Below are 55,099 nucleotides of genomic sequence, written 5' to 3' on the forward strand. Positions count from 1 at the left end.
GCGAGACGGTGGACCCGGCGGAGCCGGCGGACGGCTGACGACTCCGGAAGGTGCGCCCCGCGACATATCTGCATACGATCCCAATAGTCCGATTGGGTGCTTCCCGAGGAGTTGACGACGGGATGAGCAAAGAGCAGAACCAGGACGTCCGGCGCGCCGCAAAGGGCCAGGAGCCGCCCGGACCGCCCCCCTCCAAGGGCCACGGCTTCGCCGGCCCCGTCCCCAGCAAGGTCAAGGGAGGCGCACACACGAAGGCGGACCTGAAGCGCGCAGGCGCCCCGGTAGGCGACCGCATAGGCGAACGCACAAGGGGCCTGAGCTAATCCCCTCACCCCTGGCCCTTCCGCCCCCTCGGGACCCGGAAGGGCTCCGGCACGCCCCGGCTTGTGCCGCAATCCGTCGGCCCCAATGGCGCGCGAACGGCGTCCACCAGGTCGTCCCCTTCTCGTACGGCGCCCTGCGCATTGCTCACCCGCGGCCAGTGCCGAGCCGTATATCAGACCTGGCCGAGGTCGATTTCCACGGGGAAGGGGGCTGCCGCCTTGAGTACACCGGTGAACACGTCTCCGTCCCGGTAGGACTTCGTCGCCGGGTCGAGAACATACGTGTATACGAGGGGAACGCCCGTCGCGGCCTGCTCGATGCGCCAGTAGAAGCCGATGCCCGCCTTGGCGTACTGGTCGACCTTCACAATCCGGTCGGTGGTCTCCGAGCCAGGTGACACCACCTCCGCGACCAGCAGCACGTGCTCCGGGCGGGTGGGGGTGACGTCGATCGTGTCCGCGCGGTAGACGACAACGTCCGGTCGGCGATTGGTGAGCGGGACGTCCTGGAGCCGGACGTCGAAGTCCGTGTCGGCGTTCCATTCCGCACCCGCGGCGGCGTCCAGGGCGTTCGCCAGGATCCGGGCCAGCCGGTTGTGGCGCTTGGAGGCGCTCGGACTCACGACGACCATCCCGTCCACGATCTCGATACCGGCGCACTGCTCCTCGGACCAGGACTCGTACTCCTCGGCGGTGATCTGCTCATGCATCCACGCCGGGGCCACCATCTCGGCCGACATGAAGCACCTCCCGGACACTGGGGAGCGGGCCCGATCCCGCTGGGTTCAGCGTACTGTCCGCGATCGGTCCGGCACCTTCGTCCCGCTCACGGCCCCTCCGCCGACGTCCACCCTGTTGGCAGAAACGCCGAGGAGCACACCTGAACGCTCAGGTGTGCTCCTGCTTGACTCGTGCCCCCGGCAGGATTCGAACCTGCGACACCGGCTTTAGGAGAGCCGTGCTCTATCCCCTGAGCTACGAAGGCGTGCTCGTGGACGCGGTCCGTGAGGACCTGGCCACCGCGGCAAGTGTAGCGGGTGGGGTGCAGTGCGTACCGGGAGATCTTGGCCGGGGGCTCGCGGACGTGCCGGGGGCGCGGGCGCGGGGCCTGCGGTCAGCGCCTGTCGTAGATGCCGAAGAGGTCGACGACCAGGTCGATCGGCTCCCAGCTGCGGTTCCAGAAGTCGACGATGGTGCCGGGGCCCGTGCCCGTCTGGGCGAGGTTCGAGACCGTCGTGCCCTTCGTCCAGTTCAGGTTCGAGGAGTGCGGGGGAGGCGGGGTGACCGCCGTGCCCTTGTCGTACTGCAGCTGGGTGTTCGGGTCGGGGGCGATCGAAAGGTGGCCGCTGCCGGTGGTGTTGGTCACCGTCGCGTTCACCACGGCCGCCTCCGGCGCGGACTTGCCCGCCGGGATCCGCTGGTGCAGGAAGTCCAGGGACTTCACCTGCCACCACTCGCGGGAGTCGTGCAGGCGGGTCGGCGTGAGCGGCAGGTAGGCGGCCTTGCCGTCGGCGCTGTAGTGGCCGACGACGTCCACGATCACGTCGGCTCCGCTCCAGGAGCCGTTGCGGATCTGGATCCGGCCGTCGGGGCCGACCGGGACGATCACCGAGTTGGCGACGGTCTGCCCGGCGGTGAAGTTGAGGTTCGACGTGGTCGGCGCCTTCTGCCCGCTCGGGAAGAGCGTCAGGTGGCCCGCCTCCCGCGGGTCGGTCACGGTGACGTTCAGGGCCACCGCCGTGACGCCCTCCGACGGGACGCCGCCCGCGCCCGCGATCTGCACGGCGAACGACGACTGGCCGGATGCCGGGCCCCGCCGGGCGCCCAGTCCCTCGCGGGTGTCGACGAGGCGCGTCGGGGCGAGCGAGGTGTAGCCGGCCGCCGCGGAGCGGGTGAAGTAGCCGGTGGCGTCCGCGAGGAGGTCCGTGGTGCCGTCGCTGTGGTTGGACAGCTCGATGTGGCCGTCCTCGCTCACCGGGACGATCGCCAGGTTCGGAACGGTCTGCCCCGCCGCGAAGTTGACGTTCGACGTGGCCGGGCGGTCGGTGCCCGCCGCGTACGCGGTGACGTGCCCGGCGGCGCGGGTGTTGGTGGCGGTCAGGTTGAGCGCCACGGCGGACACCCCGGCCGGGATGCCGCCGGTGCCGGCGACCTTCACGCGGGTCGTCCCGTACGCGGGGACGGGCCGGGCGCCCGCCGCGCCGGTGCCGTCACGGGTGTCCAGCAGGCGGGTCGGGGCGTGCGGGGTGAACTCGGAGCCCGCCACGACGACGTCGACGGTGTTCGTCGTGGTCAGGTCGTTGCGGACGTCCTTCGCGGTGAGGGTGACCTTGTGGGCGCCGACCTCCGCGTACGTGTGGTCCAGGTGCAGGAAGGGGTAGTCGGAGCCGGAGAGGACGACTTCCGTCTGCTTGTTGCCGTCGCCCCAGTCGACGTCCACCTGCACCGCGGTCGGCAGGTCGCTGATCGTCATGACGTACGCGGTGAGCATGATGCCGCGCGCGGTGGTGTGGCTGGCGCCCATCTCGACGGACAGGTGCGGGTCGCCCGCCGCAGCGTCCGTGCCCTGCGCCGATGCCCTGCCGCCGCCGGTGCGGGGCGGGGTGGTCGAGCGGTCGGCCGGGCTGAAGAACGGGGACTTGCGCAGTTCGGCCCGTGCGGCCTCGGCCTTCCCCGGGGCCGCCGCCGCGGCCCCCGCCGCCGCCCCGTGGCCGGTCGGCGGGTCCGCCGCCTGTGCCGTGCCCGGGACGAGGCCCACGGCTGCCGCGGCGACCGCGGCGGAGATCATGATGCGGTGACGGTGCACCGGCCCCCCAGTGATTCTTGAACTCGTTCAAACGGTCAAGATCAGGTTAGCCGGTCCCGGCACCGGCCTGCCCTCCGGGGGTCAGGGCCGGGTGATGCGGACCTGGAAGCTGCCGTCGCGCAGTTCGCCGACCACCGAGATGCTGATGCCCTCCACCTCGTCCGTGAAGGTCTCACCCGGCCGGTACGGGGCGTCCGACAGCTCGCCGTGGACGTTCGGCCGGCGCGTGCAGCCGCCGCTGTCGGCCGCGCTGTCGACGACCGTGACCGGGCCCCGGCCCGTGTCCACCTCGGAGTCGACCCTGTAGACCAGTACGCCCGGCTTGCACACCGTCTCGTCGTTCCCCGCCTGCGTGCGGACCTCCACCGCGTACCCGGTGGTCGGCGACAGCGGGACGAAGGCCAGCTTCGTGCCGCCCTCGACCGCCAGCGGCGACAGCACGTGGTCGCTCATGCCGGGCTTCGACGCGCAGCTGATCTGCGATCCGTCCAGCCAGCCGAGCTTCCACTTGTGCCAGCCCAGCAGGTCGTTGTTGGAGCCCCAGTCCTCGCTCATGATGTCCCAGTGCCCGACCGCGCCGCCGCCGTCGGCGGTGTACAGGTCGGGCAGGCCGAAGACGTGCCCGTTCTCGTGCGGGAGGACCCGGTAGCCGGTCTCCCGGTAGGTGCCGGAGCCGTCGTCCTGCCGGCTGTAGACGAACGACGTGTTCGCCAGCGGCACGCCGTCCGCGACCGGCGCGTCGCCGTTGCCGGAGAACGTCACCGACAGCACCGTGTCGAGCGCCGACGGGCCCGCGTTCGGCGTGACCAGGATGTTCACCAGGTCGTACCGGCTGAAGTCCACCTCCGGGTCGGCCACGCTCACGATGTGCTCGACGAGCTGCCGGTAGCCGGGCTCGTACGGGGAGCCGCGCCCGATCCCGTACGCGGCGAACGGCATCGGCATCCGCAGCCAGCTCTTCACCGGCGCCTCGGGCCGGTAGGCGAGCCGGCCGTAGGAGCTGGTGCGGAACCAGTCGGAGGTCTGCGGGAAGAACTCCGCCATCCGGTCGAGCGCCGTGCCCTCGCCCTTGGCGTCCGGGAAGTCGATCATCAGGTTGAGGGCGCGGACCTCGCCGGTCGAGCGGGAGTACCCCGGGGGTGTCGGCAGCCCCTCCGACATCTGCACGCCCGGGGCGCCGCTGATCCGGCACGGGGCGAGCGCCGCCTCCGCGGTCGTAGCGGCCGGCCCGGACGCGGAGTGGTGGCGGCCGGAGATCCCGGAGCTGGCGGTCGCCGTGATGCCGAGGGCGAGGGCTGTCAGCCCGATGTAGGCGCCGGCGCGGTGGGGTCCGCGTATCCGGTGGCGGGTCTGCGCCATGGGGATCGCCTTCCGCTCCGCGGCAGCCCGGCCGGGCCCGGGGCTGCACTCCGTGGGCTCACCCTCCGACGGGCGCGCCGCGCCCGCGCGCCGGGTGCGGCCGAACGGGAACGGCCGTGTGGCGCGGCTCACACGGGAGGGTGAAATAACCGGGGAGCAGATCCCCGTTTGCATCCGTGTCCCCCAAACGGGGATCCGGTCCCCGTTTCGGTCCGCGGGTGCCGGCGCCCAGGCATTCGTACGCCGCCCCCCGCGGGGTGGCCGGAGCCGTTCGAGGAAGGCCCTTGATGCAGCGCACCGCCGTCTCCGCCGACGCGCCCGCGCGCGCCGCCCGTCCGCGCGCCGATGCCGTGCGCAACCGGGAGCGGATCCTCGTCGCGGCCCGGGAGGTGTTCGTGGAGTTGGGCTCGGGGGCCCCGTTCGACGAGGTCGCCCGCCGCGCGGGCGTCGGCAACGCCACCCTCTACCGGCACTTCCCCGACCGGGCCGAACTCGTCCACCACGTCGTGCTGTTCGTCATGGGACGGGTCGAGGCCGAGGCGCGCGACGCGCTCGCCGAGGAGCCCGACGCGTTCGCTGCGCTGTGCCGCTTCACGCACACCGCCGCCGACGAGCGGATCGGCGCCCTGTGCGCCATGCTGGGCGGCGGCTTCGACCGCGAGCATCCCGAACTCCTCGCCGCGAACCGCGCGTTGGCCGAGGTGGTCGAGTCCCTGATGGACGCCGGCCGGCGCGCGGGCCTCGTCCGCGGCGACGTCGGCGTCGGCGACCTGATGGTCGCCCTGTCCCAGCTCAGCCGGCCCCTGCCGGGCGTCTCCTGCGTCAGCGTGGACGCCTTCGTCCACCGCCACCTCCAGCTCTTCCTCGACGGGCTGCGCGCCCCGGGCGCCTCCGAACTCCCCGGGGCGCCCGCGACCTTCGAGGACCTCAGGCAGAAAACCGTGTGACGCCGAAGGCTCCGGCCCGCTAGCGTCACAAAAGCCGCTTATCTCATCTTTCCGTCATTTCCGCCATTTCTTTCGTTCCGCACACCGAAGTGGGTACCCCCATGCCGAAAACAGCCGAGGCCGCCGATCCGCTCCGGGCGGCGGCCCCCGACCCCAACCGCTGGAAGGCGCTCGTCTTCATCGCCCTGGCGCAGCTCATGGTCGTCCTCGACGCGACGATCGTGAACATCGCGCTGCCGTCGGCCCAGGCCGACCTCGGCATCTCCGACGGCAACCGCCAGTGGGTCATCACCGCCTACGCGCTGGCCTTCGGCGGGCTGCTCCTCTTCGGCGGCCGCATCGCCGACAAGTGGGGCCGCCGCAACGCCTTCGTCGTCGGCCTGATCGGCTTCGCGCTCGCCTCGGCGCTCGGCGGCGCCGCCACCGGCGAGGCGATGATGCTGGGCGCCCGCGCCCTCCAGGGCGTCTTCGGCGCGCTGCTCGCCCCGGCCGCGCTCTCGCTGCTGGCCGTGATGTTCACGGACGGCGCCGAGCGCGCCAAGGCCTTCGGCATCTACGGTGCGATCGCGGGCGGCGGCGGCGCCGTCGGCCTGATCCTCGGCGGGTTCCTCACCGAGTACCTGGACTGGCGCTGGACGTTCTTCGTGAACATCCCGTTCGCCGTCGTGGCGGCCGTGGGCGCCTGGCTCGTCGTGCGGGAGCCGGCCGGCGGCCGCAACCGCGCCCCGCTGGACCTGCCGGGCGTCCTGCTGTCCACGCTGGGCCTCGTCCTGCTCGTGTACGGGTTCACGCGCGCCGAGTCGGCCGGCTGGACGGACGCGTGGACGATCCGCATGTTCGTGGCGTCGGTGGTGCTGCTCGGCGCGTTCGTCCTGGTCGAGGCCCGGGTGAAGTCCCCGCTGCTGCCGCTGCGCGTCCTGCTGGAGCGCAACCGCGGCGGCGTGTACCTCTCGCTGGGCCTGGCCGTCATCGCGATGTTCGGCCTGTTCCTCTTCCTGACCTACTACCTGCAGGTCGTCAAGGGGTACTCGCCGGTGAAGACCGGCTTCGCGTTCCTGCCGATGATCGCCGGCATGATCACGGGCTCCACGCAGATCGGCGCCCGCCTGATGAACCGCGTCCCGCCGCGGCTGCTGATGGGCCCCGGCTTCCTGCTCGCGGCGACCGGCATGCTGCTGCTGACGCAGCTGGAGGTCGACTCGTCGTACGCCGGGCTGATCCTGCCGGCGCAGCTGCTGCTGGGCCTGGGCATGGGCACCGCGTTCATGCCGGCGATGTCGCTGTCCACGCACGGCGTGGCCGCGGCCGACGCCGGTGTCGCCTCCGCCATGGTCAACACCTCGCAGCAGGTGGGCGGCGCGATCGGTACCGCCCTGCTGAACACCATCGCCGCGTCGGCGACGACCGCGTACCTGGTGGACCACGCGGGCGAGGCCGCCGCGGGCGGCGCCGCGGCCGGGCTGGTCCAGGCGCAGGCCATGGTGGAGGGCTACTCCGCCGCCATCTGGTGGGCGGTGGGCATCCTCGCCGCGAGCGCGGCCCTGGCGCTGACACTGATCAACACCGGCCGTCCCGGCGCCGGCGGCCCCGTCGCCTCCGGTTCCGGCCGCGGCGCGGACGCGGAGATCAAGGTCCCGGTGATCGCGCACTGACGGGCTCCGGGGTGCCCCGGGAATGACCGACGGCCCCGCGTCGTTCAAATTTGAACGACGCGGGGTTCGTCTTGTCCAGCCTTGCCCCTTCCCCCGGCCCCGCGCCCGCGCAACGAGGAGCACCGCCGTGACCGTCACCCCGCACCCCGCCGCCACCCCGGACCCGGACCCGGACCAGGGCCCCGCGCGGGCCGCTGCCGCCCGCATGCCCGCGCTGTACCTCAGCCACGGCGCGCCGCCCCTGGCCGACGACCCGGTCTGGCCCGCCGAGCTGGCCGCCTGGTCCGCCGCCCTGCCGCGCCCGCGCGCCGTCCTGGTGGTCTCCGCCCACTGGGAGGAGGCGCCACTGGCCCTCGGCGCCACCGGGACCGTCCCGCTCGTGTACGACTTCTGGGGCTTCCCCGAGCACTACTACCGGGTCCGTTACGGGGCCCCCGGCGCCCCGGAGCTGGCCGCGTCCGTACGGGCGCTGCTGCGCGGCCCCGGCACGCCGGTCCAGGACGTCCCGGACCGGGGCCTCGACCACGGGGCGTACGTGCCCCTCGTCGAGATGTACCCGGACGCCGACGTGCCGGTCCTCCAGGTCTCCATGCCGACTCTCGACCCCAAGCGGCTGATGGGGATCGGCCGCCGGCTCGCCCCGCTGCGCGACGAGGGCGTGCTGATCGTCGGCAGCGGCTTCTTCACCCACAACCTGGCCGCGCTCCGGCACACCGGGCCCGGCGTCCCCGCCTGGTCGGCCGAGTTCGACGCGTGGGGCCGGGAGGCCCTCGACGCGGGCGACGTCGACGCCCTGCTCGACTTCGAGGCCAAGGCGCCGGCCGGCCGCCTGGCCCACCCGCGCACCGAGCACTTCGCGCCGCTCTTCGTCACCCTCGGCGCCGCGGACGCCGCCGGCGACCTCGGCCGCCGCTCCGACGCGGTGGACGGCTTCTGGATGGGCCTGTCGAAGCGCTCCGTCCAGTTCGGCTGACCGGCCCGCGGCAGGTGCCGGCGGGGCGCCTTACGGGCCCCCGGGCGCGGATCCGCGGGCCCGGGGGCGGCGCGGGGCAACCGGACGCGCCCGGACGGCGTCTCCAGGGGCGGGGGCGACGGCCCGGGGCAGCGCCGCTCCGAAGCGGCCCGGCCCCGCTCTGACCTGCATCTCTTCGCGATCCGGAAACGCCGCCGCACCTCGCCCGGCCAGAGCGGCGGGGCAGGATACTGCAAGATCGCGAAAAACATCGACCGGCCTGGGAATTCTGTCCCGATTCCAGTCGTTGTTTCCATCGGAAGCGGGCACTCGGGAGAGTGTCCGGGGACGCGCAGCCGCGTTCCAGCAGCCGCACCGCGACCTAACACTTTGCAAGGGAGCACGCATGGCAACCCGCGCCGTCGCCCGCAACGAGTCCACGGGCAGCGCCCGCGCAGCGGGCGGGGAGATCGCCGACCGCGACCTGGTCGGCATGTACCTGGACGAGATCGCGCGCACCCCGCTGCTCGACGCGGCCAAGGAAGTGGAACTCTCGCAGATCATCGAGGCCGGCGTGTACGCGCGGGAGATCCTCGAAGGCGGCGTGGAGCGCAAGGGGGCCGGCCCCTCCCGCGAGGAGCTGGAGGCCCTCGCCGCGGAAGGCGAGCGCGCCAAGGAGGTCTTCATCCGCTCCAACCTGCGCCTCGTCGTCGCCGTCGCCCGCCGCTACCCGCGCAGCGGCCTGCCCCTGCTCGACCTGATCCAGGAGGGCAACGCCGGCCTGGTGCGCGCCGTGGAGAAGTTCGACTACACCAAGGGCTTCAAGTTCTCCACGTACGCCACGTGGTGGATCCGCCAGGCCATCACCCGGTCCATCGCCGACCAGTCGCGCACCATCCGCCTGCCCGTCCACCTCGTCGAGGAGCTCGGCCGGATCCGCCGCGTCCAGCGGGAGTTCAACCGGGAGAACGGCCGCGACCCGGAGCACGCGGAGATCGCCGCCGAGCTGGACACGACCGAGCAGCGCGTGGGCGACGTCCTGGACTGGGCCCGGGACCCGGTCAGCCTGAACATGTCCGTGGACGACGAGGGCGAGACCCAGTTCGGCGACCTGCTGGAGGACACCTCCGCCATCTCCCCCGAGCAGTCCGTCCTCTCCCTGCTGCGCAGCGAGGAGCTGGAGGACCTGCTGGGCAAGCTCGACCAGCGCACGGCGTCGATCATCAAGATGCGGTACGGCATAGACGACGGCCGCGAGCGGACCCTGACGGAGGTCGGCAAGCAGCACGGCCTGACCCGCGAGCGGATCCGCCAGATCGAGAAGCACGCCCTGCTGGAGCTGAAGCGGATGGCCCACGACACCGGCTTCGACGCCGTGGCCTGACCCCGCCCGCCGCGCCGCACCCCCGCCCCCGGCCCGCCGGGGGCGGCGCCGCACCCTGCGCCGGGCCGGGCGGCCGAAGCCCGGGCGGCCCGGCGCCCAGGCGGCCAGGGGTCAGCCGGCGGGGGCCCGGCGGCAGCGGGCCAGTACCCGCCGCCCGAGGAATACGGCGCCGATCCCCAGCGGGACGGCCACGACGGCGCCCACGAGGCCGTTGCCGGTGCCAGGCCCGCCGCGGGCGGTCGCCAGGTGCAGCACCGCGAGCACCGTGCCGAGCACTCCCGTCACGACCGCCGCCGTCCCGCCGGCGCGCGTGCGCCCGGCCGGCGCCCGGCCGGCGCCGAGCCGGCGCCCGGCGGCCAGGGCCAGCCCGCCGACGGCCCACCCGACCGCCCCCGCCGCCAGGGCCAGGTTGGCTCCGGTCCGCCCATCGCCGATGATCCCGCCCTCGGCGGCAGCCACCAGCACCGCTGAAGCGCTCATACCGCTCTCCTCCTTCTGCCGTCGCCGCGCACGGCGTGCGATCGCCGTGCCCTGCGAGCATGCGCGCCGGCCCCCCTGCCGGTCGTCCGGCGGACGCGGGCACTTTCCGCTGCCGCCGCCGCGGGATACGCCTACCGCGGTGGCGGCAGGCGGCGCGCACGTACCGCAGCCGCGGTAGCCGGCCGCTCGTCCCCGAGCCCGATCCGCCCCCGGCCGCATCCGGCTACCGTGCCCCCATGGACACAGGACGGTTCCGCGTCCCGGCCGGGGCCGCCGCCGGGGCGACGGCCCTGGGCGTGGCGGCACTGCAACTGGGCTCAGGGCTGACCGGGCCGCACCCCGCCGGGTGGCGTGCGCTGCTCGGCTGCCTCCTGCTCGCGGCCGGCGGTGCGGCCCTGGCCGCGCGGCGCCCGGCCCCGCTCCCGGTCCTGGCCGCCACCGCCGCGTGCGCGGCGGGCTGGCTCGCCGCCGGGTTCGAGGTGCTCGCCGTGTCCTACCTGGTCGCGGTCTACGGCGCGGTCCGCGCCGGACACCGCAAGGCCGCCGTGGCGGTCTCGGCCGGCCTGGTCGCCGTACTCCACCTCACGGCCGCCGCCGTCCACGGCGGGCCCGTGCGCGAGGTGGTGGCGCAGGCCCGCGGCACCCTCGAACTCGCCTGGCTGATCGCCGCGTTCGCCGCGGGCGAGGCGGTGCGGCAGGCCGAGCGGCGGGCGGACCAGGCCGAGCGCACCCGCGAGGAGACCGCGCGGCGCCGGGCCGACGAGGAGCGGCTGCGCATCGCGCGGGAGCTGCACGACTCGCTCACCCACCAGATCTCGGTGATCAAGGTGCAGTCGGAGGCGGCCGTCCACGTGGCCCGGCGCCGCGGCGAGGAGGTGCCGCCGGCCCTGCTCGCGATCCGGGAGGCGGGCCGCGAGGCCGGCCGGGAGCTGCGCGCGACCCTCGAAGCGCTGCGCGCCGACGACACGGCCCCGCCGCCCGGGATCGACGACCTGCCCGCACTCGTCGAGCGGTTCCGCGCTAGCGGGAAGGGGGCCGGGACGGGGGCCGGGACCGGGACCGGGACCGGGGCCGCCCTGGAGGTGACGCTGGCGGTCGAGGGGCAGCCGTACGCCGTGCCGGCCGCGGTCGGGCGTACCGCCTACCGGATCGTCCAGGAGGCGCTCACCAACGTCGCCCGGCACGCCGCGGCCGGCACGGCCACCGTGGTCGTAGGCCACCGGCCGGGCGTTCTCGCCGTCCGCGTCGACGACGACGGCAAGGGCGCCCCGCACCCGCCGACAGGGGCCGGGCTCGGGCTGCTCGGCATGCGCGAACGCGTCACCGCCCTGGGCGGCCGCCTGCACACCGGCCCGCGCAGTACGGGCGGCTTCACCGTCCGGGCCGAACTCCCCGTGGACGGAGCCCCGTGATCCGGGTCCTGCTGGCCGACGACCAGCCCCTCATCCGCAGCGGCTTCCGCGCGCTCCTCGACCTCGAGGAGGGCATCGAGGTCGTGGGCGAGGCCGCCGACGGGCAGGAGGCCCTCGCCCTCGCCCGGGAGCAGCTGCCCGACGTCGCGCTCGTCGACATCCGGATGCCCCGCATGGACGGCATCGAGGCGACCCGGCGCATCGCCGCCGACCCGTCCCTGGCGGGCGTCCACGTCGTCATGCTGACCAACTACGGCATGGACGAGTACGTCCTCGACGCGCTGCGCGCCGGCGCCGCCGGCTTCCTGGTCAAGGACGTCCTGCCGGAGGACTTCCTGCACGCCGTGCGCGTCGCGGCCCGCGGCGACGCCCTCCTCGCGCCCGCCCTCACCCGCAGGCTCATCGACCGGTACGTCGCCCAGCCGCCGGCCGCCCCCACCGGCGGCGGGCTGGAGGAGCTGACCGGCCGCGAACGCGAGACGGTCGCCCTGGCCGCGCAGGGCCTGTCCAACGACGAGATCGCCGGCCGGCTGGTCATCAGCCCGGCGACCGCCAAGACCCACATCAACCGGGCCATGGCCAAGCTCGGCGCCCGCGACCGCGCCCAGCTCGTGGTCCTCGCCTACGAGTCCGGCCTGGTGGTCCCGCGCCGCTCCTGACCCGCCCCCGCCGTCAGCCGGTCGGCGAGGCCGCGGGCGGCGGCGGTGAGGAAGGCCGGTCCGTGCACCGTGAAGGGCAGACCCGTGAGCGCCAGTCGGGCCGCGACCCACTCCGCGGCGTCCCCGCTCTCGAACCGCGCCCGGCACCGCCCGGCGTCGCCGGGCTCCGGGGACACCTCGGCGTGCGTCTGCAGCCACGGCGGCAGCTCCTCCGCCGGCACCCCGAAGGAGACCTCCACCTCGTACGTCTCCCGCCCCCGCAGCCCCCGCCGCACGAATTCCACGGCCTCCATGGGCAGCTCCCGCGGCGTGAAGCGGGCGCCGGTCGGGAACGGGTCGGCGACCCGGTCCACCCGGAAGGTCCGCCAGTCGTCCCGCTCCAGGTCGTACGCCACCAGGTACCAGCGGCTGCCCGTGCTCACCAGCCGGTACGGCTCCACCAGCCGCTTGGTGTGCGCCCCGTCCCGGTCCCGGTAGGCGAACCGCAGCCGCTCCGGACCGGCCACCGCGGACGCCATCGCCGTCAGCGTCCGCGGGTCCACACTGGCGCCGTCCCCGCGGGTCAGGGCGATCGTCGCCGACTGCAGCGCCCCGACCCGGTGCCGCAGCCGCCCGGGCAGGACCTGCTCCAGCTTCGCGAGCGCCCGTACGGAGGCCTCCTCCACGCCCTCGATCGCGTGCCCGGCGCCGGCCCGCAGCCCCACCGCGATCGCGACGGCCTCCTCGTCGTCCAGCAGCAGCGGCGGCATCGCCGCCCCCGCCACCAGCCGGTACCCGCCCTCGGCGCCGAGGGTCGCCTCCACGGGGTAGCCGAGCTCCCGCAGCCGGTCGATGTCGCGCCGGATGGTGCGCGTACTCACTCCCAGGCGGCCGGCCAGTTCGCTGCCGGGCCACTCGCGCGGGGTCTGCAGCAGGGAGAGCAGGGTCAGGAGGCGTGCCGGAGTGTCGGTCATGGGAAACAGCCTGCCAGCGAAATAGGACACGAACGGACCTACATCCGGTCTAGGTTCTTCCCATGACCGAGACGACCACGACATCGCCCGGAACCGACGACGGGCCCGCACGAGAGAAGCGGAACACCGCCCTTCCCGACCTTTCCGACACCGCCGCCACCGCGGCCCCCGCCGCCGACCGGCGCCGCTGGCTGGCGCTCGCCATCGTGATGACCGCCGCCTTCATGGACCTGGTCGACGTCACGATCGTCAACATCGCGATACCGTCCATGCGGGGCGACTTCGGCGCCTCCACCAGCGCCATCCAGTGGATCACCGCCGGCTACGCCCTGGCCTTCGCCGCGGGCCTGATCACCGGTGGCCGTCTCGGCGACATCTACGGCCGCAAGCGGCTCTTCCTCATCGGCATCGCCGGCTTCACCGCCGCCTCGCTCCTCTGCGGCATCGCCCCGTCCCCGGACGTCCTGGTCGCCGCCCGCATCCTCCAGGGCGCGATGGCGTCCCTGATGGTCCCGCAGGTCCTGGCGATCATCCACGTCACCTTCCCGCCGCACGAGCGCGGCAAGGTCTTCGGCATGTTCGGCGCCATCGTCGGCCTCGGCGCCGTCTCCGGCCCGATGCTGGGCGCGCTGCTGACGCAGTGGAACCTCTTCGGCCTCGAATGGCGCCCGATCTTCCTGATCAACCTGCCCGTCGGCATCGCCGGCGTGCTCCTCGGCCGGGCGTTCATCACCGAGTCCAAGGCCCCGAAGGCCCTGCGCCTCGACCTCGTCGGCGTCGTCCTGGCCACCCTCGGCCTGGTCCTGCTGATCTTCCCGCTCACCCACGGCCGGGAGAACGACTGGCCGCTGTGGGGCTTCGTCTCGATGATCGCGGCGCCGTTCGTCTTCGTCGCCTTCATCGCCTACGAGGTGCACAAGACCCGCAAGGACGGCTCCCCGCTGGTCGAGCTCTCCCTGTTCAAGATCCGCAGCTTCGCGGGCGGCATCGCCGTCCAGCTCACCTTCGGCCTGGCGACCGGCATCTTCTTCCTCGTCTGGACCCTGTACATGCAGGTGGGGCTCGGCTGGAGCGCCCTGCGCGCCGGCACCACCGGCATCCCGTTCTCCATCGCCGTCTCCGTGGCCGCGGGCCTGTCCGTGCAGAAGCTGGTGCCCCGCTTCGGCCGCAAGGTCCTCCAGGCGGGCGCGCTCACCATGGCCGCGGGCATCCTGCTCTACATCTGGGAGTCCGAGCACTACGGCATGGCCATCGCCTCCTGGCAGATGGCGGCGCCGCTGGTCGTCATGGGCATCGGCATGGGCCTGATCGTCGCCCCGCTGACCGACACCGTGCTCTCCGAGGTCCCGCGCGAGCACGCCGGCTCCGCCTCCGGCATGATCAACACCACCGGGCAGATGGGCAACGCCCTCGGCCTCGGCCTCACCTCGGTCGTCTTCTTCGGGCTGATCGACGACGACACCGCCTTCGGCGCCCCGTACGTCGAGGCCTTCCGCGGCGCCCTGTGGTGGATCGCGGCCGTCCTGGTCCTGATCTTCGCCGTGATGTTCACGCTGCCCCGCAGGTCGCTCACCGCCCCGGAGGGCGGGAGCGGGCAACAGGCCGCGGACGCGGCTCCGGGCACCTTGGAAAAGCTCCCGGCGGCCTGACCCGCGCCGCCGCCTGAGACGGGCATGTCCGCTCCCGAGCGGGCATGCCCGTCCCCGTTTCGGCCGGGCCCGTCGAGCGGCCGCCCTCAGCCGTGGGCGCGGACCTCCATCGCCCCGCGGGCGGCCGCCTCCGTCGCGTACACCTCGCACATGTGGCGCCCGTCGGGCGTCGCCGTGTGCTCGACCTCCCACAGGCTGACCTCGCTCCCGTCGAGCAGCAGGAACGCGTGCTCGTACAGCCGGAAGCCGGCGTCCCGGCCGTCCGCGAGGCACTGCCGGGTGCCGAACGCCTGCGTGATCCGGTGGGCGTACGCCGAGCGCAGCAGCAGCGCAGCCTCCTCCCCGGGCCGGTCCGGGTTCTCGGCCCGCCGCAGCACCCGCCGGGCGTGGTCGGCGGACTGCTCCACCGCGTACTCCCGGTGCCGCTGCTCCGCCGCCCGCGGGCCGAACAGAGCGCCGAGCGCGGCCGCGTCCGCGTCGCCCTCCTCCTCCACCGCGGCGAACACGCCCTCCAGCGCCGGGTCGAACACCGGCTGCGCGTCGGCCGCGCCGAACAGCCGGGCCGCGGCGAGCCGGGTCTCCTCCCGGCTCGCGAACACCTCGTGCCGGATCTCCCGGTCGTGCTCGTGCCGGTGGACCAGCTCCCACAGCGAGGCCGAAGTCCCGTCGGGCAGCAGGTAGGTGTGCCGGTGGATCTCCCGCCACCGGCCCGCCGCCGGGCTGTGGGCGGTCGTGTGGAGCGAAGAACTGTGGGCGAGCGCCGACCCGAGGCGCTCGACCAACCGGTCCGGCAGGTCATAGGAGTTGAGGGCGCGGCGCAGGAGTCGCTCGAGGTGCGCCTCGGTTGTCTCGTACGGATCGCTCAAGGTGGGTCTCCAGGCCGTCGCAGCTAGTGACTTCGCGGGAGCACAACGTAGCCCCTGGTTCTGGCATCACGTCCGGGGTTCGGTAAAACGTCCGGGAAGCATCGGGGGTTCCCGCCACCTTTTCAGGTCAACTTGCTCCGGAATGAGCAGGGTTCGCCCCGGTCTGTCACGGAGCGGGGGACCATGGGCCGTATGGCAACGAAAACAGTGGGCGTCCCCCGCCAGCAGGGGCGGCCCGTCACCCGTCGGCCCAGCGAACCGGCCCCGGCCCCCCGGGGGTTGGCCTGGCTGCTCGTCCTCACCGGCGCCGCCGGGGTGCTGGCCTCCTGGGTGATCACCCTCGACAAGTTCCTCCTGCTGGAGGACCCGGACTTCAAGCCGGCGTGCAGCCTCAACCCGGTGGTCTCCTGCGGCAGCGTCATGCAGAGCGACCAGGCGGCCGTCTTCGGCTTCCCCAACCCGATGCTCGGGCTGGCCGCGTTCGGGGCCGTGGTGTGCGCGGGGGCGGGTCTGCTGGCCGGCGCGCGCTACCGCACCTGGTTCTGGCTGGGACTGAACGCCGGCTGTGCGTTCGGCGTCGGCTTCTGCACCTGGCTGATGGTGCAGTCCCTGTACGAGATCAACGCGCTGTGCCTGTGGTGCTGCCTGACGTGGGTCGCGACGCTGCTGATGTTCTGGGCGGTGACCGCGCACACCGTCCGGACGGGCGCGCTGCCCGCGCCCGCCCCCGTCCGCGGCTTCTTCGCCGAGTTCGCCTGGGCGCCGCCGGCCCTGCACATCGGCGTCATCGGCATGCTCGTCCTGACCCGGTGGTGGGACTTCTGGACGGGCTGACGGGCAGCCCGGGGCATGCAGGGGCCCCGGCGGCCGGATGGGCCGCCGGGGCCTCGTCGCGTCTCCACGGGCAGGGCCCGGGTGGCGGGGCGGGTGAGCCAGGTCAGCTGCCGACGGCGGCGTTGCCGGACAGGACCGGGATGTTGCTCAGGATGTGGGAGAGCGGCTCGTCGCCCTTGGCCTGGGTCGAGTTCTCGACGCACTGCTGGTTCATCGGGTTGGACAGGACGTTGACGTCCTGGACGCCGACGATGCCGCCGACGAGCGACTGGGTGTTGAGCTTGGCCGGCAGGCCGACGCAGGGCTTGTTGAGGGTGCCCTGGACCAGGCCGAGCTGCGGGCTCATGTCACCGGCGGTCTTCTGGTTGCCGTAGATCTGCTGGGAGCCGTTGCCGTTGACGGTGTTGATCCCGTTGTCGTTGCCGATGGCCATGGCCGGAGCGGCGGCGGCGGCGCCCGCGCCCACGGCGGCGGCGGTGACCGCGGCGGCAGTCATGATCTTCTTGAACATCGTTGGTCCTTTTGTCGCACGAGTGCCCGCTAGTGGAGCGCCCTGGTCAACTGGGCCGGCCGGGGCTTGGTTCCGCCCCTTCACTCAAACGGCCCGCTGCCGCGGGGCTTTTCCCCGGCCCGGGTGAGTGCGTTCCGGACGCCTGCGCGAAGCCCGTACGCAGCCAGCAGGAATCGCGTTCGAGTGTCCCCACCGAGGGATTGGGCTGAACAGGTCAGGCGGGGCCCGGGGCCGTGTCCGTCCGGAAGGCCGGACCGTTTTTCTCGGTGTGAGCCCCGGTCGGGGCAGAACGTCGAAACAGAAGGTGCAGCTCCCATGAACTCTGCCAAGAAGGCCGCCCTGGTCCTGGCCTCCGCCGGTCTCGCCGCGGCGGGCGCCACCGGTACCGCCCTCGCCGACGCCGCGGCCGACGGTGCGGCCGTGGGCTCGCCCGGCGTGCTCTCGGGCAACCTCCTGCAGGTCCCGGTCGACGTCCCGGTGAACGTCTGCGGCAACACCGTGAGCCCCATCGGCCTGCTGAACCCGGTGTTCGGCAACACCTGCGTCAACGCCTGACGCAGACGCCAGCAGGACATGCGCCCGTGGGCGCCACCGGCCTCGCCGGTGGCGCCCACGGTGCGTTGCGGGGGCCGCGGATCAGGACGCGCCGCCGTTGAGCTGGACGCCGCCGAGCAGCGGGGAGGCCTGGGTGGCCCCGTTGGCCAGGCCGAGGAGCTCGCCCGGGGCGTTGTTGCGGACCTTGTTGAGCTGCTGGGCCGTTCCCACCACCTTGTCCACGGCCTCCCCCTGCTCGGCGATGCCGTTGCCCACGGTCGTCGGGAGCTGCTGCGTGACGGGCGCGAGCGCGTCGAAGGCCTCGGTGGCACCGCCCGTCAGGCTCATGGGGGGCATCGCGGCCGGGTTCTCGGCGGCGAACGCACCCGTGGACGCGCCGAGGGCGGCAACGGAGCCGGCAAGGACCGCGGCGACCTTCGTGAGCTTCATTTTCGAAATCCTTTTCCAGCGGTGACCGTCGCACCGCTTTCGCCCTGCACAACGATTCCCCGCCGCCGCGGAAACGCGTGCGAGCGCACGGCGACGGCCGGAGAATCCGGCAGGGGATTCTCCGGCCGTGCTCTACCGCAATGACCGGTGGGGGCGGATCAGGCGGTACGGGACCTGCGGTACAGGATTGCGCCGCCGAGGACGAGCGCCGAGGCGAGGATCGCCGCGGCACCCGTCTGGCCCGCGCCGGTCTCGGCGAGCACCGGGGCGGTGGCGAAGGCGGCGGCGGGCGCCGGGACGGGCGCCGCGGCGGGCGGGGTGCCGGGTGCCCACGCGGCGGGGGCGGGGGCGGGGAGCGGCTCCGGCGCGGGGGCGGGCGCCGGCAGCGGCCGGGGGGCCTCCGCGACGGGCGGCACCTCGGGGACGGGCTGGGGCAGCGGCCTCGGTTCGGGCTCCGGCATCGGGAGCGGCGCCGGCTGCTCCGCGCCCGGCCCCGGGTCGGGCTGCGGCAGCGGCTTCGGTCCGGGCTCGGGTTCCGGCTGGGGCTGCGGCGGTGCCGGGTGCGGGGCGGGAGGCGGCGCGGGGTGGCCCTGCGGGTGGTCGTCGCACTCCTCCTCGGGTCCGCCGTGCCGGACCTCCTCGGCCCGCGGGGCCGCGTGCTTGGGCGCCGCGTGCTTCGGAGCCCGGTGGCGGCCCTCGCCGGCCGTCGCCTGCCCGTCGCGGGGGCCGCCCGGCCGGGCGTGGCGCCCCTCCCGCTCCTGGAGGTAGCGCTCGAAGGCCTCGGCGTGCTCCGGGCTCAGGTGGCGGCCGTGGTCCCGGTGGGCGTGGTGGGCGCCCGAACCGCTGGAGTTGACGCAGGTGTTGCCGAACGCCGGGTTCAGTGCCGCGGCGCCGTCCACGCTGTTGCCGCACACGTTCGGCGAGAGGGTGATCGGTACCGAGACGCTGTTGCCGGACAGCACCCCCGGGGAGTGCGCGGCTTCCGCCACCGCCCCGGGGTGCGCGGAGGCCGCGCCCGTCGCGATCGACAGCAGGCTCGAGGCGGCCGCGGCCGTGAGCACTCCCTTGCCCAGTACCTGTCGGCTCAGTACCTGTCGCATGGGTCCTTCCCTGTTCTACCGGCGCGGGGCCGGTGCTGAATCGAAGGTGGCCTCGGAGTGCACCGCCGTGCACTCCGAGGCCACCCCGAGGAGTCCGCCCCTGTGGGGCGCTGACGTACGTCAGTCGTTGACGCAGGTGTTGCCGAACACCGGGTTCAGCAGGCCGGTGGTGTTCAGGCTGTTGCCGCAGACGTTCACCGGGACGTGGATGGGGACCTGGATGAGGTTGCCCGAGGCCACACCGGGGGAGCCGACGGCCTGCCCCTCGGCAGCCGCGTCGGCCATGGCGGGCGAGGCGGCACCGGCGGCCATGAGAGCGCCGGCGGCCAGCACCACTGCCTTCTTGTACGTCATCTGAATTCGATCCTTTCCGGCAGGGGCTCGTCCCCTGCAGAAACAACAACGAGCGGGAGGGGGTAAGGAAACCCCTGTTTTTTCGGTCCGCTTTCCGTGGATTTCTCCGGGTGTCCGGAGGGGAATTGCGGGCGTTATCCACCGCGCCCGTCCCAGTCCGCGGGAGGGTCCGGACGCGGCGAGGCCGCCACGCCCCGGGAGGTGCGGCGGCCTCGGTCGCGCCGGGGCGGTCAGCTGCCGGTGGAGGCGTTCCCGGAGAGGATCGGGATGTTGTCCAGGATGTGCGAAAGCGGCTCGTCGCCCTTCGTCTGGGTGGAGTTCTCGACGCACTGCTGGTTCATCGGGTTGGACAGGATCGGGACGTCCTGGATGCCGACGAGGCCGCCGACGAGCGACTGGGTGTTGAGCTTGGCCGGGAGGGCGATGCAGGGCTTGTTGAACGAGCCCTGGATGAGGGCCATCTGCGGGCTCATGTTGCCGTAGGTGGCCTGGTTGCCGTAGATCTGCGAGGCGCCGTTGCCGTTGACGGTGTTGACACCGTTGTCGTTCCCGATGGCCATCGCCTGCGGCGCCATGGCGGCGCCGATGCCCACGACCGAGGCTGCTGCCGCTGCCGTGGCCACCATCTTCTTGATCATTGTCGTCCCTTTTTTGCAGGATTGCCCGGTGCTGGAGCATCCGGATCAACGGCCCGGCGTCGGCGCGGGTTGCGTGGCTTCACCCGGATGCCGCCGTTTCGGGCGGCGCGGTTGACGTTCGGGTGTGCGGACGGGCCGGCGCGGGTGCCGGGGGCGGAGCCGGTCCGCCCGGCGCGTCGCGGCGTCCGAGGCGGCGCCGCGCAGGTGCTCCGGCCGGGCTCCGCCATTTCCTTTCGGCCGAACGCCGGTCCACCGGATAACGACTCGCCGCCTGCGAGGGTGCGTGTTATCGCCCAAAAGGCCGTACGGGCGAGTTGGGCGTGATTCCGGACCGGATTTCTGACAAAGTGCACTCCGGTTTTGTCGTCTTGATCGAAAATGGAGACAGGGTCATGGGTTCGTCCCGCAGAATCCTCGGCGCGCTCGGCCTGCTGTCCTGCCTCGCTCTTTCGGCCAGCCTTCCCGCCTCCGCCGCCGAGGCGCCCCCGGGACCGGGGGAGGCCCCCCGGGTTCCGTTCACCCAGCGTTACCAGGCCGTGCAGCACGGCGGGCTGGTCCGGGCATCGAACTCCTCCATCGCCTGCCGCCGCCGGGAGGCGCCGGGAGCAGAGCCGTGCGCCGAGGTGGCCAAGGGGGCGGCGGGGGTGAACGGCGACTTCGAGATGTTCTACAGCGAGGTCGACAATGACCCCGACACCTACAACTCCACCCGCGCCGAACTGAAGATCCCCCGGGGCGCCCGGGTCTCCTACGCCCGCCTGTACTGGGGCGGGAACCTGCGCGTCGGCGAGCAGAAGCCGCCCGAGGACAACGGCCGCGTGCTGGTCGCCGAGCCGGGCGGCGCGTACAAGGAGGTGCTCGCCGACACGGTGATCGGGCACCGCACGGACGCCGGCAGCGACGCCTACCAGGCCTCCGCCGACGTCACGCCGATGGTGCGCAAGGGCGGAGCCGGCATGTGGACGGTCGCCCAGCTCAACATCGCCATGGGCCACTCGCCGGTGGGCGCCTGGGGCGGCTGGACGCTCGTCGTGGCATACGAGCACCCGCAGGAGCCGCTGCAGCGGATCTCGCTGTGGGACGGCTTCGAGCAGGTCGCCGCAGGAGCGGGCGAGGCCGACGGGCAGACGGTCCGCATCGAGGGCCTGGACGTGCCGGCGGGCTCCGGCGGCAAGGCCGGCCTGGTCGCGTACGACGGGGACCGCGGCATCCTCGGGGACTCACTCACCGTGACCGCCGACAGCGGCCGCCGGGTCATCGTCAGCGACGGCGAAAACCCCTTCAATGACGTCTCGAATTCCACGATCACGGAATTCGGGCGCAGTTCGTTCGTGCGACAGCCCGAACACCAGAACACTCTCGGATATGACGCGGACGTGTTCGACCTGAGTCCCGCCCTGTCCGGTGGCGCCCGCAGTCTGAACTTCACTTTCACGGGCGAGAACCAGGGTCAATTCCACGGCGTGCTCTTCGTCCAGACAGACGCGCGCCGCTGAGCGCAAGGAACCGCTCCGCGTGCCGACACAGAAGCATCCCCAGCCCTTCCCCTCCCCCCAGCCCCCCTCCGACGGGGCCCCGCTGACCGTCCTGCACCTGGTGCAGCCGGTCGACGGCGGCGTCGCCCGGGTGGTCGCCGACCTCGTACGCGCCCAGGCCGCCGCCGGGCTGCGGCCCGTCGTCGGCTGCCCGCGCGGCGGCCGCCTCGCCGACGAGGCCCGCGACGCCGGGGCCGACGTCCTCGCCTGGCGGGCCGGCCGCAACCCCGGGCCCGACCTCGCCGCCGAGGTCCTCGGCGCCCGCAGGGCCGTCCGCCGCGCCCGCCCCGACATCCTGCACGCCCACAGCGCCAAGGCCGGACTGGCCGGCCGCCTCGCCGTCCGCGGCCGGATCCCCACCGTCTTCCAGCCGCACGCCTGGTCCTTCGACGCCGTCGCCGGGACCACCGCGGCGCTCGCCCTGCGCTGGGAGCGCTTCGGGGCCCGCTGGGCCGACCGGGTGCTCTGCGTCAGCGAGGCCGAGCGCAGGGTCGGCGAGGCCGAGGGCATCGCCGCCCGCTGGTCGGTCGTCCGCAACGGCGTCGACCTGGACCACTTCCGCCCCCGCGACCCCGACCGGCCCCGCGACCGGACCGCCGCACGCACCGAACTCCCCCTGCCCGCAGCCTTCGTGGGCGACGGACCGCTCGCCGTCTGCGTCGGCCGGCTCTGCCGGCAGAAGGGCCAGGACATCCTCCTGCGCGCCTGGCGGGAGGTGCTGGGCAACGTGCCCGAGGCGCGCCTGGCGCTCGTCGGGGACGGCCCCGACACCGAGCGGCTGCGCCGGTCGGCCCCGCCCGGGGTGCTCTTCGCGGGCGGCGCCGCCGACATCCGACCGTGGCTTCGGGCCGCCGATCTCGTTGTACTGCCGTCGCGGTGGGAAGGCATGGCGCTCGCCCCGCTGGAAGCCATGGCATGCGGCCGGCCGGTCCTTGTCTCCGACGTCAGCGGTGCCCGGGAGAGCCTGCCGCCCGGCCAGGGACGGCTCTGCCTGGTGCCGCCGGAGGATCCGACGGCCCTCGCCAAGGCCCTGGGCCGGCTCCTTTCCGAGCCGCGGCTGCTCGCCGAACTCGGCGAGCAGGCCCAGCAGCACGCCCGGACCGAATTCGACGTGCGGCGGACCGCGGACGCGGTCGCGGGTCTGTACCACGAACTGCTGGGCAGGCCCCGGCCCTCGAACCAGGAGCGCATCAGCCGATGACCATGGACAGCGCACCAGCCCGGCACACCGGACAGGGCGGCACGGGGCGCGCCGGCGGCGGAGCCGGCACCGCCGCCGTCCGGCGGGCGGCCGCGGCCGCCATCCACCCCCCGCGCCGGTCCGCGGCCGAGCAGGCCCGGCCGCTGGTCCGGCCGCGGCGGCGCCACCCGCGCGACGGGATGGCCCTCCTGCTCGCCGCCGACGTCCTGGCCGCGGCCGGGGCCGCGGCAGCCGCCCCCGGGCTGGGGCTGCCGGCCGCCGCGGCCGGGCCGGTCGCCGTGCTGGCCGCGCTGCTGCACGCGCAGGGCGGGCTGTACCGGCCGCGGCTCGCGCCGTCCGCGCTGCTCGAACTGCCGGCCATGGCGGGGCGGGCCGCCGTGCTGTGGTGCGGGGTCGCCGCGGCCGTCGCGGCCGCCGACCCGCGGCGGGCGCTGGGCTGGTCGGCGCTGCTGGGCGCAGTGTGCCTGCACCTGGTGCTGACGTGCGCCGGGCGGGGGATCGCGAACGGGCTGCGGCGCCGCTCCGCCCGCCGCCGGCCCGCGTCCGCGCTGGTCGTCGGCCCGGGCGTCGGGGCGAGCGCGGTCGCGGCCGCGCTGCACGGGCGCCCCGAGTACGGGCTGCGGCCGGTCGGGCTCGCGGACACCGGGGCGGGCTCCGGCGGGGACGGGGTGACGCCGGTCCTCGCCACGCACGAGGACATCCGGCGGGCCGTCATCCAGAACTCCGTCCGGCACGCGGTGTTCACCCGGCCGCCGGAGTCCGACGAGCGCACCGCCTCCCTCGTCCGGCTCTTCCAGGACCACGGCTGCCGGCTGTGGCTCGCCGACCCTGCCGGCACCGCCAAGGTCACCGGCATGCGGGTCGCCCAACCCGCCGACCACCTGTGGGGGTACGCCGTCCAGCCGCTGCTGCGGCGCCCCGCCCGGCACGCGGAGCGGCGGGTGAAGCGGGTCATCGACGCGGTCCTCGCCGCCGTCGCGCTCGTCGCGGCCGCTCCGGTGATCGGGCTGTGCGCGCTGGCCGTACGGATCTCCGACGGGCCGGGGGTGATCTTCCGTCAGGAGCGTGTCGGCCTGAACGGGCGCCCGTTCACCCTGCTGAAGTTCCGCACCCTGCGGGCCGACGAGCACGAGTCCGCCACCCGGTGGACGGTCGCCGGCGACCACCGGATGAGCCTGGTGGGCTCGCTGCTGCGGAAGTCCTCGCTGGACGAGCTGCCGCAGCTGTGGAACGTCGTGCGCGGGGACATGAGCCTGGTCGGGCCGCGCCCGGAGCGGCCGTTCTTCGTCGCCAAGTTCGCCGCCGTCCACCCGGGTTACGAGGCGCGGCACCGGATGCCCGTCGGGATCACGGGGCTCGCCCAGATCAACGGGCTGCGCGGGGACACCTCCATCGAGGACCGGGCCCGCTTCGACAACCACTACATCGACACCTGGTCGCTGTGGCAGGACCTGTGGATCCTCGCCCGCACCGCGGCCTCCTTCTTCCGCTTCCGGCTGGGGGGCAGCTGACCATGAGTCTCGCCGTGACGACGGGCGCCGCCGGCGCCCTCCCCGAGGCGCCGCGGCCGCCGGGGCCGCTGCGCCGGCACTGGCCGCTGCTGCCGCTGGCCGCGACCGTCCTGATGCTGCTCGCGCCGGTCCCGGCGGGCGACGCGAGCACCTCCGGGAAGGTCGGGCCGGCGGACGCGGCCTCGCTGCTGCTGGTCGCCGTGTGCGGGGTGCAGGCGCTGCGCGGGCGGGTCCGCCCGCTGAGCCCGCTCGCGGTGCTGGTGCTGGGGGTGCCGGCGCTCGCGCTGGCCGCCGCGACCGCCACCGCCGGGGACCCGTACGCCGCGCTGCCGGGCTTCGTGCGCTACCTCCAGGTGTTCGTGCTGGTCCCGGCGGCGGTGGTGCTGCTCGTGCGGCACGCCTCCGAGTTCCGGCTCGCCGCCGGGTGCTTCGTGGTGCTGGCGCTGGTGCAGGGCGCCGTCGGGGTCGTCCAGTACGCCACCGGCACCGGGGCCTCGTACCAGGGCGAGGACATCCGGGCGGTGGGGACCTTCGGGCCGGGCGACGTGATGGGCATGGCCACCGTGGTGTCGTACGGGCTGGTCGTGGCGACCGCCGCGGCGCTGTCGTCCGCCCTGCCGCGGCGGGTGCGCCGCCTGTCGGCGGGGGCGGCGCTGGTGCTCGTCCTGCCGCTGGTGCTGTCCTTCAGCCGCGGCGCGTGGATCGCGACGGCCGGCGCGGCCGTCCTCGTCATGGCGATGGCCGGGATCCGGCGGGCCGCGAAGGTGCTGGCGGCGCTGGCCGCGGCGGGCGTGGTCCTGGTGGGCGGCCTCGGCGTCGGCTCGGAGATGGTCGCCGAGCGGCTGACCTCCATCACGCAGGTCTCCAGCGCCCCCGACCAGTCGGTGACCGACCGGTACACCATGTGGGCCGCGGCCGGGTCGATGTGGCAGGACCGGCCCGCGCTGGGCGTCGGGCTCAAGGGCTTCCCTGCGCACCGGGACGGGCACGCCTCCCTCGGCCTGTCCTCCGGCAGCGACACCGCCGGCGCCGGGCAGGGCTACGTCCGCCAGCCGCTGCTGTCCCCGCACAACATGTACCTCCTGGTGCTGAGCGAGCAGGGCCTCGTCGGGCTCGTCGCGCTCGCCGGCGGCTGGCTGGCGCTGCTCGTCGCCGGCGCCCGCCGGTACGCCGCCGGGGACGGGGTCCGCGACTGCGGGCTCATCGCGATCGGGCTGCTCTTCTGGCAGCTCACCGACTTCCTGTACGCGGACATCGGCGGCCCCTCCACCGTCCTGACCGGCGTGGTCATCGGTCTGGCGGCGTGGTGGGCGCTGCCGTCCCGGGCCGACGCCGGGCGGGCGCCCGGCCCGCGCGGCGCGGCGGGTGCGGCCGGCCGGTGACGGACACGACACCCTGGCGGCGGCCCGCGGCCGCGGCGACCGGCGTCGCCGCGGCTGCGGGCCGTCCGCCGCGCCCCGCCGAGGCCGAGCCGGCCGGCCGCAAGGGCGGCGGCGCGGGGTCCGGTCCAGCGGGCGGCGGGCCGGCCCCGCTCGGCCGGTTCCTGGCCAAGGCCGCCGCCGTCACCGCCGGACTCACCGCCGCCGGGGCGGTGTTCGGGCTCGTCCGCGACCAGACCATCGCGCACCTCTTCGGCGCCGGAGCCGACAGCGACGCCTTCCTCATCGCCTGGACCGTGCCGGAGATGTCCTCGACGCTGCTGATCGAGGACGCCATGGCGCTGCTGATGGTGCCCGCCTTCAGCCACGCCCTGGCCCGCCGCTCCGCCGACCGGGCCGGCCTCACCCGCAAGGAGGCACGCGCCCAGGACCCGGTACGGCTGCTCGTCGGGGCGACACTGCCGCGGCTGCTGGCGCTCCTCGCCGCGGCCGCCGCCCTGCTGGTCCTCGCCGCGCCGCTCGTCGTCGCCGTCCTCGCACCCGGCCTGCCCGACCCGGCACTGGCCGTCGAGTGCACCCGGCTGACCTCGCTGACCGTGCTCACCTTCGGCGTCGCCGGCTACTTCAGCGCCGCCCTGCGCGCCCACCGCACCTTCGTGCCGCCGGCCGCGATCTACGTCTCGTACAACGTCGGCATCATCGGCACCATGATCGCCCTGCACCGCCTGTGGGGCGTGCGTGCGGCGGCCGCCGGCGTCGCGGCCGGCGGGCTGCTGATGGTGCTGGTGCAGCTGCCCGCCTTCGCCCGGCGCGTCGGCTTCGGCCCGTCCCGCGTCCGGGGGGCCGCCCGCATCCGGCGCGACCGGGACCGGCCCACCCTGCTCGCCCTCGGACTGATCGCCCCGGTCATCTGCTTCGCCGTCTTCCGGCAGTCCCAGGTGCTCGTCGAGCGCTTCCTCGCCGCCTCCCTCCCGCCCGGCGCCATCTCGCACCTGAACTACGCGCAGAAGGTCGCGCAGATGCCGATGGTGCTGTCCCTGATGATCTGCACCGTCACCTTCCCCGTCGTCGCCCAGGCCATGGCCGGCGGCGAGCGCGAGAAGGCCCGCCGCCGCGTCGAGCAGGACCTGGCGCTGGCCTCGCTCGCCGTCCTCATCGGCACCGCCCTCGTCATCGGCTACGCCCCGCAGATCATCCAGGTCCTCTTCGAGCGCGGCGCGTTCACCCACGAGGACACCCTGGCCACCGCCTCCGTCATGCGGGTCTACGCCCTCGGGCTCCTCGGCCACTGCCTCGTCGGCGCGCTGAGCCGGCCCTTCTTCTCCACCGCCCGCCCCACCTGGTTCCCGGCGCTCGCCATGGCCGCCGGGCTCGCCGTCAACATCGGCGCCGGGGCGGTCGCCGTCCGCTGGTGGGGGACCGGCGGGCTGGCCGCCGCGAACGCCGCAGGCATCACCACCGCCGCCGGGCTCCTCCTCGCCGGCATCGGCCCGCGGATCATCGCCATCCACGTCCGCAGGGTCGTCCTCAGCATCACCCGGCTCGGCACGGCCTCCGCCGCCGCCTGCGCCACCGGCTGGATCGCCGGGCCGATGATCCCCGACCCGCTGCTCAGCGCCGCCCTCGGCTGCCTGCTCGTCCCCGCCATGTTCGGGGCGACCGGCACGGCCATACGTGCGCTCGAAGTCACCGCCCTGTCCGCCCAGCTCGCCCAGACGACCCAGAGGTTCCGCAATGCCCGCTGACACCGACACGGCACCGGCCGCCGCGATGGCAACCGCCCGCCGGAGCGCCGCCTCGCCGTGGGTCCTGATGTACCACTCCGTCACCGAGTTCACCGACCCGGCCGAGGACCCGTACGGCATCGCCGTCACCCCGCGGACCCTGGAGGCCCAGCTGCAATGGCTGCGCTCGCGCGGCCTGCGCGGCGTGTCCGTCGGCGAACTCCTGCGCGCCCGCGCCGAGGGCCGGGCCGCCCGGCTCGTCGGGCTCACCTTCGACGACGGCTACAGCGACTACCTCACCCGGGCGCTGCCCCTGCTCCGCCGCTACGAGTGCACCTCCACCCTGTTCGTGCTGCCCGGCCGGCTCGGCGTGGACAACGTGTGGGACCCGCTGGGGCCGCGCAGACCGCTCCTGACCGCCGAGGGGATCCGCGAGGCGGCCGCCGCCGGCCAGGAGATCGGCTCGCACGGGCTGCTCCACCAGGACCTCACCGCCGCCCCCGACGACGTCCTCCAGCAGGAGCTGCGGGGCAGCCGCGACCTGCTGCGCGAGATCACCGGCACCCTGCCCGAGGGGTTCTGCTACCCGTACGGGCGCGTCGACGCCCGGGTCGCGGACGCCGTGCGGGACGCCGGCTACGGGTACGCGTGCGCCATCGAGCCCGGCCGGCTCGCCGGCCCGTACGCCCTGCCGCGCACCCACGTCAGCCAGGCCGACGGCAGCGGGCGCCTGCGCGTCAAGCAGCTGCGGCACGGCGTGCGGGAGCTGGCCCGGGCGGTGCGCCGATGACCGACCCGAAGGACCCGGCGGGCGCGGCCTGCGGCGCACCGGAGCCCTGGGACCCCTCCGGGCTGCGCGTCCTGCACGTCATCACCGGGCTCGGGGTCGGCGGCGCCGAGCAGCAGCTGCGGCTGCTGCTGCGGCACCTGCCGATGCGCTGCGACGTGCTGGCCCTGACGAACCCGGGCCCCGTCGCCGACGGGCTGCGCGCCGACGGCGTCCGCGTCGTGCACCTCGGCATGCGCGGCAACCGGGACCTCGGTGCGCTGCCCCGCCTCGTCCGGTTCGTCCGGCGCGGCGGGTACGACCTCGTCCACACCCACCTGTACCGGGCCTGCTTGTACGGGCGGATCGCGGCCCGGCTCGCCGGGGTCGGCGCCGTCGTCGCCACCGAGCACTCCCTCGGCGACGGCGAGATCGAGGGCCGGCCGCTGTCGGCCGGGGTGCGCCGGCTGTACCTGGCGGGCGAGCGGCTCGGCTCGGCGACCGTCGCCGTCTCGGACACGGTGGCGGCGCGGCTGGCCGCCTGGGGGGTGCCGGCCGGGCGGGTGCACGTCGTCCCGAACGGCATCGAGGCCGCCCGGTTCCGCTTCGACGCGGGGGTGCGGCGGGCCACCCGGGCCCGGACCGGGCTGCCCGAACGGGCCTTCGTCGTCGGCGGGGTGGGCCGCCTGGTGCCGGGCAAGCGGTTCGACGCCCTGGTCCGGGCCGTCGCCGCGCTGCCCGGCGCGCACCTGCTGCTCGCCGGCGACGGGCCCGAGCGGGGCGCGCTGCGCGCGCTGGCGGCGGAGCTGGGCGCGCAGCACCGGATCCACCTGGTCGGCGAGCGGGACCCGCTGGGCGAGGACACCGGCGGGCGGGTGCCCGGCATCCCGCAACTGCTCGCCGCGATGGACGTGTTCGTCTCCGCCTCACGGGAGGAGGCGTTCGGGCTGGCGGTCGTCGAGGCCCTCGCGGCCGGGCTGCCCGTGCTGCACGTCACCTGCCCGGCCGTCGACGACCTGCCGCCCGCGCAGGCGCCGGGCGCGCGGCGGATCGGCACCGGCGGCGAGGAGCTCCTCGCCGCGCTGCGCGGGCACATGGAGGCGGGCGCGAGCAGGCTGCCCGTGCCGCCGGTGGTCCGCCACTACGACGTGGCGCGCAGCGCCGAACGCCTGCTGGACGTCTACCGCCTCGCCCTGAACGGCACCGGACCCGCGCCGCTGCGTACGCCGGCCCGGGCAGCCGCGGACGCGGTGCCCGCCCCGGCGCGGCCCGCCGCGGGCGGGCAGCCGCCGCGCGCCCTCGCGGGGCGGGCGCCGGGCCGCCCCGAGACCGGTCCGCGGCCCGGCTCCGCACCCGCCCCGGGCACCCGGCCCGGCCCCGACACGGGCCCGCCGCGGCCGGGCGGCGGCGGGCCCGCCCGCCCCGGCAGCGGCTGACCCGCACCTCCGCACGGGCCCGCACCCCCGGGGCCCGCAGTACCCCCCAACCCCCTCCACCAGGAAGTGATCACACAGATGGCCGACACCGCCGACCAGAAGAAGCCCGCCGCCCGACGCCGCCGGGCCAGGCTCCTGTCGCCGCCCGCCTGGTGGCCGCTGCCCGCCGCCGCCCTGCTCGGGCTGGCCGCGGGCGGCGCGTACGGAGTGCTCAAGGCGCCCGAGTACGCCGCCACCAGCTACGTCGTCGCCGTGCCCGGCGACACCACCGAGCCGGCCACGGCGCTGGGCTTCGCGCAGGCGTACGCCCGCATCGCGACCAGCAGCTCCACCCTCGCGTACGCGCAGCCCCGCGCGGGCGTCACCGCCCGCGAGCTGCGCACCCAGGTTCGGGCGGAGACCTCCCCCGAGTCCCCGATGATCGCGATCACCGGCACCTCGTCGAGCGCCGCCGAGTCCGCCGCCATCGCCAACGCGGTCGCCGACGCCCTGACCCTGAGCAGCAACCAGGCCGCGAAGAACACCGGCGTGCAGCTCCTGCTGTTCGACCAGGCCGTCGCCCCCACCGGCCCGGCCTCGCCGTCCGCGGCGGTCAGCGCCGCCGTCGGCCTGTGCGCGGGCGGCCTGCTCGGCGGGCTGTGGCTGCTCGCCCGGCCCGCCCGGCGCCACCCCGAGGAGGAGGGCGGCGGGCGGCAGGCGCCGCAGCCCGCCCCCGCCGGGGAGCAGGAGCCGGCGGCCGTCGTGGAGGAGCTGGGGCAGGTGCCCGCCCAGGGTGAGCACGCGGAACCCAAGGAGAAGGAGTCCGTGCGATGACGGCGGGCTCCACCGGGGCCCTGTCGGTGGCCCTGTGTCGCGACCCCCGCCAGTTCGCCGCCCTGGAAGAGCCCTGGAACGCGCTCTTCCGATCCTGCCGGACCGCGACGCCGTTCCAGAGCCACGCCTGGCTGCACTCCTGGTGGCTGTCGTACGGGCGGGACGGCCGGCTGCGCGTGGTGCTGGTGCGCCGCGGCGGGGAGCTGGTCGGTGCGGCCGCGCTGATGCTCGTGCACCGGCCGCTGCCGCTCCTGGTGCCGCTCGGCGGCGGCATCACCGACCACTTCGACGTGCTGGTCGCCGACGAGCACGCCGAGCGGGTCGTCCCGGCGCTCGCCCGCGGCCTGCACCAGGCGGCGCGCGGCGCCGTCGTCGACCTGCGGGAGGTGCGTCCCGGGGCGGCCGCCGAGGCCGTGTTCGGGCAGTGGCCGGGCGCCCGCAGCCGGCTCGCCGACTCCACCTGCATGGAGCTGCCCGCGCTGCCGTTCGACGAGCTGGTCAGGCGGATGCCGGCCTCCGGCGCCCAGCGGGTGCGGGCCAAGCTCCGCAAGACCGACGCCGCCGGGATCGAGGAGCGCGAGGTCACCGAGTACGAGGTGCCGCGCGCGGTGCGCACCCTGCTGCGGCTGCACGAGAAGCAGTGGCGCGGCCGCGGGGTCACCCCCGAGCACCTGCGGCCCCGCTTCGCCGAGCACCTGACGCGGGCGACCCGGCGGATGGTGCGGACGGGCGAGGGCCGGCTGACCGAGTTCCGGCTGGAGGGGAAGGTCGTCGCGGCGAACGTCACGCTCCTGTCCGGGTCGTTCAGCGGGGGCTACCTGTACGGGGCCGACCCGGACCTGCGGGCCCGGAAGGTGGACGTGGCGACGCTGCTGCTGCGCTACGAGGCCGGCCGGGCGCTGGCGGAGGGCCGACAGGTGGTGAGCTTCCTGCGCGGCAGCGAGCCGTACAAGAACCACTGGCGGCCCGAGACGGTCGTCAACCAGCGGTTCCTGATGGCGCGTACGGCGCTCGCGCCCCTGCTGCGGCTGCACGAGTCGCAGGTGACGGGGCGCGAGCGGGCGGTGGACGCGCTGCGGGAGGCGCTGCCGGCCGCCAGGGACTGGCGGGCGCGGCTGGGCGAACTGCGGGTGCGATGACGGCTCTACCAGGGCCAGAAGCCGGAGTCCCAGCTCCAGTCGACCGAGACGCAGACCGACTGCTTGCCGACCAGCTTGGAGAGCCAGTCGCCGAAGCCCAGCGGCACGCACCACTGGGTGGTGTTCACGGGCCACGGGCGCTGCGGCTGGGGTGCCGGTGCGGTGGGGCTCGGTGCGGCCGTGGTGGGTGCCGCCGGGCTCGGCACGACCGGGCTCGGCGGTGCGGGCGGCGGCGTCACCGGGGCGTCGGGGCTCGGCTCGGCCGGTGCGGGTTCGACGGGTGCCGGCGTCGGCCGCGTGGCCTCGGGGGAGGGCACGGGCTGGGGCGTCGGCACCTGCGGCGCCGGGTCCGGCACGACGGGCGGGGACAAGGAGGGCGTCGGTACGGACGGCACCGGGACGGACGGGGTCGGGACCACGGGTGTCGGCACGACCGGCGTCGGTACGACCGGTGTCGGCACGACCGGTGTCGGTACGACCGGTGTCGGAACCACGGGGGTGGGCACCACGGGCGTCGGGACGACCGGCGGCGGCACCTGCGGGGTGAGCGCCTTGCGGAACTCCTTCGCGGACCGCGGGTTCTGCTTGCACTGCCACACGCCGTGCGGGCAGTAGTCGGTGATCGTGTGGTACATCGGCTTCTGCTGCTCGATCCAGCGCAGCATGCGCCGTACGTACTCCGGGTTGTCGCCGTGGCGGAACAGGCCCCACTCTGGGTACGAGATCGGCTTGCCGTGCGCTTTCGCGAAGTCCACGTGGTGCTGGAGCCCGTACGGCTGGGTGATCTGGTCGTCGAAGGTGCGGCCCGGCCCCTGGTCGTAGGAGTCCATGCCGATGATGTCGACGACGTCGTCGCCCGGGTAGCAGGTGGTCCAGCCGATCGCGTCGGAGCCGCGGTTGGGCGCGAAGTCGAACCGGAACTGCTGGCCGGGCACGGACCGCATGGTGCTCACGATGCGCCGCCAGTAGGCCTTCCAGTTCTCCGGGTCGGGGGAGCAGCGGTGGGTGTAGGTGACGCCGTTCATCTCCCAGCCCAGCACGACCACCGTGTCCGGGACGCCGAGGTCGACGAGCCGCCGGGCCAGCCTGCGGAAGTGCTCGTCGAAGTCGCCGGCGGCGCCGGCGCGGATGAGCCGCGCCACCTCGCGGTCGGGCACCCGGCCCTCGTTGCGCTCCTGCATGGGCACGTTGAGGACGAACAGCCGGTCGGCCCGGGCCCGGCGCCAGCGGGCCCAGTCCTCCAGGAAGCTGACGTTGCCCTCGATGCCGGCCCAGCGGTCCCCCGGCAGATAGGTGTGGCCGACCCGGATCTCCCTGCCGCCGAGCCAGCGCGACAGGAGCGGGATCCGCTCGACGCCGGGGGGCCCGTAGTCCAGGTAGGCGCCCACGGCGATGTCGGGGGACGACCCGGGGAGCTCCTCGTCCTCCGGGACCGCGAGCGTGGCCCCGGTGGCGAGGAGGCCGGCCGTGACCGTCCCGACGCAGGTGTTCGCCAGGCGGCGGCGAGGTCTGGGCATGGCATCTCCCGGGCATTCCCGAATCGGTGTGCTTGTCCAAGACGTTAGGCATCACATCCGACGAACGGCCTGTCCGGGGACCGCCGCGTAGGCCATTCGCAGTTGCGCATCGATCCTGCTTGGTCCGACTAGGTGAAAGACACGCTTTCCATGTACGAGTTCGCCGCCCACGTGCCCGCTGTTGTGCTCAGACTCGACCCGAACCCGTTCCACCACGGAACCCTCGGCGCCGTCAGGTCCCTCGGCCGCAAGGGCGTGGAGGTCCACGCCGTCGTCGAGGCCGGGGGAGGACCCGTGGGGCGCTCGCGGTACCTGCGGGCCGTGCATCCGGGGCCTCCGGGCGGGTTGGACCCGGAGGCCCCGGACGGGCTGGAGGAGTGCCTCGCCGGGGTATCGGAGCGGATCGGCCGACCCGCGGTCCTCGTCGCGATGGACGACCTCAGCGCGATCGCCGTCGCCCGGATCGGCGCCGGACTCGACGGCCGCTTCCGCATCCCGCACCAGCCCGACGGGCTGCCCGCCCGGGTCGCGGACAAGGCCGAACTGGCCGCCCTGTGCGCCCGCTGGGACGTCCCGCACCCGGAGACCGCGCTCCCGGAGAGCGGGGCCGAGGCCGCCGAGGCGGCCTGGCGGCTGGGCCTGCCCGCCATCGCCAAGTGGAGCCGCCCCTGGCTGCTCCCGGCGGGCAGCGGGCTGCGCAGCACCACCCTTGTGCACACCGCCGCCGAAGCGCGCCGGCTGTACGAGCGGACCGCCGAGGCGGGGAGCCGGCTGCTGCTCCAGCGGTTCCTGTCGGCCGGTACGGACACGGACTGGTTCTTCCACGGGGCGTTCGGGCGCGGCGGGCGGCCGCTGCTCGCCGGGTCGGGCCGCAAGGAGTTGTCGTGGCCGGTGCGGACCGGCCTGACGGCGGTGGGGCGCTGGCTGCCGGACCCGGCCGTGGAGGAGGCGGGGCTGCGGCTCGCCGAGCGGCTGGGCTACCAGGGGATCCTGGACCTGGACTTCCGGCGGGACGAGGAGGGCTGCTTCCGGCTGGTGGACTTCAACCCCCGGCCGGGGGCGCAGTTCCGGCTCTTCGCGGACGGGGCCGGGCTGGACGTCGTCCAGGCCATGTACCTGGACCTGACGGGGCAGCAGGTGCCGGCGCAGTCCGGGGGTCCGGGGCGGGTGTTCCTCGCGGAGAACTACGCGCTGCTGGCGGCGGTGCGCGGGCGGCGGCTGCCGCCGCGCGGGCCGGGGCGGGGCGCCGGGGCGGCGGCCGGCGCGGGGGCCCGGGGCGGGCCGGGGGTCCCGGGCGGGCCCGGCGGTACGGGAGGCCCGGGCGGTTCCGCTGCTGCCGAGGGCCCGGCGGCCGCGGCGGCTCCCGCCGGCGGCGCGCCGGCGCGGGGCCCGCGGCCGAGGCGGCGGGTGGAGGCGGCCTGGTTCGCCGCCGACGACCCGCTGCCGTTCCTCGCGATGCTCGCCGCCTTCCTCGGCCGGGGCGCGGACAAGGGCGCGCGCGTCCTGCGGCGCGTACCGGCGCACGGACGGCGCACGGCGCGGGCCGCGGCCCGCGCCCCGCGCCAGCGCGACGGCCTGACCCCGCCGGCCGGGTCGCCCCCGCCGGCCGCCACCGCGCCGGCGGCGCAGCCGCCCGCCGTTCCCCCGCCGGCCGGCCCGGCCGCCCCGCCTGGCGCGGCCGACGCCGAACCGGACGAACTGGTGGCGCGGTGACGGCGGGAGCCGGCGCGCCGTGCCCCCTGCGGGCGTCACGCAGGGTGTCTGAGTTTGACCGGCGGGGGGTCGGGAAGCGGGAGGTGACGGCGCGCACCGGTCCGGGCCCCGTACCGCCGCAGCGAAACGGTGGAAGACCCATGAGACTGGAAGGACAGCGATGACGCGGATGGACGATCTCGTCGTGGTGGGTGCCGGTCCGTACGGCCTGTCGATCGCGGCGCACGCGGCGGCGGCCGGGATCGGCGTGCGGGTGCTCGGGCGCCCCATGGCCTCCTGGCGGGACCACATGCCCGAGGGCATGTACCTGAAGTCCGAGCCGTGGGCCTCCAACCTGTCCGCGCCCGGCGGTCGGCACACCCTCGCCGAGTTCTGCGCGGGCCGCGGGGTGGCGGCGGAGCACGGCCGCCCGCTGCCGGTCGGGATGTTCGGCGACTACGGCCTGTGGTTCGCGGGGCAGGCGGTGCCCGAGGTGGAGGAGGTCACCGTCACCGAGGTCGCCCCTCAGGGCGACGGCTTCCGCATCCGCACCGCCGAGGGCCCGCAGCTGCTCGCCCGGACGGTCGCCCTGGCCGTCGGCGTCATGCCCTTCGCACGCCATCCGGAGGCGCTGCGCGCCCTGCCGCCCGGCCACTGCTCGCACAGCACCGACCACCGCGACCTGGCGCCGTTCGCCGGCCGGGACGTCGCGGTGATCGGGGCCGGGCAGGCCGCCCTGGAGACCGCAGCCCTGCTCGCCGAGTGCGGGGCCCGGCCCTGCCTCGTCGCCCGGTGCTCCGGGATCGGCTGGAACACCGTCCCGCCGCCGCTGGAGCGGCCCGCCCTGGAGGCGCTGCGCCGCCCGCACAGCGGCCTCGGCAGCGGCTGGCGCACCTGGGTCTGGTCCGAGCTGCCGTGGGCGGTGCGGCGGCTGCCCGCAGCCCGCCGCGAGCGGATCGCCACGACCGCGCTCGGGCCGGCGGGGGCCTGGTGGCTGCGGGACCGCTTCGAGCGGACCGTGCCGGTGCTGCTGGGGCACCGGCTGCACCATGCCGTCCCGGTGGGGGACCGGACGCGGCTCGGGCTGACGACCGCGGCCGGGGAGTCGGTCGTCCTGGACGTCGCGCACGTGATCGCGGCCACCGGCTTTGCCCCCGACCTCGCCCGGCTGCACCTGCTGGACGCCGGGCTGCGGGACGCGCTGGACACCGTCGGGAGCGGCCGCACACCCGAGCTGAGTTCCGGTTTCGAGTCCTCGTGGCCGGGACTGTTCTTCGCGGGGCTGCTCACCGCTCCCTCATTCGGCCCTTCCATGCGATTCGTGCACGGTGCGGGGTTCACGGCGGGGAGACTGGTCGGGGGAGTCCGCAGGCGGCTCGGCGCCCGCAGCCGGCCGGCGGGCCCCTTCGGGATCCCCCGCCCCGCCCGGGCGGGCCGGGGGCCGTCCGAAGACGTCTCTGCGGTGAGGTGAGAGGGGTCCGCGATGACTGCGGAGCAGCGAGCACAGGGCCGGGGCTGGGTACGGATCCCCGCGAGCCGGACGGAGCAGCCTGCCGCGGCCGGACCCGGCCCGTACGCGTCCGGCCCGTACGGGTCCGGCTCGTACGCGTCCGGCCCGTACGCGTCCGGGCCGTACGCGTCCGGCCCGTCCGGCCCGGACCCGTACGGGGCCCCCGCGCCCGCCGCCCCCGACCGACCGACGATCTACCTTTCGCTCCTGGAGCGCTGGCGGGAGGCCGGACGCACCCTTCCGGGGCATCCTGACGAGGAGTGGGAGCGGCTGATCTCCCAGCCGTGCTGGCCAGGCCGTTAGGTGGTGTGTGTCCATTGGCAGCGGCGGAGCACGACGGATCCGGACGGAACCGCCACGGCGCGGTGACGGGCCCCGGGGAGCGCCTCGCGCTGAACCGCATGGGCAGCTTCGAGTGGGACCTGGACGCCGGGACGCTGGCCCTGGACGGGGCCGGGCTCGTGGTCTTCGACCTGGAGCCCGACGAGTTCGACGGGACCCCCGAGGGCCTTGGCCTGCGGATCCCGCCGGACGACGGGAACCGGCTGGCCGAGGCGGTGCGCGCCGCGCTGGACGGGGGCGCCGAGACCTACGGCTCGTACTTCACGGTGCGCCGCCGCGACGGGGTCGACCAGTGGACCCACACCCAGGGCCGGATCCTTCGGGACGACGACGGGACGCCCCGCCGGATCGCGGGCATCGTCCGCGACGCGACGGCGGAGCTCGCGCACGCCACCGTGCTGCGGAAGCTGGAGTCGGCGCGGGCCCGGCAGGCCACGATCGTGCAGCGGACCACGGAGGCGCTGTCCCGGGCGGTGACCGTCGACGACGTCACGGCGGCGCTGACCGGCGCGGGCGCGCTGGAGCGGCTCGGCGCGGACGGGCTGGCCCTGAGCCTCGTCGAGAACGACGCGATGAAGGTCATCGCGCTGAGCGGGGAGTCCCTGGAGATCCTCGCGGAGCGCAGGTTCACCCGGCTGGACGGCTCGCTGCCGCTCTCCCGGGCCGTCCTGACCGGCCAAGCCCGATTCGTCCCCTCGCTGGCCGAGCTGGCCGGGGAGTTCCCCCTGCTGGCCGACTACCTGGGCCGGATCCGCTACGACGCGGCCGCGTACCTGCCGCTGATCGCGCAGGCCAAGGCCATCGGCGGCCTGGTGCTGTTCTACCGGCGGCGCACCGAGTTCAGCCCCGAGGAGCAGAACCTCTGCCTCGGCCTCGCCGGCATCGTCGCGCAGTCCCTCCAGCGGGCGCTGCTGTTCGACCAGGAGCGCGAGTTCGCGACGGGGCTGCAGGCCTCGATGCTGCCGCGCCGGATCCCGGAGATCAGCGGCGGGGAGATCGCCGTGCGCTACCACTCGGCGTGGAGCGGGCGGGAGGTGGGCGGGGACTGGTACGACGTGATCGCCCTGCCCCGGGACCGCGTCGGCCTCGTTGTCGGCGACGTGCAGGGCCACGACACGCACGCCGCCGCCATCATGGGCCAGCTGCGGATCGCGCTGCGGGCGTACGCGGGCGAGGGCCACCCGCCGTCGACGGTGCTGGCGCGGGCCTCCCGCTTCCTCGCCGAGCTGGACACCGAGCGGTTCGCGACGTGCATGTACGCGCAGGTCGACCTGGAGACCGGCGGCGTACGGGCCGTCCGCGCGGGGCACCTGGGCCCGCTCATCCGGCACACGGACGGGCGTACGGGCTGGCCGAAGGTGCGCGGCGGGCTGCCGCTGGGCCTGGCCTCCGCGTTCGAGCAGGAGGAGTTCCCCGAGACGCGCCTTGACCTGGTGCCGGGGGAGACGCTGGTGCTGTGCACGGACGGGCTGGTGGAGGAGCCGGGCACCACGATCACCCAGGGCATGGAGGCCCTCGCGCACGCCGTCCGCAGCGGCCCGCAGGAGGCGGGGGCGCTCGCCGACCACCTCTCGGACCGGCTGTGGGAGCGCTGGGGCTCGGGCGACGACGTCGCACTGCTGGTGCTCCGCCGGGCCCCCGACCCCGGCACGCACCGCGCGCCGCGCATCCACCAGTACGTCCACCAGGCGGATCCGGAGGGCCTCTCGGAGGCCCGCTACGCGCTGCGGCAGGCGCTGCGGGACTGGGGCATGCCCGACCTCGCGGACGACGTGGAGCTGGCGGCCGGAGAACTGCTGGTCAACGCCCTGCTGCACACCGACGGCGGAGCGGTGCTGACGATGGAGGTGCTGCCGGAGCCGGTGCGGCGGATCCGGCTGTGGGTGAAGGACCGCTCCAGCGTGTGGCCGCGCCGGCGGACCCCGGGGGAGGCCGCGACCACCGGGCGGGGCCTGCTGCTGGTGGACGCGCTGGCCACGCACTGGGGCGTGGAGTCGCGGGGCGACGGCAAGGCGGTGTGGTGCGAGTTCGACGCCCCCGGCAGCCTGCGCGGCGCCGGGTGAGCGTGCTGTCACGCGGAGTTGTGGCGGGTGGGGGGTGGGGTGATGATGCGGTTCATGAGACCGACGACGTATGCGGCATGCGTGAACCGGAACCTTCCGTGCGGCCCCGCCTGAGCGCCCGGCGCGCGGCCGGTGGGCTGCTGGCGCTGCTCCTGCTCGGGGCCGTCGTGCCGGAGGTCGCGGAGCGCGCAGGGGCCGCCGGGAACCCGCCGGGGGACACCGGCTGCCGGTCCGTGGCGTTCATGTCCATGACGGGTGTGGCGCCCGCCTGCCGGTAGCGGCGGCCACCGGCGGGCGACCCGGCCCATCCGTCCGGCAGCACCCGGACAGGCCCTAGCCGTGGACGCGGCCGGGGCGGCTGTCCACGGCGACCGCGTCGACCGAGGAGGGCAGCAGGCTCGCACCGGAGAAGCCGATCTCCTGGAGCCGCGCCTCGAAGAGGGCCTCGCCCTTGTGGATGCCGAGGCCCTGCGGGGTGCGGGCGGTGCTGCGCCACTTGCGCTCGGTGCCGTCGCAGACCGGTGACTCGTCGGCGGTGGTGGTCAGGCGGATGCCCTCCTGCACGACCGTCGCGGAGATCTGCATCGCCCCCGAGGGTGATGCGGTGCTGCACTTGTAGGAGCCGGAAAGAGTGATCGTGCCGTCCTGGGCGAGCTGCCCGTAAGGGTGGACGGAAATCGCCTGCCCGTACACGGTCGCGCCCGCGGGCGTCGCCAAAGCGGTTGCCGCGGCGAGTGCTGCCAGGACGGTGAAGGGCATGCGGGTCCGGCGAATGGACATGGTTCCTCCGGGTCGTTCTTCGGGCGGTATTCTGCCGCAACGCATTGTGGTGGCAGACGGCGGGACAACTCGTCCCGTACACCCGTGTCGGTGTGTGCAATTCCCCGCTCGGGCGCGTGAGACTTGCCGGAATACGTCCCCGAAGGTCCCCGAAGGGATCGCGCATGCGCCAGTCCGCCCCCGCCCCCGCCCTCGCCGCCGCGGCCCTCCTGCCGCTCCTGTTGCTCGGCGGCACGGGCTGCTACCCCGCGCCCGACCGCGCCGCGTCCGCGCCCGCCGCAGTGCCCGCCGCTCCGGTGGACGACGGCGTTCCGGGCGACGGCGGGCCCGGGGCCGGCTCCCGCCCGGCCCGCGGCGCCGTCAGGGAAGCCCACGTAGGGGACGCCGTTCAGGTGCACGGCCGACAGGTGGGCCGGCACCTCCAGGCCGTGCTGAACGCCTACGTCGACCCCGCGGTCAGCGCCGACGCGAACTACGCCCCGCCGGCCGGGAAGCGCTGGGTGGCCGCCTCCATGTCGTTCGCCAACATCGGCGGGGCCTCGTACGGAGCCCTCGGCGGCATGTGGGCGCACGACAGCGCCGGGCGGCGCCACCCGGTCGTGCGGACCGGCGAACTCACCACCGGCAAACCCCTCGTATTCGATTCCCTCGCGGTCGGCGAACGGGCCGAGGGGTGGGTCGTGTTCGAAATTCCGCAGAACACCCGCATCGTGCGGCTCGAATACCGCGATGCGAACGTCCGGACGAATTCCGGAGAGGGATTCTGGGCCGTATAGCCCGCCCGGGTGAAAGGCCGTCGGAGCCCCTCGGAAGGGCCGTTAGGGTGCGGCGCATGACTTCCACACAAGCGGCAGCCGACCGGACCCTGCTGGGCACCCTTTCGGTGCTCGCATGGATCGGCGACCCCTCCGAAGGCCACGACGTCCCCTACCTCCTCGCCTACGCGCTCGGCGACGGCCCGCAGGGTCGCGAGGCGGGCGAGGAGGCCGCCCGCGCGCTGATCCGGGAGATGGGCCTGCGCATCGGCGACGTCGTCGAGGACGGCACCCACAACCCGGCCGCCTTCCCGGTGCAGGTGGTGCTGGCCGACAACCAGGTGGCCCTGACCATGCCGGGCCTCAACGCCACCTGCACCGCCCCGGACGAGTGGGTCGCCGCCGCCAACGAGAGCGGCCAGGTCTACTTCCTGTTCGCCACCCGCGCCTGGCCCGAGGCCGTGCCCGGCCACCCCGTCGACCCGGACGCCCTCAAGGCGTTCGCGGGCGACGAGGCGGTCCTCACCGGCAGCGCCCACTGCGTCCTGTCGGTACGCCGCCTCCACTAGCAGGTCGTGTCGTCGAAGTCCCGTCCGGCCGGCGGCGGCCGCACACGGCGGCCGCCGCGTCAGGCGCCGCCGGGGCCGTCGAAGGCGAAGCGCAGCGAGCGGACCCGGTTGTCGAAGTTCGACCCCGCGAGGTCGGGCAGGCCGACGGCGCGCAGCCCGACCGGCTGCGTCAGCAGCTCGCGGAACAGGGCCTTCATCTCCACCCGGGCCAAATGCGCGCCCAGGCAGAAGTGCGGTCCGCCGCCGCCGAAACCGAGGTGCGGGTTGGGTGAGCGGGTGATGTCGAAGGCGTCCGGGTCGGGGAAGACGGCCTCGTCCCGGTTGGCGGAGGCGTAGTACAGCACCACCTTCTCGCCCGGCCGGAAGAGGCGGCCACCCAGCTCGTGCTCGGCGACGACCGTCCGGCGGAACTGGATGATCGGCGTCGAGTGCCGGATCATCTCGTCGACGGCGCCGTCCGCGTACGCCTCGAAGTCCCCCAGCAGCAGGTCCCGCTGGCCGGGGTGGTCGGTCAGCAGGCTCAGCCCGTGCGTGATCGCGTTCCTCGTGGTCTCCACCCCGGCGACCATCAGCAGCGAGAAGAAGGCGCCCAGTTGGCGGGCGCCCAGCGCCTGCCCGTCGACGTTCGCGCAGACCAGCGCGGAGATCAGGTCGTCGCCGGGATTCCGGCGGCGCTCCCGCCCGATCGCCGCGACCATCCGCTGCATGCGGGCCAGCGCGCGCAGCCCCCGCCCCGGCATCCGCAGCCGGGAGGCCAGGCCCCGCTCCACGCCGATGTTCTCCGAGGCGTGGTTGACCCGGTCGGCGATCTCCGGCCGGTACCGCTCCGGAATGCCCATCATGTTGCAGATGACCTCCAGGGGCAGCCGGGAGGACACCGCCGAGACGAACTCCTCGGGCCGCTCCGCCAGGACGTCGTCCACGATCCGCGCGGCCACCGCGTGGATGTCCGCTTCGGCCGCCGCCAGCAGCCGCGGTGTGAACGCCCGCTGGACGATCTTGCGCAGCCGGGCGTGGTCCGCGCCGTCGAGGTTCACCATCGAGTCGCCGAACAGGGCCCGCACCCACCGCGCCGGCTCGGGCGTGGTGACCCCGGGGGCGCTCGCGAAGACCTTCGGCAGCCGGCTCGCCTCCTGTACGTCCGCGTGCCGTACGAGCGCCCAGTGCCCCCGGCCCCGGCCCTCGGGCACGAACACCGGCGTACCGAGGGCCCGCAGCCGGGCGAAGGCGTCGAGCCGCGCCTGCGGCGGCAGCCGCCAGAACGCGGGGTCGGCGAGCTCCCCGCACTCCGCCACCGCCGGGCCCGCCGCCGCGTTCCGCTGTACCGGGACGTCCATCGCGCCTTCTTCCTGTCGCCGGCGCGCCCCCGGCGGCCGTCGCCGCGCGCGCTCCTCACGCACCAGAACGCTCCGACCGGGCCGAGGTCACGCCCGCCGCGACCGTCGCCGCCGCGACCAGGCCGGCCCACAGCACCGCGTACGTGCCGGTCCACGCGCAGGCGAGGACGGCCAGCGCCGCCGCCGGCAGGATGAGCTGCCGGGCCGCCCCGTGCTTGAAGTGCCGCGCGTGCAGCAGCCACACGAACGCGAGGAACAGCGCCGCCGGGACGGTCACCGAGAGGTTGGCGGCCGTCTGCGACAGGTGCGCCTTGCCGACGGCGTGCTCGACCGCCACCTCGATGCCCGCGCCGATCGCCGCCGCCGAAGCGAAGATCACGTAGTGCCCGTAGCCCCAGGGGATCGCCTCGCGGTTGCTGCGCAGCCGCTCGTGCGCCGGGGCGGCGAAGTAGATCCACCAGGCGGAGAACACCAGCAGCAGGCCGCCCGCCGCGAGGGGCAGCAGCAGGTCCGGCGCCTCGTGCCCGTCGAGCGCGGACTGGACGGCGACCGTGCTCGCGGCGACGGTCTCGCCCAGGACGATGATGGTGAACAGGCCGTACCGCTCGGCGATGTGGTGCGGGTGCCACGGCGTCTGGTGCTTCCGCTCGGCGATCACCGGGACGAGCAGCTCGGCCGCCACCAGCACCAGGAACAGCCACCGGCGGGCGGACTCGGGAGCCGCGAGCAGCGCCACCCAGCCGATCTGGCAGACGACGAGCCCGGCGGCGTAGGTGAGCGCGCAGCGGCGGGCCGGCCCGCTCTCCCCGGCCGCGGCCCGCAGCCACTGCGCGGTCAGCGCCAGGCGCATCACCACGTAGCCGAGGACGGCGACGGTCCAGTCGTTGTCGTTGAAGGCGCGCGGGATCCCGGCCGAGTAGACGAGCACGCCGGAGATCTGCACCAGGGTCGCGATCCGGTACGGCACGTCGTCGACGTCGTAGGCGGAGGCGAACCAGGTGAAGTTCATCCAGGCCCACCAGACGCCGAAGAAGACGAACAGGTAGCCGGTCACGCCCTGGGCGACATGGTCCTCGGCGAGTGCGTGGACCAGTTGCCGGCCGGCCTGTGCCACCGCGACGACGAAGCACAGGTCGAAGAACAGCTCCAGTGCCGTCGCGGACCGGTGCCCTTCCTCCCGGTCGCGGGCGGTCATGGTTGCGTACGCCATGCCGCCAGGACACCAGCCGCGGCAGCGGCGGCAGTCGAGGCGCGCGGCCGGTCGCGCCCGCGTGCCCCGGGCGGGCGTGCGCCGGGGGCGCGGAGGGCGCCCGGGCCCGGCCGTACCCTGGATGCATGAGCACCGCCCCCGCCTCCGACGACCGTCGCCGCCCCGAGCCCGCGGCCGAGCCGGCGCCGAAGAAGCCGAAGCCTCGGCTGGTCTTCGACGACCCGCTGGACCAGCAGTCCTCGGACGACACCGACCGAGGCTGGGGAGAGCGGCCGCCCGCGGCCGGAAGCGCGGCCGACCTGGCCCGCTTCCTCGACGAGAAGCCGCCCCACCACCTGTGACCGGCTAGAGGCGCGAACCGGGGGTGCCGGAGCCGCCGCCGTTCAGGGCGCGCTGGGCGACCAGCTCGTTGCGGATCTCCTTCAGCACCTCCAGCTCGGTGACCTCGATGGTCTCCTGCACGCCCTCGCGGGCCCTGCGGCGCTCCTCCACCCTGGCCAGGTACTTGGCCATCGGCAGCACCATCAGGAAGTAGACGACCGCCGCCGTGATCAGGAAGGTCAGGGCGGCGTTCAGCACCGAGCCCCACAGGATGTTGACGCCGATCGCCTCGCCCTTCTCGCTGACCCCGCAGGGGCCCTTCAGGCAGGAGGAGTACACGTCGAGGTTCTTGGTGCCGATCGCGCCGACCAGCGGGCTGATGATGCCCTTCACCACCGAGTTCACGATGTTGGTGAACGCCGCGCCGATGACCACCGCGACGGCCAGGTCGACCACGTTGCCCCGCATCAGGAAGGCCTTGAAGCCCGCCAGCACGCTTTCCTTGTCCTTGCTCACGACTGAGCCCTTCTTCGAATCCGCCGTACATGGAGCCAACGGTTCCGAAAGCTACGGCAGTCGGGCACGGCCGTGTCCAATCGGGCGCCGTTCCGCGGTGGACTGACGGCACTCCCGTCCGATTCGCCGCGCCCGGCCGCCTCAGCACACCGCCACCGCCAACCGGGCCGTGGCCGCCGCGCCCACCAGCTCCCGCGCGGTCTCCCGGGGCACCGACAGCACCACCAGCGCCCCGCCGTCCCCGGCCGCCCCCGCCTCCTCGGCGGGGGCGGGCACCCGGGCCACCCGAACCCCCGCCGCGACCAGCCGGGGCGGCCCCGAGCGCTCCGCCGCGACCACGTCCACCCGGTCGCCCGGGCGCAGCAGCCGCACCGTCGCCGCGTCCGCGATGCGCACCGGCGCCGACACCGTCCGCACCGCCGCGGGAGGGGGCCCCGCCGACGGCGGGGACGCGCCCCGGGCGGCCTGGGCGGCCTGGCCGACTCCCGCCACGGCGAGCACGGCCGCGGTCAGGGCCAGCGCCCCGGAGGCCGTGCGCCGCCGCCGGCGCAGGGCCCGGCGCAGCCGGTACCGGCCGGGGCCGACCCGCAGCGGCGGGAACGCGGGCACACGGCGCGCGGGCGGGCACGAGGAGAGCGCGGGCGGACAGGGGGAGAGGAGGGCGTCGGAGGACATGGCTGCCACCAGGAGGTCGGGTTCGCGGTCCGGACCCGGCGTCCGGACACCCCCACGATCCGCCTCCCCGGCCGGCCCCGCTCGGGCCTGTGGACGGTCCCGGGGTTGTGGACGAACCCCTCACCCTCCCGGGTGGCCCGCCGCGCCCCGGAGGCGGGCGCCCCCGCTCCGTACGCAGCCCTCGTACGCCGCCCCCTACGGCAGCTCGATCCCCAGGTCCCAGCCGTCGTGCGCGTGCGTGCACAGGCAGTCTCGGCTCTCCGTCGCCGGCAGCGCCGCCACCGCGTCGAAGAGGACCTCGCGCAGCCGGCCGACGTTCTCGCCGAAGACCCGGAGCACCTCGGTGTGCGAGACGCCCTCGCCGGTCTCCGCGCCCGCGTCCAGGTCCGTGACCAGCGCCATCGAGGTGTAGCAGAGCCCCAGCTCGCGGGCGAGCACCGCCTCCGGGTGGCCCGTCATGCCCACGACCGACCAGCCCATCGCCGCGTGCCACCGCGATTCGGCGCGGGTGGAGAACCGCGGCCCCTCGACCACGACCATCGTGCCGCCGTCCACCGGCTCCCAGCCGCGGCCGCGCGCCGCGGCCAGGGCCACGGCGCGGCCGGCGGGGCAGTACGGGTCGGCGAAGGTGGTGTGCACGACGTTGGGGACGGAGCCGTCCGGCAGGGGTTCGCCGTCGAAGAAGGTCTGCGTGCGCGACTTCGTACGGTCCACCAGCTGGTCGGGGACCAGAAGCGTCCCCGGCCCGTACTCGGCGCGCAGCCCGCCGACGGCGCAGGGCCCGAGCACCTGGCGCACGCCGGCCGCGCGCAGCGCCCACAGGTTGGCCCGGTAGTTGATGCGGTGCGGCGGGACCTTGTGGCCGCGGCCGTGGCGGGGCAGGAAGGCGACCTTGCGCCCGGCCAGCTCGCCGAGGAAGAGGGAGTCGCTCGGGGCCCCGTACGGGGTGTCCACCTGGACCTCGGTCACGTCCTCCAGGAAGGAGTAGAAGCCGGATCCGCCGATGACACCGATCTCTGCGTCAGTCATGCCGTCACCCTAACGGGGGATGCGGAAGGCCCCGCCGACCGGAAGGGCGGCGGGGCCTCGCAAGGCAGGCGGCGGGATCAGGCGGCCGAGGTGGAGCTGCTGCTCGACGACGCGGCCGGTGCTGCGGCGGCCGGCTTCGGCGTCGAGGCCGGGGTGCTGCTCGACGAGGCGCCGCGGCTGTCGTTGCGGTAGAAACCGGATCCCTTGAAGACGATGCCGACCGCGGAGAACACCTTCTTCAGGCGCCCCTGGCAGCTCGGGCACTCGGTCAGTGCGTCGTCGGTGAACTTCTGCACGGCCTCAAGGCCCTCACCGCAGTCGGTGCACTGGTACTGGTAGGTCGGCACGAATTTCCTCCTGGCACTCTGACTCGATGAGTGCTAACGATGCTCCATGGTGACGCATTCCGCCGGATCAGTCCACCGTCACCGGCGTGCGGTGACCCACACCACGCCCTTCGGCGGTGCCGGTGCGGGCCGCGGAGGCGCCGACGACCCGGCTCGGGGCCTTGGGCGCCAACTGGGCGCGCAGCGCGACCAGGGTGGCGAAGGCCAGGACGGTGCCGGCCATCGGGACGAGGAAGCCGTACGCGGAGCCGTGCGAGTCCGTCAGGTTGCCCGCCACGATGGCAGCAGTGGCCTGGCCGAAGGCGACGGCGCCGGTGAGCCAGGTGAAGGCCTCGGTCCGGGCGTTCGCCGGGACGAGCGCCTCGACCATGGTGTAGCCGGTGATCAGGGCCGGGGCGATGCAGAGGCCGACGAGGAGGCCGAGTCCGCCGAGCAGGATCGCGGAGTCCGCGGTCCACAGCACGGACGCGGCCGCGGTCAGGCCGGCGTACCCGAGCAGCAGGCGGCGGCGCGGGCCGATCTTCCAGGCGATGGCGCCGCAGGCGATGCCCGCGATCATGTTGCCGGCGGCGAAGACGCCGTAGAGGGCGCCGTTGGCGCCGGGGTTGCCGATCTCGTTGGAGAAGGCGGTCAGGGACATCTGCATGCCGCCGAAGACGGCGCCGATGCCGAGGAAGGCCACGATCAGGACGCGCACGCCGGGGTGGGCCAGGGCGGAGCCGCGGCGGACGGCGCCGCCCTCGGGGCGGCCGTGCGGGCGGGGCTGGGAGGCGCGGCGGGCGGCGAAGACGAGGCCGCCGGCGAGGGTGAGCGCGGCCTCGGTCGCCAGGCCGGCGGCGGGGTGGACGCCCGTGCACAGGGCGGTGGCGAGGACGGGGCCGACGACGAAGGTGAACTCGTCGGTGACGGACTCGAACGCGGCGGCGGTCGGCAGCAGCGGCGAGCCCTCCAGGCGGGCGGCCCAGCGGGCCCGCACCATGGGGCCGACCTGCGGCACCGAGGCGCCGGCCGGGACGGCGGCCGCCGCGAGCGCCCACAGGGGGGCGTCGACCAGCGCGAGGGTGACGAGCCCGCTGACGGCGGCGGCGTGCGCGAGGACGCCCGGGACGAGCACGGCGCTCTGGCCGTGGCGGTCGGTGAGCGAGCCCATGACGGGGGCGAACAGCGCCATCGAGATGCCGGTGACGGCGGAGACGATGCCCGCGCTCGCGTACGAGCCGGTGGTGTGCTGCACCAGCAGCAGGATGCTGACCGTCAGCATGCCGAACGGGAGGCGGGCGGCGAACCCGGGGAGGACGAAGCCGAGGGCGCCGGGAGTGCGCAGCAGCTGTCCGTAACCGGGTCGGGCGGACGTGTCGGTCGTGACCGCGGATGTCACGGCCTGGCCTTTCCGCTGCCTGGTAGAGCTCCCGGTCTGCGGAGGTGTTTCGCTGGTGAGCGGCCGCACCCGTACGTAGGAGCCCCGAGAGCTGTCCTCTTGCGCAGAACCGAGTGATACCTGGGCGCCCACTGCGGGGGCAGCCACGGCCGCTTTGCGGTCGCGCCAGCTCTGCATCAGGCAGAGTTGGTTCGATGTGGTGTGCCTTTATGGTACAGGCAGCTTCGCTCTCACGCCCTGTGATTCCGCTGACAAGTCGTGCCTTTGCCTGCGATTAAGCCGGAACTTCACCGTCCGTGGACCACGGAATGAGGGCAAAGCCCTGCATAATCCATCGAAAATGGCCGAACTTGAGCGCCGTTCAAAGCCGTACGGGCCCCCCGACCCCCTCGAAACAAGGCGCCGGGGACCCCGCGGAGGGTCACCCTCCGGGGCGGTGCCGCCGCCGGAGCCCGGCGCCGCGGCCGGGCCCCTGCGCCGGCCCCCGCCCCGGCCCGTGCCCTGCCCGGCGCCCGGCGCCGTGGCCCGTCCCGTTGCCCGTCCCCAGCCATCCCGCGAGCTTGCCGCCCCGCGCCACCGCCCGCAGCCGCGCCTCGGCCGCGTCCCGCACCGGGTCCGTGGCCACGACCAGCAGCTCGTCCCCCCGCCGCAGCACCGTCGACGGCAGCGGCACGAAGCTCTCGGAGTCCCGGACCACCAGCGTCACCGAGGCGCCCGGCGGCAGCCGCAGCTCGCTCACCTCGACGCCGTGCATCCGCGAGGCCGCCGGGATGGAGAAGGACAGCAGGTGCCCGCGCAGCTTCTCCAGCGGGGCGGACTCGATGCCGAGGTCGGCGGCCGTCTCGTCGCCGGCGCCCAGGTTCAGCTTCCGCGCCACCCAGGGCAGCGTCGGCCCCTGGACCAGCGTGTAGACGACGACCAGCACGAAGACGATGTTGAAGACGCGGTCGCTGCCCTCGATGCCCGTCACCAGGGGGATCGTCGCCAGGATGATGGGGACGGCGCCGCGCAGGCCCGCCCACGACATCAGGGCCTTCTCCTGCCAGGGCAGCGCGAACGGCAGCAGGCCGGCGAACACCGACAGCGGCCGCGCCACCATCGTCAGCACCAGGCCGATGACCACCGCCGGCCAGAAGTCCCCGGCCAGCTCGTGCGGCGTGACCAGCAGGCCGAGCAGGACGAACATGCCGATCTGGGCGATCCAGCCGAGCCCGTCCGCGAACCCGCGCGTCGCCGGCCAGTGCGGCAGCCTCGCGTTCCCCAGCACCACGGAGGCCAGGTAGACGGCGAGGAAGCCCGAGCCGTGCGCCATCGCGCCGGCCGCGTACGCGGACACCGCGATCGCCATGACGGCGATCGGGTACAGGCCCGAGGCGGGCAGCGCCACGTGCCGCAGCCCGTACGCGCCGAGGAAGCCGACGGCGAGGCCGATCGCCGCGCCGATGGCCAGCTCCAGCGCGATCTCGCCGACCAGGACGTACCAGGAGTGGACGGGCTCCGCCGCCGACAAGGCGACGACCAGGATGACGACGGGCGCGTCGTTGAAGCCGGACTCGGCTTCCAGCACCCCGGTGATCCGGGAGGGGAGCGGTACCTTCCGCAGTACGGAGAACACGGCCGCCGCGTCGGTCGAGGAGACGACCGCGCCGATCAGCAGGGCCTGCCGCCACTCCAGGCCGACCAGGTAGTGCGCTCCCGCGGCCGTCACGCCGACGCTCACCGCGACGCCGAACAGCGACAGCACGGCCGCCGCCGGCAGGGCCGGCCTTATCTGCTTCCACTGGGTGCCGAGGCCGCCCTCGGCGAGGATCACGACGAGGGCCGCGTACCCGATGACCTGGGTCAGCTCGGCGTTGTCGAAGGCGATGTTCCCTATGCCGTCCTGCCCCATCGCGATCCCGATGCCCAGGTAGAGGAGCAGGCTGGGGAGGCCGCTGCGCGAGGAGAGGCGGACCGCCGCCACGGCGACGAGGAGCACGAGCGAGCAGGCGAGCAGGAGTGCATTGAGCGTGTGGACGGTCAGCGGGCGGCCCTCCCTCAACGCGCCTGGCGGATCCTCCTCCGGGCGACCGGCGGTGATTCTTCGTTACCTTACCTAATCTTTGACGTGTCCTTTACGCGATACCCACATTGTGAAACCCCTGTTCGGGCCTGTCCTGAGGACCCTCGACCCCTGCCGGATCAACGCGGCCGGTCCTGCGCCTATGGTTGCTCTCAGCATTCCCAGGACCACCCTGCCCCTCGAAGGACAGCGATGCCCGCCAACGAAACCGCCCCTTCCGCCAAGAAGAAGGGACGACGCGCCCGTCTGATCGTGCTCGTTCTGGTCCTGGGGCTCCTCGCGGGCTTCGGGTACGGGACGTACTGGGGGGCGGACACCATCCGCGCCTCGTTCCCGCAGACGAGCGGCACCCTCTCCGTGCCCGGCCTCACCGGGACGGTCGAGGTCAAGCGCGACGCCCACGGGATCCCGCAGCTCTACGCCGACAACGACGACGACCTCTTCCGCGCGCAGGGCTTCGTCCACGCCCAGGACCGCTTCTGGGAGATGGACGTCCGCCGGCACATGACCTCCGGCCGGCTCTCCGAGATGTTCGGCCCCGGCCAGGTCGAGACGGACGCGTTCCTGCGCACCCTCGGCTGGCGCCGCGTCGCCGAGGCCGAGTACGAGACCAAGCTCTCGAACGAGACGAAGAAGTACCTCCAGGCCTACGCCGACGGGGTCAACGCCTACCTCAAGGGCAAGTCCGGCAAGGACCTCTCCGTCGAGCACGCCGCCCTCAAGCTCAGCGACGACTACCGGCCCGAGCAGTGGACCCCTGTCGACTCGGTGGCCTGGCTGAAGGCCATGGCCTGGGACCTGCGCTCCAACATGCAGGACGAGATCGACCGCGCGCTCCTGGCGAACAAGCTCACCCCGCAGCAGATCGAGGAGCTGTACCCGCCCTACCCCTTCGACCGCAACAAGGCGATCGTCGAGGGCGGCCGGATCGAGGGCGGCAGGTACACCCCGCAGGGCGGCGGCACGGGCTCCGGCTCCGCGGGCGGCTCCGGCACCGGTCCGGGCTCCGGTGGCACCGGCACCGGCGGTTCCCGCCCCCAGACGACGCCCGCCTCCCCGGTCTCCACCGGCCCGGCCCCGGCCGCGGACGGCTTCGCCGAGACCGCCGGCGCCCCGGGCGCGAGCGCGGGCCTGCGCACCCGCCTGACCGCGCTGTCGAAGACCCTGGACGAGATCCCCGCGATCCTCGGCCCGAACGGCAGCGGCATCGGCTCGAACTCCTGGGTCGTCTCCGGCAAGTACACGACCACCGGCAAGCCGCTGCTCGCCAACGACCCGCACCTCTCCCCGCAGCTGCCGTCCGTCTGGTACCAGATGGGCCTGCACTGCCGCGCCGTCTCGGCCGCGTGCCAGTACGACGTCTCCGGCTACACCTTCTCCGGCATGCCGGGCGTGGTGATCGGCCACAACAAGGACATCGCCTGGGGCATGACCAACCTCGGCGCCGACGTCACCGACCTCTACCTGGAGCAGGTCAAGCCCGAGGGGTACGTCTACGACAACAAGGTCATCCCCTTCGAGACCCGCGAGGAGGAGATCAGGATCGCGGGCGAGAAGAGCAAGAAGATCACCGTCCGCACCACCAACAACGGACCCCTGATCTCCGACCGCAGCGACGAGCTCGACACCGTCGGCGCCCGCGCCCCCGTGGCCGGCGCCGCCCCCGACCGCGGCAACGGCTACGCCGTCGCCCTGCGCTGGACCGCCCTGGACCCGGGCAAGTCGATGGACGCTGTCTTCAAGCTCAACCGCGCCAAGGACTTCGCGTCCTTCCGGGAGGCCGCCCGCGACTTCGAGGTGCCCTCCCAGAACCTCATCTACGCCGACAGCAAGGGCCGCGAGGGCAACATCGGCTACCAGGCCCCGGGCCGCATCCCGATCCGCGGCGCCGGCGACGGCCGCACCCCCGCCCCCGGGTGGGACTCCAAGTACGCCTGGAAGGGCGGCAAGGACGGCAGCGCGGGCTACATCCCGCAGGACGAGATGCCCTACGACTTCAACCCGGCCCGCGGCTACATCGTCACCGCCAACCAGGCCGTCGTCGAAAGCGGCACCGGCGCGGGCAAGTACCCGTACGCCCTGACGTCCGACTGGGGCTACGGCGCCCGCAGCCAGCGGATCAACGACCTCATCGAGGCGAAGACCAAGGACAACGGCAAGATCTCCACCGACGACATGCGCGCCATGCAGATGGACAACGGCAGCGAGATCGCCGCGCTGCTCACCCCGATGCTGTCGAAGATCGAGATCAACGACCCGGACGTCCGCGCCGCGCAGAAGCTCCTCGACGGCTGGAACTACACGCAGGAGCCCGACTCGGCGGCGGCGGCCTACTTCAACGCCGTCTGGCGCAACATCCTCAAGCTGGCCTTCGCCGACAAGATGCCGAAGGAGCTGCGCATCGAGGGCAGCTGCCTGAACGTCCACGACACCAGCAGCGGCCCCGCCGACGACCTCGCCGAGGTCGTCCGCGAATGCGGCGCCCGCGACGCCGACTCGGCGCAGCCCGACGGCGGCGACCGCTGGTTCGAGGTGGTGCGCCGCCTCGTCAAGGACGAGAAGTCGACCTGGTGGCACTCGCCGGCCGTCCGCAACAAGCCCGCGGCGACCACCCGCGACCAGCTCTTCGCCCGCGCCATGGTCGACGCCCGCTGGGAGCTGACCGCCAAGCTCGGCAAGGACCAGTCCACCTGGAGCTGGGGCCGCCTGCACCAGCTGAACCTGAAGAACCAGACGATCGGCACCGAGGGCCCCGGCTTCATGCGGTGGCTCCTCAACCGCGGCCCGTGGAACCTCGGCGGCGGCGAGGCCACCGTCAACGCGACCGGCTGGAACGCCTCCGGCGGCTACGGGGTCACCTGGGTCCCGTCGATGCGCATGGTCGTGAACCTCCACGACCTCGACAAGTCCCGCTGGATCAACCTCACCGGTGCCTCGGGCCACGCCTACCACGGCAACTACACGGACCAGACGACGCTCTGGGCCAAGGGAGAGCTGCTCGACTGGCCCTTCGGCAAGGAGGCCGTGGACCGGGCGACGGTGGAGACCCTCACGCTGAAGCCGTGAACCTGACCACCCCCGAGGGGGTGGCCACCGCCTGGACGGGGTGGTCGTGCGGTTCCTCCGGGACCCGCGCGACCACCTCGCCGTCGTAGAGGAGCACCACCAGCGCCGGATGCGCGCCCGCCCGCTCCAGCCGCGCCAGCACCCGGTCGTACGAGCCCCCGCCGCGCCCGAGGCGCATGCCGCGGCGGTCCACGGCCAGGCCCGGCAGCAGCACCGCGTCGGCGCCGGCGACCGCCTCGGGGCCGAGCCGCGGGCCGGCCGGCTCCAGCAGCGCCATGAACCCCGGCCGGACGCTCTCGGCGAGGGAGCCGGGGCCCTCGTACACCGCCCAGTCCAGGTCGTTGTCGGGGAGCAGGACGGGCAGCAGCACCCGCTTCCCGGCCGCGCGGAGCGCGTCGAGGAGGTCCCGAGTGCCCGGCTCGCTGCCGATCGAGACGTACGCCGCCACGGTGCGGGCCCCGGCGAGTTCGGGCAGGGCGAGGGCGGAGCGGGACAGTGCGCGCGCCGCGCCGGCCAGGGCCTCGGGGGGCAGGGCGCGGCGGGCGGCCAGCAGGGTGCGGCGCAGCAGCGCCTTTTCGGACGGGTTCGACGCGTTCGGCGGGTTCTCAACCACAGCGGTCTCAGTTATCCCTTCAAATCGACTCAGACCATGACGTAATTGCCGGAATCCAAGCTGGGGCCACGACATCACCCACTATGGTTCTGCCCATGACTCAGTTGCACCCCGTGATCAAAAAGGCAGTCATCCCTGCCGCGGGCCTCGGCACCCGCTTCCTTCCGGCGACGAAGGCGACGCCCAAGGAAATGCTCCCGGTCGTGGACAAGCCGGCCATCCAGTACGTCGTCGAGGAGGCCGTCTCAGCCGGCCTGGACGACGTGCTCATGATCACAGGACGTAACAAGCGCGCCCTCGAAGACCACTTCGACCGCAACTACGAACTGGAGTCCGCCCTCACCGCCAAGGGCGACGACGACCGGCTGAAGAAGGTGCAGGAGTCCAGCGACCTGGCGACGATGCACTACGTCCGCCAGGGCGACCCCCGCGGCCTCGGCCACGCCGTCCTGTGCGCCGAGCCGCACGTCGGCGACGAGCCCTTCGCCGTCCTCCTCGGCGACGACCTGATCGACCCCCGCGACCCGCTGCTGCGCCGGATGACCGAGGTCCACGCGCGCACCGGCGGCACCGTCGTCGCCCTCATGGAGGTCGACCCGGCCAGCGTCCACCTGTACGGCTGCGCGGCCGTCGAACCGACGGACGAGGCGGACGTCGTCCGCGTCACCGGCCTCGTCGAGAAGCCGGACCCGGCCGAGGCGCCCAGCAACTACGCCGTCATCGGACGCTATGTCCTCAACCCCGCGATCTTCGACATACTGCGGGAGACCGAGCCGGGCCGCGGCGGGGAGATCCAGCTCACCGACGGCCTGCAGAAGCTGGCCGCCGACGAGACCGTCGGCGGCCCGGTGCACGGCGTGGTCTTCCGGGGCCGCCGCTACGACACCGGGGACCGCGGCGACTACCTGCGGGCCATCGTCCGCCTCGCGTGCGAGCGCGAGGACCTGGGCCCCGAGTTCCGCACCTGGCTTCACCGTTACGTCACGGAGGAGATGTAGCACCTTGAGCAGCCCTGACGCGTCGCAGCAGGACGCCGGCAGCAGCCGGCTGTGGTCGGTGGACGAGCACCTCGCTGACATCCTCGCGGCCGTCCGGCCGCTGGAGCCGATCGAGCTCCAACTGCTCGACGCACAGGGCTGCGTCCTCGTCGAGGACGTCACCGTGCCCGTCGCGCTCCCGCCCTTCGACAACAGCTCGATGGACGGGTACGCGGTCCGCACCGCCGACGTGCAGGGTGCCAGCGAGGAGTTCCCCGCGGTGCTCACCGTCATCGGGGACGTCGCGGCCGGCAGCGGCGAGCTGCCCGCCGTCGGCCCCGGCCAGGCCGCCCGGATCATGACCGGGGCCCCGCTGCCGCCCGGCGCGGAGGCCGTCGTCCCCGTCGAGTGGACCGACGGCGGTACCGGCGCCGGGGCGGCCGCCGCGATGGCCCCGGCGAGCGCCGCCCCCGAGGGCGCGGGCGGCGAGGTGCGGGTGCACCGGCCGGCGCAGGCGCGGGCGCACGTCCGCGCGCGCGGCAGCGACGTCCGGGCCGGCGACCTGGCCCTGGCCGCGGGCACCGTCCTCGGGCCGCCGCAGATCGCGCTGCTCGCGGCCATCGGGCGGGGCACCGTACGGGTGCGGCCGCGGCCCCGCGTGGTCGTCATGTCCACCGGCAGCGAACTCGTCCAGCCGGGGGAGGCGCTCACCTCCGGGTCGATCTACGACTCCAACAGCTTCGCGCTGGCCGCCGCCGCCCGGGACGCCGGCGCCATCGCCTACCGGGTCGGGGCCGTCGCCGACGACGCCGAGACCCTGAGGGCGGCCATCGAGGACCAGCTGGTCCGGGCCGACCTGCTGGTCACCACCGGAGGCGTCAGCGTCGGCGCGTACGACGTCGTCAAGGAGGCGCTGTCCTCGGCCGGCGCGGCCGACGGCGGGGCGGACGCCGGGCGGGTCGAGTTCCGGAAG

53 protein-coding genes and 1 tRNA gene (2 of these 54 running past the window's edge) are annotated in these 55,099 nt (G+C 74.5%); 31 read left to right on the forward strand and 23 right to left on the reverse strand.

The genetic code is table 11. The annotated features are described in order from the left end of the window. Both ACZ462_RS17245 and ACZ462_RS17250 read left to right on the forward strand, forming a co-directional pair. A protein-coding gene (locus ACZ462_RS17245) for an MFS transporter (RefSeq protein ID WP_467803364.1) crosses the window boundary here: on the forward strand, window positions 1–38 show its 3' end. Its footprint begins 1,816 nt before the window's first position; the window shows 38 of its 1,854 coding nt (coding positions 1,817–1,854); its start codon lies beyond the left edge, outside the window; the stop codon is at window positions 36–38. A gap of 84 nt (window positions 39–122) precedes the next feature. Further along, window positions 123–323 carry a hypothetical protein gene (locus ACZ462_RS17250; RefSeq protein ID WP_365505243.1) on the forward strand — a complete coding sequence of 67 codons (201 nt, stop codon included), beginning with the start codon at window positions 123–125 and terminating at the stop codon, window positions 321–323. Window positions 324–496: 173 nt separating this feature from the next. Here the strand turns inward: ACZ462_RS17250 and ACZ462_RS17255 are convergent, their stop codons facing one another. The 4 genes from ACZ462_RS17255 to ACZ462_RS17270 form a co-directional block, all read right to left on the reverse strand. Beyond that, window positions 497–1,063, reverse strand: coding sequence for a Uma2 family endonuclease (locus tag ACZ462_RS17255; protein WP_467803363.1), 567 nt, complete (start codon window positions 1,061–1,063; stop codon window positions 497–499). Between the two features lie 172 nt (window positions 1,064–1,235). Continuing rightward, window positions 1,236–1,308: transfer RNA gene (locus ACZ462_RS17260), tRNA-Arg, on the reverse strand. A gap of 129 nt (window positions 1,309–1,437) precedes the next feature. Continuing rightward, window positions 1,438–3,129, reverse strand: coding sequence for a hypothetical protein (locus tag ACZ462_RS17265; RefSeq protein ID WP_467803361.1), 1,692 nt, complete (start codon window positions 3,127–3,129; stop codon window positions 1,438–1,440). A gap of 81 nt (window positions 3,130–3,210) precedes the next feature. Further along, window positions 3,211–4,488 (reverse strand): M6 family metalloprotease domain-containing protein, encoded by a 1,278-nt coding sequence (locus ACZ462_RS17270; protein WP_467803360.1) that lies wholly within the window; start codon window positions 4,486–4,488, stop codon window positions 3,211–3,213. Between the two features lie 287 nt (window positions 4,489–4,775). On the opposite strand from ACZ462_RS17270, the gene ACZ462_RS17275 reads away from it, so the two are divergent. The 4 genes from ACZ462_RS17275 to ACZ462_RS17290 all read left to right on the forward strand — a co-directional run bounded on the left by ACZ462_RS17275 (window position 4,776) and on the right by ACZ462_RS17290 (window position 9,423). Then, window positions 4,776–5,435, forward strand: coding sequence for a TetR/AcrR family transcriptional regulator (locus ACZ462_RS17275; protein ID WP_467803358.1), 660 nt, complete (start codon window positions 4,776–4,778; stop codon window positions 5,433–5,435). A gap of 101 nt (window positions 5,436–5,536) precedes the next feature. Then, complete coding sequence (locus ACZ462_RS17280; RefSeq protein WP_467803357.1) at window positions 5,537–7,087, forward strand: MFS transporter; 1,551 nt, start codon at window positions 5,537–5,539, stop codon at window positions 7,085–7,087. Window positions 7,088–7,292: 205 nt separating this feature from the next. Then, window positions 7,293–8,060: a dioxygenase family protein gene (locus ACZ462_RS17285; RefSeq protein ID WP_467803608.1), complete on the forward strand. Its 768-nt coding sequence runs from the start codon at window positions 7,293–7,295 to the stop codon at window positions 8,058–8,060. A gap of 385 nt (window positions 8,061–8,445) precedes the next feature. Then, window positions 8,446–9,423, forward strand: coding sequence for a sigma-70 family RNA polymerase sigma factor (locus tag ACZ462_RS17290; protein WP_467803356.1), 978 nt, complete (start codon window positions 8,446–8,448; stop codon window positions 9,421–9,423). Between the two features lie 111 nt (window positions 9,424–9,534). On the opposite strand, the gene ACZ462_RS17295 is transcribed toward ACZ462_RS17290, so the two are convergent. Further along, the gene (locus ACZ462_RS17295; RefSeq protein WP_467803354.1) at window positions 9,535–9,903 is read right to left on the reverse strand and encodes a DUF6223 family protein; all 369 of its coding nucleotides are present in this window, start codon (window positions 9,901–9,903) and stop codon (window positions 9,535–9,537) included. 236 nt (window positions 9,904–10,139) lie between these two features. On the opposite strand from ACZ462_RS17295, the gene ACZ462_RS17300 reads away from it, so the two are divergent. Together ACZ462_RS17300 and ACZ462_RS17305 are read left to right on the forward strand one after the other, a co-directional pair. Continuing rightward, on the forward strand, window positions 10,140–11,315 hold the full coding sequence (locus ACZ462_RS17300) for a sensor histidine kinase (RefSeq protein WP_467803353.1): 1,176 nt from the start codon (window positions 10,140–10,142) through the stop codon (window positions 11,313–11,315). After that, on the forward strand, window positions 11,312–11,974 hold the full coding sequence (locus tag ACZ462_RS17305; RefSeq protein WP_467803352.1) for a response regulator: 663 nt from the start codon (window positions 11,312–11,314) through the stop codon (window positions 11,972–11,974). The genes ACZ462_RS17300 and ACZ462_RS17305 overlap by 4 nt, the downstream gene beginning before the upstream one ends. Here ACZ462_RS17305 and ACZ462_RS17310 read toward each other — a convergent pair. Further along, window positions 11,938–12,927 carry a helix-turn-helix transcriptional regulator gene (locus ACZ462_RS17310; RefSeq protein ID WP_467803351.1) on the reverse strand — a complete coding sequence of 330 codons (990 nt, stop codon included), beginning with the start codon at window positions 12,925–12,927 and terminating at the stop codon, window positions 11,938–11,940. The genes ACZ462_RS17305 and ACZ462_RS17310 overlap by 37 nt on opposite strands. A 62-nt stretch (window positions 12,928–12,989) precedes the next feature. Between ACZ462_RS17310 and ACZ462_RS17315 the strand changes: the two genes are divergently transcribed. Beyond that, complete coding sequence (locus ACZ462_RS17315; protein WP_467803350.1) at window positions 12,990–14,576, forward strand: MFS transporter; 1,587 nt, start codon at window positions 12,990–12,992, stop codon at window positions 14,574–14,576. A gap of 86 nt (window positions 14,577–14,662) precedes the next feature. Here the strand turns inward: ACZ462_RS17315 and ACZ462_RS17320 are convergent, their stop codons facing one another. After that, window positions 14,663–15,442 (reverse strand): DUF6227 family protein, encoded by a 780-nt coding sequence (locus tag ACZ462_RS17320; RefSeq protein WP_467803348.1) that lies wholly within the window; start codon window positions 15,440–15,442, stop codon window positions 14,663–14,665. Window positions 15,443–15,634: 192 nt separating this feature from the next. On the opposite strand from ACZ462_RS17320, the gene ACZ462_RS17325 reads away from it, so the two are divergent. After that, on the forward strand, window positions 15,635–16,276 hold the full coding sequence (locus ACZ462_RS17325; RefSeq protein WP_467803346.1) for a vitamin K epoxide reductase family protein: 642 nt from the start codon (window positions 15,635–15,637) through the stop codon (window positions 16,274–16,276). A gap of 103 nt (window positions 16,277–16,379) precedes the next feature. On the opposite strand, the gene ACZ462_RS17330 is transcribed toward ACZ462_RS17325, so the two are convergent. Beyond that, window positions 16,380–16,787: a rodlin gene (locus ACZ462_RS17330; protein ID WP_467803345.1), complete on the reverse strand. Its 408-nt coding sequence runs from the start codon at window positions 16,785–16,787 to the stop codon at window positions 16,380–16,382. A 315-nt stretch (window positions 16,788–17,102) separates the two neighbouring features. Here ACZ462_RS17330 and ACZ462_RS17335 point away from each other — a divergent pair, with 315 nt between their 5' ends. Further along, window positions 17,103–17,342: a chaplin gene (locus ACZ462_RS17335; RefSeq protein WP_467803343.1), complete on the forward strand. Its 240-nt coding sequence runs from the start codon at window positions 17,103–17,105 to the stop codon at window positions 17,340–17,342. Between the two features lie 81 nt (window positions 17,343–17,423). On the opposite strand, the gene ACZ462_RS17340 is transcribed toward ACZ462_RS17335, so the two are convergent. The 4 genes from ACZ462_RS17340 to ACZ462_RS17355 form a co-directional block, all read right to left on the reverse strand. After that, window positions 17,424–17,771: a hypothetical protein gene (locus ACZ462_RS17340; RefSeq protein WP_467803342.1), complete on the reverse strand. Its 348-nt coding sequence runs from the start codon at window positions 17,769–17,771 to the stop codon at window positions 17,424–17,426. Between the two features lie 158 nt (window positions 17,772–17,929). Beyond that, window positions 17,930–18,871: a chaplin gene (locus ACZ462_RS17345; protein ID WP_467803340.1), complete on the reverse strand. Its 942-nt coding sequence runs from the start codon at window positions 18,869–18,871 to the stop codon at window positions 17,930–17,932. Between the two features lie 120 nt (window positions 18,872–18,991). After that, complete coding sequence (locus tag ACZ462_RS17350) at window positions 18,992–19,225, reverse strand: chaplin (RefSeq protein ID WP_467803339.1); 234 nt, start codon at window positions 19,223–19,225, stop codon at window positions 18,992–18,994. A 230-nt stretch (window positions 19,226–19,455) separates the two neighbouring features. After that, window positions 19,456–19,863, reverse strand: a complete 408-nt coding sequence (locus ACZ462_RS17355; RefSeq protein WP_467803337.1) for a rodlin — start codon at window positions 19,861–19,863, stop codon at window positions 19,456–19,458. Between the two features lie 392 nt (window positions 19,864–20,255). Here ACZ462_RS17355 and ACZ462_RS17360 point away from each other — a divergent pair, with 392 nt between their 5' ends. The 9 genes from ACZ462_RS17360 to ACZ462_RS17400 all read left to right on the forward strand — a co-directional run bounded on the left by ACZ462_RS17360 (window position 20,256) and on the right by ACZ462_RS17400 (window position 31,367). After that, the gene (locus tag ACZ462_RS17360; protein WP_467803336.1) at window positions 20,256–21,359 is read left to right on the forward strand and encodes a DUF3344 domain-containing protein; all 1,104 of its coding nucleotides are present in this window, start codon (window positions 20,256–20,258) and stop codon (window positions 21,357–21,359) included. A 19-nt stretch (window positions 21,360–21,378) separates the two neighbouring features. Continuing rightward, a complete protein-coding gene (locus tag ACZ462_RS17365; RefSeq protein ID WP_467803335.1) occupies window positions 21,379–22,599 on the forward strand; it encodes a glycosyltransferase in 1,221 nt (406 codons plus the stop codon). After that, window positions 22,596–24,110 (forward strand): exopolysaccharide biosynthesis polyprenyl glycosylphosphotransferase, encoded by a 1,515-nt coding sequence (locus ACZ462_RS17370; RefSeq protein WP_467803333.1) that lies wholly within the window; start codon window positions 22,596–22,598, stop codon window positions 24,108–24,110. Before ACZ462_RS17365 ends, ACZ462_RS17370 begins: the two co-directional genes overlap by 4 nt. Before the next feature lie 2 nt (window positions 24,111–24,112). Then, window positions 24,113–25,492 (forward strand): O-antigen ligase family protein, encoded by a 1,380-nt coding sequence (locus ACZ462_RS17375; RefSeq protein ID WP_467803332.1) that lies wholly within the window; start codon window positions 24,113–24,115, stop codon window positions 25,490–25,492. Then, entirely contained in the window at window positions 25,489–27,234 is a 1,746-nt protein-coding gene (gene murJ, locus ACZ462_RS17380) for a murein biosynthesis integral membrane protein MurJ (protein WP_467803330.1), read from the forward strand. Before ACZ462_RS17375 ends, murJ begins: the two co-directional genes overlap by 4 nt. Further along, complete coding sequence (locus ACZ462_RS17385; protein ID WP_467803328.1) at window positions 27,224–28,003, forward strand: polysaccharide deacetylase family protein; 780 nt, start codon at window positions 27,224–27,226, stop codon at window positions 28,001–28,003. The genes murJ and ACZ462_RS17385 overlap by 11 nt, the downstream gene beginning before the upstream one ends. A 62-nt stretch (window positions 28,004–28,065) precedes the next feature. Further along, window positions 28,066–29,415 carry a glycosyltransferase gene (locus ACZ462_RS17390; protein WP_467803606.1) on the forward strand — a complete coding sequence of 450 codons (1,350 nt, stop codon included), beginning with the start codon at window positions 28,066–28,068 and terminating at the stop codon, window positions 29,413–29,415. Window positions 29,416–29,493: 78 nt separating this feature from the next. Next, window positions 29,494–30,228, forward strand: a complete 735-nt coding sequence (locus ACZ462_RS17395; RefSeq protein WP_467803327.1) for a lipopolysaccharide biosynthesis protein — start codon at window positions 29,494–29,496, stop codon at window positions 30,226–30,228. Continuing rightward, the gene (locus ACZ462_RS17400; protein WP_467803326.1) at window positions 30,225–31,367 is read left to right on the forward strand and encodes a GNAT family N-acetyltransferase; all 1,143 of its coding nucleotides are present in this window, start codon (window positions 30,225–30,227) and stop codon (window positions 31,365–31,367) included. The genes ACZ462_RS17395 and ACZ462_RS17400 overlap by 4 nt, the downstream gene beginning before the upstream one ends. A 5-nt stretch (window positions 31,368–31,372) precedes the next feature. On the opposite strand, the gene ACZ462_RS17405 is transcribed toward ACZ462_RS17400, so the two are convergent. Then, complete coding sequence (locus ACZ462_RS17405; RefSeq protein ID WP_467803325.1) at window positions 31,373–32,884, reverse strand: glycoside hydrolase family 26 protein; 1,512 nt, start codon at window positions 32,882–32,884, stop codon at window positions 31,373–31,375. Window positions 32,885–33,034: 150 nt separating this feature from the next. Between ACZ462_RS17405 and ACZ462_RS17410 the strand changes: the two genes are divergently transcribed. The 5 genes from ACZ462_RS17410 to ACZ462_RS17430 all read left to right on the forward strand — a co-directional run bounded on the left by ACZ462_RS17410 (window position 33,035) and on the right by ACZ462_RS17430 (window position 38,769). Continuing rightward, window positions 33,035–34,597 carry a carboxylate--amine ligase gene (locus ACZ462_RS17410; protein ID WP_468252360.1) on the forward strand — a complete coding sequence of 521 codons (1,563 nt, stop codon included), beginning with the start codon at window positions 33,035–33,037 and terminating at the stop codon, window positions 34,595–34,597. A 169-nt stretch (window positions 34,598–34,766) separates the two neighbouring features. Beyond that, window positions 34,767–36,047, forward strand: coding sequence for an NAD(P)-binding domain-containing protein (locus ACZ462_RS17415; RefSeq protein WP_467803604.1), 1,281 nt, complete (start codon window positions 34,767–34,769; stop codon window positions 36,045–36,047). Between the two features lie 12 nt (window positions 36,048–36,059). Further along, the gene (locus tag ACZ462_RS17420; protein WP_467803323.1) at window positions 36,060–36,389 is read left to right on the forward strand and encodes a hypothetical protein; all 330 of its coding nucleotides are present in this window, start codon (window positions 36,060–36,062) and stop codon (window positions 36,387–36,389) included. Between the two features lie 14 nt (window positions 36,390–36,403). Further along, window positions 36,404–38,491 carry a SpoIIE family protein phosphatase gene (locus ACZ462_RS17425; RefSeq protein WP_467803322.1) on the forward strand — a complete coding sequence of 696 codons (2,088 nt, stop codon included), beginning with the start codon at window positions 36,404–36,406 and terminating at the stop codon, window positions 38,489–38,491. A gap of 77 nt (window positions 38,492–38,568) precedes the next feature. Further along, window positions 38,569–38,769 carry a hypothetical protein gene (locus tag ACZ462_RS17430; RefSeq protein ID WP_467803321.1) on the forward strand — a complete coding sequence of 67 codons (201 nt, stop codon included), beginning with the start codon at window positions 38,569–38,571 and terminating at the stop codon, window positions 38,767–38,769. Between the two features lie 55 nt (window positions 38,770–38,824). Here the strand turns inward: ACZ462_RS17430 and ACZ462_RS17435 are convergent, their stop codons facing one another. After that, a complete protein-coding gene (locus ACZ462_RS17435) occupies window positions 38,825–39,271 on the reverse strand; it encodes a DUF6299 family protein (RefSeq protein WP_467803320.1) in 447 nt (148 codons plus the stop codon). Between the two features lie 164 nt (window positions 39,272–39,435). Here ACZ462_RS17435 and ACZ462_RS17440 point away from each other — a divergent pair, with 164 nt between their 5' ends. Beyond that, window positions 39,436–40,047: a DUF4352 domain-containing protein gene (locus ACZ462_RS17440; RefSeq protein ID WP_467803319.1), complete on the forward strand. Its 612-nt coding sequence runs from the start codon at window positions 39,436–39,438 to the stop codon at window positions 40,045–40,047. A 56-nt stretch (window positions 40,048–40,103) separates the two neighbouring features. Further along, on the forward strand, window positions 40,104–40,595 hold the full coding sequence (locus tag ACZ462_RS17445; protein ID WP_467803318.1) for a DUF5949 family protein: 492 nt from the start codon (window positions 40,104–40,106) through the stop codon (window positions 40,593–40,595). A 59-nt stretch (window positions 40,596–40,654) separates the two neighbouring features. Here ACZ462_RS17445 and ACZ462_RS17450 read toward each other — a convergent pair whose 3' ends face one another. Together ACZ462_RS17450 and ACZ462_RS17455 are read right to left on the reverse strand one after the other, a co-directional pair. Then, window positions 40,655–41,932: a cytochrome P450 gene (locus ACZ462_RS17450; RefSeq protein ID WP_467803317.1), complete on the reverse strand. Its 1,278-nt coding sequence runs from the start codon at window positions 41,930–41,932 to the stop codon at window positions 40,655–40,657. Window positions 41,933–41,987: 55 nt separating this feature from the next. Beyond that, the gene (locus tag ACZ462_RS17455; protein ID WP_467803316.1) at window positions 41,988–43,142 is read right to left on the reverse strand and encodes a low temperature requirement protein A; all 1,155 of its coding nucleotides are present in this window, start codon (window positions 43,140–43,142) and stop codon (window positions 41,988–41,990) included. 125 nt (window positions 43,143–43,267) lie between these two features. Between ACZ462_RS17455 and ACZ462_RS17460 the strand changes: the two genes are divergently transcribed. Further along, window positions 43,268–43,483, forward strand: coding sequence for a hypothetical protein (locus ACZ462_RS17460; protein WP_467803315.1), 216 nt, complete (start codon window positions 43,268–43,270; stop codon window positions 43,481–43,483). A 4-nt stretch (window positions 43,484–43,487) separates the two neighbouring features. Here the strand turns inward: ACZ462_RS17460 and mscL are convergent, their stop codons facing one another. From mscL to ACZ462_RS17490, 6 genes are all read right to left on the reverse strand, one after another. Further along, window positions 43,488–43,979 carry a large conductance mechanosensitive channel protein MscL gene (gene mscL, locus ACZ462_RS17465; RefSeq protein ID WP_467803314.1) on the reverse strand — a complete coding sequence of 164 codons (492 nt, stop codon included), beginning with the start codon at window positions 43,977–43,979 and terminating at the stop codon, window positions 43,488–43,490. Between the two features lie 141 nt (window positions 43,980–44,120). Then, on the reverse strand, window positions 44,121–44,654 hold the full coding sequence (locus ACZ462_RS17470) for a hypothetical protein (protein WP_467803313.1): 534 nt from the start codon (window positions 44,652–44,654) through the stop codon (window positions 44,121–44,123). 195 nt (window positions 44,655–44,849) lie between these two features. Continuing rightward, entirely contained in the window at window positions 44,850–45,683 is an 834-nt protein-coding gene (locus ACZ462_RS17475; RefSeq protein WP_467803311.1) for an S-methyl-5'-thioadenosine phosphorylase, read from the reverse strand. Window positions 45,684–45,760: 77 nt separating this feature from the next. Then, entirely contained in the window at window positions 45,761–46,030 is a 270-nt protein-coding gene (locus ACZ462_RS17480; RefSeq protein WP_114057901.1) for an FmdB family zinc ribbon protein, read from the reverse strand. A 67-nt stretch (window positions 46,031–46,097) separates the two neighbouring features. Beyond that, entirely contained in the window at window positions 46,098–47,408 is a 1,311-nt protein-coding gene (locus tag ACZ462_RS17485) for an MFS transporter (RefSeq protein WP_467803309.1), read from the reverse strand. A gap of 421 nt (window positions 47,409–47,829) precedes the next feature. After that, on the reverse strand, window positions 47,830–49,431 hold the full coding sequence (locus tag ACZ462_RS17490) for a potassium/proton antiporter (protein ID WP_467803603.1): 1,602 nt from the start codon (window positions 49,429–49,431) through the stop codon (window positions 47,830–47,832). 231 nt (window positions 49,432–49,662) lie between these two features. Between ACZ462_RS17490 and ACZ462_RS17495 the strand changes: the two genes are divergently transcribed. Further along, on the forward strand, window positions 49,663–52,536 hold the full coding sequence (locus ACZ462_RS17495) for a penicillin acylase family protein (protein WP_467803308.1): 2,874 nt from the start codon (window positions 49,663–49,665) through the stop codon (window positions 52,534–52,536). Here the strand turns inward: ACZ462_RS17495 and ACZ462_RS17500 are convergent. Then, window positions 52,520–53,149 (reverse strand): 5-formyltetrahydrofolate cyclo-ligase, encoded by a 630-nt coding sequence (locus tag ACZ462_RS17500; RefSeq protein WP_467803306.1) that lies wholly within the window; start codon window positions 53,147–53,149, stop codon window positions 52,520–52,522. The genes ACZ462_RS17495 and ACZ462_RS17500 overlap by 17 nt on opposite strands. A 95-nt stretch (window positions 53,150–53,244) precedes the next feature. On the opposite strand from ACZ462_RS17500, the gene galU reads away from it, so the two are divergent. Together galU and glp are read left to right on the forward strand one after the other, a co-directional pair. Beyond that, window positions 53,245–54,147 (forward strand): UTP--glucose-1-phosphate uridylyltransferase GalU, encoded by a 903-nt coding sequence (gene galU, locus ACZ462_RS17505; protein ID WP_467803304.1) that lies wholly within the window; start codon window positions 53,245–53,247, stop codon window positions 54,145–54,147. Window positions 54,148–54,151: 4 nt separating this feature from the next. Further along, window positions 54,152–55,099, forward strand: the 5' portion of a protein-coding gene (glp, locus tag ACZ462_RS17510; RefSeq protein ID WP_467803303.1) for a molybdotransferase-like divisome protein Glp. The gene runs 393 nt beyond the window's last position; only the first 948 of its 1,341 coding nucleotides appear in the window; the start codon lies at window positions 54,152–54,154; the stop codon falls past the right edge of the window.

It is taken from the genome of Streptomyces sp. NPDC031121 (genome assembly GCF_055570615.1).

Excerpts from the sequence above, each read along its gene's own strand:
- ACZ462_RS17495 (WP_467803308.1), top strand. The coding sequence starts at position 49,663 with ATGCCCGCCAACGAAACCGCCCCTTCCGCCAAGAAGAAGGGACGACGC.
- ACZ462_RS17405 (WP_467803325.1), bottom strand. The coding sequence starts at position 32,884 with ATGCCCAGACCTCGCCGCCGCCTGGCGAACACCTGCGTCGGGACGGTC.
- ACZ462_RS17475 (WP_467803311.1), bottom strand. The coding sequence starts at position 45,683 with ATGACTGACGCAGAGATCGGTGTCATCGGCGGATCCGGCTTCTACTCC.
- ACZ462_RS17350 (WP_467803339.1), bottom strand. The coding sequence starts at position 19,225 with ATGACGTACAAGAAGGCAGTGGTGCTGGCCGCCGGCGCTCTCATGGCC.
- ACZ462_RS17360 (WP_467803336.1), top strand. The coding sequence starts at position 20,256 with ATGGGTTCGTCCCGCAGAATCCTCGGCGCGCTCGGCCTGCTGTCCTGC.
- ACZ462_RS17370 (WP_467803333.1), top strand. The coding sequence starts at position 22,596 with ATGACCATGGACAGCGCACCAGCCCGGCACACCGGACAGGGCGGCACG.
- ACZ462_RS17325 (WP_467803346.1), top strand. The coding sequence starts at position 15,635 with ATGGCAACGAAAACAGTGGGCGTCCCCCGCCAGCAGGGGCGGCCCGTC.
- ACZ462_RS17420 (WP_467803323.1), top strand. The coding sequence starts at position 36,060 with ATGACTGCGGAGCAGCGAGCACAGGGCCGGGGCTGGGTACGGATCCCC.
- ACZ462_RS17310 (WP_467803351.1), bottom strand. The coding sequence starts at position 12,927 with ATGACCGACACTCCGGCACGCCTCCTGACCCTGCTCTCCCTGCTGCAG.
- ACZ462_RS17355 (WP_467803337.1), bottom strand. The coding sequence starts at position 19,863 with ATGATCAAGAAGATGGTGGCCACGGCAGCGGCAGCAGCCTCGGTCGTG.
- ACZ462_RS17315 (WP_467803350.1), top strand. The coding sequence starts at position 12,990 with ATGACCGAGACGACCACGACATCGCCCGGAACCGACGACGGGCCCGCA.
- ACZ462_RS17300 (WP_467803353.1), top strand. The coding sequence starts at position 10,140 with ATGGACACAGGACGGTTCCGCGTCCCGGCCGGGGCCGCCGCCGGGGCG.
- ACZ462_RS17290 (WP_467803356.1), top strand. The coding sequence starts at position 8,446 with ATGGCAACCCGCGCCGTCGCCCGCAACGAGTCCACGGGCAGCGCCCGC.
- ACZ462_RS17330 (WP_467803345.1), bottom strand. The coding sequence starts at position 16,787 with ATGTTCAAGAAGATCATGACTGCCGCCGCGGTCACCGCCGCCGCCGTG.
- ACZ462_RS17345 (WP_467803340.1), bottom strand. The coding sequence starts at position 18,871 with ATGCGACAGGTACTGAGCCGACAGGTACTGGGCAAGGGAGTGCTCACG.
- ACZ462_RS17470 (WP_467803313.1), bottom strand. The coding sequence starts at position 44,654 with ATGTCCTCCGACGCCCTCCTCTCCCCCTGTCCGCCCGCGCTCTCCTCG.
- ACZ462_RS17460 (WP_467803315.1), top strand. The coding sequence starts at position 43,268 with ATGAGCACCGCCCCCGCCTCCGACGACCGTCGCCGCCCCGAGCCCGCG.
- ACZ462_RS17340 (WP_467803342.1), bottom strand. The coding sequence starts at position 17,771 with ATGAAGCTCACGAAGGTCGCCGCGGTCCTTGCCGGCTCCGTTGCCGCC.
- ACZ462_RS17295 (WP_467803354.1), bottom strand. The coding sequence starts at position 9,903 with ATGAGCGCTTCAGCGGTGCTGGTGGCTGCCGCCGAGGGCGGGATCATC.
- ACZ462_RS17400 (WP_467803326.1), top strand. The coding sequence starts at position 30,225 with ATGACGGCGGGCTCCACCGGGGCCCTGTCGGTGGCCCTGTGTCGCGAC.
- ACZ462_RS17285 (WP_467803608.1), top strand. The coding sequence starts at position 7,293 with ATGCCCGCGCTGTACCTCAGCCACGGCGCGCCGCCCCTGGCCGACGAC.
- ACZ462_RS17455 (WP_467803316.1), bottom strand. The coding sequence starts at position 43,142 with ATGGCGTACGCAACCATGACCGCCCGCGACCGGGAGGAAGGGCACCGG.
- ACZ462_RS17435 (WP_467803320.1), bottom strand. The coding sequence starts at position 39,271 with ATGTCCATTCGCCGGACCCGCATGCCCTTCACCGTCCTGGCAGCACTC.
- ACZ462_RS17440 (WP_467803319.1), top strand. The coding sequence starts at position 39,436 with ATGCGCCAGTCCGCCCCCGCCCCCGCCCTCGCCGCCGCGGCCCTCCTG.
- ACZ462_RS17250 (WP_365505243.1), top strand. The coding sequence starts at position 123 with ATGAGCAAAGAGCAGAACCAGGACGTCCGGCGCGCCGCAAAGGGCCAG.
- ACZ462_RS17255 (WP_467803363.1), bottom strand. The coding sequence starts at position 1,063 with ATGTCGGCCGAGATGGTGGCCCCGGCGTGGATGCATGAGCAGATCACC.
- ACZ462_RS17270 (WP_467803360.1), bottom strand. The coding sequence starts at position 4,488 with ATGGCGCAGACCCGCCACCGGATACGCGGACCCCACCGCGCCGGCGCC.
- ACZ462_RS17430 (WP_467803321.1), top strand. The coding sequence starts at position 38,569 with ATGCGTGAACCGGAACCTTCCGTGCGGCCCCGCCTGAGCGCCCGGCGC.
- ACZ462_RS17445 (WP_467803318.1), top strand. The coding sequence starts at position 40,104 with ATGACTTCCACACAAGCGGCAGCCGACCGGACCCTGCTGGGCACCCTT.
- ACZ462_RS17275 (WP_467803358.1), top strand. The coding sequence starts at position 4,776 with ATGCAGCGCACCGCCGTCTCCGCCGACGCGCCCGCGCGCGCCGCCCGT.
- ACZ462_RS17335 (WP_467803343.1), top strand. The coding sequence starts at position 17,103 with ATGAACTCTGCCAAGAAGGCCGCCCTGGTCCTGGCCTCCGCCGGTCTC.
- ACZ462_RS17280 (WP_467803357.1), top strand. The coding sequence starts at position 5,537 with ATGCCGAAAACAGCCGAGGCCGCCGATCCGCTCCGGGCGGCGGCCCCC.
- ACZ462_RS17415 (WP_467803604.1), top strand. The coding sequence starts at position 34,767 with ATGGACGATCTCGTCGTGGTGGGTGCCGGTCCGTACGGCCTGTCGATC.
- ACZ462_RS17410 (WP_468252360.1), top strand. The coding sequence starts at position 33,035 with ATGTACGAGTTCGCCGCCCACGTGCCCGCTGTTGTGCTCAGACTCGAC.
- ACZ462_RS17375 (WP_467803332.1), top strand. The coding sequence starts at position 24,113 with ATGAGTCTCGCCGTGACGACGGGCGCCGCCGGCGCCCTCCCCGAGGCG.
- ACZ462_RS17395 (WP_467803327.1), top strand. The coding sequence starts at position 29,494 with ATGGCCGACACCGCCGACCAGAAGAAGCCCGCCGCCCGACGCCGCCGG.
- ACZ462_RS17450 (WP_467803317.1), bottom strand. The coding sequence starts at position 41,932 with ATGGACGTCCCGGTACAGCGGAACGCGGCGGCGGGCCCGGCGGTGGCG.
- ACZ462_RS17385 (WP_467803328.1), top strand. The coding sequence starts at position 27,224 with ATGCCCGCTGACACCGACACGGCACCGGCCGCCGCGATGGCAACCGCC.
- galU (WP_467803304.1), top strand. The coding sequence starts at position 53,245 with ATGACTCAGTTGCACCCCGTGATCAAAAAGGCAGTCATCCCTGCCGCG.